A 55,599-nucleotide genomic window follows, 5' to 3' on the forward strand; every position below is an offset into this window, starting at 1 on the left:
GCCGACTGCGTGACCGGCACGGGTCAGCTGGAGGTCCAGGCGCGGGACAAGAGCAAGGTCTGCTTCGACGTGAAGGGCACCTCGGGCTGGCTGACCCTGGAGCTCCCCTCGGTCTACCTCATCCGCGGCAACGACTACACCACCGAGGCCGACATGACCGTCGGCACCGAGGAGCAGTCGTACGACATCGCCAAGAACGCCTGGACCCCCGTGGGCGAGAGCGCGGACGAACAGGCCCGTGAGTGGACGCTGCTGGAGCTTCGCACGTCCAAGTAGCCCTCCACCGAGCCCTCCTGCCCGATCCGCCACCACCTTCCAGGGAACCGACTCCATGACCTACGCCAGACCCGTGCGCCTCGTCGCACTGGCCGCCGCCCTGACCCTCGGCGCCGCCGCCCCCGCCTTCGCGGTCACCGGTCCCGCGGTCGCGGCCGCCGACACCACCTACGCCTACACCGCGCAGATCACCGTCGGCGACCACGACCGCGGCTGCTCCGGTGTCCTGGTCGACCGCGAGTGGCTGCTCACCGCGGCCAGTTGCTTCGCCGCCGACCCGGCCACCAGCCTGAGCGTGCCCGCGGGCAAGCCTGCCGTGCAGACCACCGCGGTCATCGGCCGCTCCGATCTGACCGGCACCTCCGGCGCCGCCCGCGAGATCGTGCAGCTGGTCCCGCGCACGGACCGCGACATTGTTCTGGCCCGCCTGAACCGCCCGGTCACCGGCGTCAGTCCGATCGCCCTGGCCACCGCCGCACCCACCGCGGGCGAGACCCTCACCCTGGCCGGCTACGGCCGCACCGCCACCGAGTGGTCCCCGCTCAGCCTGCACACCGGCACCTTCACCGTGGACACCCCCGCCGCCACCACCGCCTCGGTCACCGGCAAGGACGGCATCGCCGCGTGCATGGGAGACACCGGCGGCCCCCTGGTCCGCGCCGGCTCCACCGCCCAACTGGCCGCCCTCGCCAGCCGCTCGTATCAGGGCGGCTGCTACGGCATCGACACCACCGAGACCCGTACCGGCGGCGTAGTGACGCGCGTGGACGACCTCGCCTCCTGGGTGAGCTCGACCACCGGAGCCGTCCGCGTCACCGACTTCAACTGCGACGGCGTCGAGGACATCGCGATCTCCGACCCGCGGGCCACGGTCGGCGGTGTCGGCGCGGCGGGCCTGGTGCGGATCGTCTACGGCGGCGGCAAGGGCACCGCCGAGATCAACCAGAACCTCGACTGGGTGCCCGGCGCGAGCGAGGCCAGCGACTGGTTCGGCGAGTCCCTGGCCACGGTCGACTACGACGAGGACGGCTGCACCGACCTGGTGGTGGGCACCCCGGCCGAGGACATCGGCACCGCAACCGACGCGGGCATGCTCGACATCCTGCACGGCGCGAGCGGCGGCCTGGGCACCGGCACGGTCAAGAACACCCACTTCGAGGAGGGCTCCGGCACCGGCTCCCTGGCCACCGCCGTCGCCCAGGCCGGCGACCGGTTCGGCGACTCCATCGCGGCCGGTGTCACCGCCGCCGGTGAGCCGTTCGTGGTCAGCGGCGCGCCGGGCGAGAGTGTCAGCGGCCTGGCCAAGGCCGGTGTGGCCTTCTACCTGCACGCCGGCACGAACATCGTCTTCCACCAGGACAGCACCGACGTGCCCGGCGCCGCCGAGGCGAACGACGGCTTCGGCGGCGCGGTAACCGCCGACGCCAACTTCTTCGCCGTCGGCGCGCCCGGCGAGGCCATCGGAGAGGATGCGGGCGCCGGGAACCTGGCGGTGTTCAGCCACACCCTGACCGCCGCGGGCCTGCCCACCCCGAAGTTCGGGCTCGACCAGGACCTGGACACCGTCTCCGGCGGCGCCGAGGCCGGCGACCAGTTCGGCTACGCCCTGGCCCTGGCCCCGTACCGCCCCTCCGGCGCGGCCAGTGCCACCGACTCGATCCTCGCCGTCGGCGCCCCCGGTGAGGACCTCGACGTCGACGGCGTCGCCAAGGCCGACGCCGGCACCGCCCTGACCTTCCGCATCACCGCCGCCGGCACCTACACCCAGCTCTACGGCATCTCCCAGGGCACCGCCGACGACGACGTCACCGGCACCTCGGAGGCCGGCGACCGCATGGGCGCCGCGCTGACCGCGATCAACACCGCCCCCCGCGCGCTGAGCACCACCGCCACCATGAAACTGGCCGTGGGCGTCCCCAACGAGGCCATCGACACGGCCGCCAACGCGGGTGCCGTCCACACCTTCTCCCTGCTGGGCACCCCCGGCGCCAACGACCGCTGGCTGGAGGCGGGCGACGGCGACGGCATCCCCACCGCCCCCGGCGCAGGCCAGCAGGTCGGCACGAGCATCCACTACACCGGCACCCACCTGTACGTCGGCCTGCCCCTGGGCCCCAGCACCTACGGCACCCTGTACGCCCTGCCCCTGTCCAACGTCACCGCCGGCGGCGCCGTCGCCGCGGTGACGACCTACCAGCCCGGCGCGGGCGGCCTTCCGGCGGCCGGCGACCGCTTCGGCTACGCAGCGAGGTAACCCCGACCACCTGATCGAAGAGGGCCCTCGACGTAGGTCGAGGGCCCTCTTCTTGCACTCACTTCGAGACTCAGGCGTCGAGAACCTGCCCCGCGCGCTTCACCACGGGCGGTTGAACGGACCACGGAAAGTTGATCCACTCATCGGTGCGCTTCCAGACGTACTCGCACTTCACCAGGGACTGCGCCTTCTCGTAGACGACCGCGGAGCGGACCTCGGCCACGGCGTCGAGGCAGAAGTCGCGTACCAGTTTGAGTGTCTTGCCGGTGTCGGCGACGTCGTCGGTGATGAGGACCTTCTTGTCGGAGAAGTCGATGGCGTTGGGGACGGGGGCCAGCATGACCGGCATCTCCAGGGTGGTCCCCACACCGGTGTAGAACTCGACGTTCACCAGGTGGATGTTCTTGCAGTCGAGGGCGTAGGCGAGGCCGCCTGCGACGAAGACTCCGCCACGGGCGATCGAGAGCACGACGTCGGGCTCGTAGCCGTCGTCGGCGATGGTCTGCGCGAGCTCGCGGACGGCGGTGCCGAACGCCTCGTAGGTGAGGTTCTCCCGTACGTCCGGGGCGCTCACACCTGTGTCCTGTGGAAGTTCAGGAAGGAGCGGGAGGCGGTCGGTCCGCGCTGGCCCTGGTAGCGGGAGCCGTAGCGCTCACTGCCGTAGGGGAACTCGGCGGGCGAGGAGAGCCGGAACATGCAGAGCTGGCCGATCTTCATGCCGGGCCAGAGCTTGATGGGGAGCGTGGCGAGGTTCGACAGCTCCAGGGTCACGTGACCGCTGAAGCCGGGGTCGATGAAGCCGGCCGTGGAGTGGGTGACGAGCCCGAGGCGGCCGAGGGAGGACTTGCCCTCAAGGCGGGAGGCGAGGTCGTCGGGGAGGGTGATGACCTCGTACGTGGAAGCGAGGACGAACTCGCCGGGGTGCAGGATGAAGGGCTCGTCGCCCTCCGGCTCCACGAGCCGCGTCAGATCGGCCTGCTCGACGGAGGGGTCGATGTGGGGGTAACGGTGGTTCTCGAACACCCGGAAGAAGCGATCGAGGCGCACGTCGACGCTGGACGGCTGCACCATGGATTCGTCGTAGGGATCGATCCGCACGCGTCCGGCGTCGATCTCGGCCCGGATGTCCTTGTCTGAGAGAAGCACGCCCCGAGGATACGCAAGGCGCGCGGACCGACCACCATCGGACGGACCCGCGCGCCTGGTACTGATCTTTTAGTGCTTTTCCAAGGTCACCTGAACGACGCTGCGAAGCCGGGCGCAGCGAGGACACCGGACGAGCCGTCCGGGACCGAGGCGCTCGGCCTGCTGCATCGGGAACGAAGCGGTGCTGAACACGTGCCCCTCGGCACAACGGACGACGGTGCGCTCCATCAAGTTCTGGAGTCCCTTCCCCAAGAGCCGCGTCTGGCTGCTGCTCACCTGACGACAAATGCCACATTACGGGATGGATGGGACGGCCCTGCAGGCGGCACTCCGGTCCCGCCCGGACCCTCTTCCACCCCTCCACCGTACGCCCCAACTCCCGCCCCCCGCAGCCCCGTCCCGCCCCTGAAACGCACTCAGGCCCCACGGTTTCGGCGCCGGGGGCCTGGTATGAGGTAAGGTAACAGTGCGTTCCGACACCGGTCTGTCCGGCGTCTCGCGCGGGTGTAGTTTAGTGGTAGAACATCAGCTTCCCAAGCTGAGAGTGCGAGTTCGATTCTCGTCACCCGCTCTTCTTGAAGCCCCAGGTCAGTGGCCTGGGGCTCTTTCATGGCAGGCCCTCTGTCGCATTTCCCAGCACACGAGGGTCCCGGAGATTGGGCACGCGGAGGGCACGAGTTGCCTGCCGAGGGCCACCCACTCACCACCCCGGTCGCCGAAGCGCGCCACTGACCTGCTGTTTCATGGCACCCACCGCGGCAGTCCCCGATGAAAGCCCTCAGCCTGCCGTGCCCTCCGCCGGACCGACTGGCGGTTTCCGTACCGCGGAGGGGGCGCGAGCCTGGACCTTGCCGCGTAAGACGTGTTGTCTTACATTGGTTGTATGGCTGACACCATCACGATCCGCAGCGACTCGGAGACCGAGCACGCTCTCGATGTTCTCACTCATGACGGCAGCTCACGCTCGGCGGCCATCCGCCAAGCCGTACTCGAAGCCGCTCTACGCAAAGAGCGGGCTGCCGCGATGCGTCGCGCCGTCCTACGTATGCCACTCGGCGAACCCGATGGCATCGACATCGCCGCGGAGATCGCCCGCGGCCGCGAGGACGAGCGCTGATGATCTATCTCGACTCAGCCGCCGTCGTGAAACTCGTCCACGCCGAATCCGAGTCGCAGGCATTGCGCAACTGGCTCGACGAACGGGCGGAGACCGGATGGACGAGTTCGGTTCTGGCGGAGATCGAGTCATCGCGAGCCCTGGCACGCTACGCCCCGGAAGCCGTCGCCCGGCTCCACCCGGTCCTCGACCTGATCGAGTTGGTGGAGCTGGATGCCGGCATTCGCATCTTGGCCCAGACCGTGAAACCGGCGACCGTACGGAGTCTGGACGCCATCCACCTGGCAACGGCTCTCCGCATCCGCTCCCAACTCACCTCATTCGTCACGTACGACAAACGACTGGCCGATGCCGCCCAAGCAGCCGGACTGACCGTCGACATGCCCGCCTAAGACGTCGTTGCAGTGCAGGCGTGGCCCGGACTCGACCGGTGTGCTGCTGCGGGGCAAACCCGAGGCCATCATCGCCGTACTGGTCGCACTCGACGACATCCCCTTCATCGACCTCTCCGCATCCGGCGACGAGATCCACGCCATCTCCTGGACCGAGCCCGGCTCCCGCGACGCCCTGGTGTTCCGCCGGCTCCCCTCCACCCAGGCGGTCACATCGGTGACAGCGTCCACGGTGCTCCACGTCTTGTCGGAAGCGACCGACTGGCGCCACGACGTCCTGACCGCGGCGGAACCGGCGGCCCTCAAGCGGCCCTACAAGAGGCCGTCATCATCGGCCAGGCAGTCAAACGACCCGGCTCACTCACCACCACCCGTCACGGGGCCGGGCTCTCGCTCTTCATGGCGGGCATCGTCCTCCGGGCCACCGCACGCTGATCCAGCACTGCCTCCACTGCGATCGGGAGCCGCCGGAGGGTTCAGCCATGGAGTGGCCGGGCAGTGCACGCCAGAAGGCGCCTTCGGCAAGTGCCTGCTGACGCCATCGGCCTGGTACGGGATACTGCGGAACGTTGCGAACTGACGATCATGCACTGAGAGAGCGGGAGAAAGCCCGGAAGGCCGCCGAGGCCGAGGCCAAGCGGAAGGCTCGCGAAGAGAAGCTGGCGTACGAAGCAGCCCGCGCCCAAGAGGCTGTCGACCGTACGAGCGTGGCCGAGCACGATGCCGAGCAGCTTTCCCAGCTGCTCCGTACGTCCGTCGTGGACGGGCATCCACTGACGTTCGAGCGGTTGAAGCAGAAGTTCGCTCCCGCGCCGTTCGTACCGCCCAAGGGCCGTGCCAAAGCCGCGCCCTTGCCCCGGTGGGAGGAGTACGAGCCGGAACCGCCACGGGGGCTGCTGGGTGCTCTCGGATTCGGACGCAAAGGGTACGACGCGGAGGTCGAAGCCGCTCGCAAGCCTGTGGTTCCCTCACATACTCCGCCCTGCACATGGACTGCATGACAGGCACCGGCTGGGCATTCCAGCCGCCCGCTGACTCGAACATCCGGGCCATGGTCGTGGCCGAGCTGTACCGGCACATCATCGACGGCCGCCCCGCCTGGAAACTCCGTGCCGTCGGCCAGGGCTGGGCGGACGGCCTCGACGGCCTGGCCCGCGCTCATGGAGTCGACGTCGAGTGACGATCGGCTTTCAGCGCGGCATACGCATCCGTAATCACGTATCCCGTTCGGCCGCAACGCCCGTGTAGTTGCCCACCCACGAGGGACGACCAACCGCTCCGAGACGTGCGGCTCCAGCGGCCGTGCCCATAGCGTGCCCTTCAGAGCGGAAACCCACGGTCAACAGCGGTGCCACCACACCGTCACGCCTACCAGCCCCGGACGCATCTGCGCAGGTCAGCTGCCATGCGACCGCGCAAGCGCCGTCGCTTCCCAAGCCGAGAGTGCGAGTTCGATTCTCGTCACCCGCTCCATGCGAAACCCCAGGTCAGCGACCTGGGGTTTATGTTTTGCCACTGCCTCTCGGGGCGCTACAAGATCACACGAGGAAAGCCCTCAGCCCGCCGTTCCCGTAGGACCGCTGCCGGACGGTGCGACGCATGACACCGGCCCAAGGTCTTCGGGCAAGCCATGCCGCCGCGCTGCCCTGATCACCACTTGCCGGCATCCGCGGCGTGTGGTCACCGAAGTCGGCAACCAGGTCCAATCTGCTGCCGAGGGCCTCGACATAACGTGCGATGACATCGGGAGTGGCGACCTCACCATGCTCGATCCGGGATACGCGAGCGATGCCCACACCCATGCGGGCAGCCACGTACCGCTGGGCCAGCCCGTACTGCTTACGCGCCTCGGCGAGTTCTGAGCGGACAGCCGGGCTCGGGTTCGGTGAGGTTGCCGTGGGTGACCAGCGTTTCAACCGCCGGTTGTGGTGGTTGTGGTGCCGTAGCGGGCGAGGAACATCCGCACGCCGCCGCGGATGTACGTCTCGATGGTTTCCCGGCTGGGAGCGAAGTTGATGTCGAGCATCGCGATTTGGACGGGGATGATCATTGTGTGGGCGTAGAAGGCGACGGTGAGTTGGGGGTCTTGGTCCAGGGTCATCAGGCCGCGTTCGGCCAGGGTACGGAAGCAGGGCTCCAGGACCTTGCGGACTTGGGCGGGGCCGTGGTCGTCCCAGGCGGCGGCCAGGTGCGGGAGACGGGCGGCTTCGCCGATGACCAGCCGGCGCACGGCCAGGACGTCGGGTTGGAGCATGATGCGCATCCAGGCGCGGCCGACTTGGACGAGGTCGGTCTCCAGGTCGTCGCTGTGCTCCAGGTCGGCGTCGCGCATGGCGTCGGTGATCGCGGTGAGGACGTCGTTGAGGATGCCCGTGACGACGGCCAGGAACAGGGGTTCCTTGCCCTTGAAGTAGCGATAGAGGGTCTGTCGGGAGACCACGGCTTCGGCCAGGATCATGTCGATGCTGGTGTTGGCGTATCCGTGCTCGAGGAAGACTTTCAGGGCGGCCCGGCGGATCTGCTCGGGCTTGGCGGGCGCGACGGGCGCGGGCGCGGTTTGCTGCCAGACGGCCGGATCGTATGTGGGCATGGTTCCTCCCGGGATCGTGGCGCTTCGCGACCAGACCAGACAAGCTGATCCATCAGACTAGACGGTCTGATCTGAATGGCCAACGTGATCCACGTCACAGCAATTGCCCTCTTGCGCCCCCCGTTGATGCGGATCTAACGTCTGGCTCGGATCAGACGGAACAGTCTGATCTGCAAGACGAGACAGTCTGATCTGGTCGCTCGATGGCTGCACCGGCCTGGTAGCGGGCCTCGCACCAGCGACCACGGGCCGATCGGGCCCCGGCATAAGCGGAGGAATCATGAACGACAACACGCAGCTCACCAACGTGGTCCTGGTCCACGGCGGTTTCGTGGACGGCTCGGGCTGGCAGCGCGTGTACGACGCCCTGACGGCCGACGGCTTCACCGTGGCGATCGTGCAGAACGCGACGTTCTCCCTGGCCGGGGACGTAGCCGCCACCCACCAGGTGATCGAGTCCATGTCCGGGCCGGTGGTCCTGGTCGGCCACTCCTACGGCGGCGCGGTCATCACGGAGGCCGGCACCCACGAGAAGGTCGCCGCGCTCGCCTACATCGCCGCGTTCGCCCCGGACAAGGGCGAGTCGGTGGCCACCCTGATCGCCGACCCGGCGCCCGGGGCGCCGGTGCCACCGATCCTGCCGCCCGTCAATGGCTTCCTGGCGCTGGACCGCGACAAGTTCCCGGACTCCTTCGCCGGCGACCTGCCGCAGGCCCAGGCCCAGTTCATGGCCGACTCGCAGGTGCCGTGGGGCCTGGACGCGCTCAACGGCGCGGTGACCGAGGCGGCGTGGCACAACAAGCCGGCCTGGTACCTCATCGCCGGCGACGACCGGATGATCCCCCCGGCGGCCCAGCGCGCGATGGCCGAGCGGATCGGCGCGCAGACCGTCGAGGTCCCCGGGGCCAGCCACTCCGTCTACGTCTCCCAGCCCTCCGCGACCGCCGACCTCATCAAGCAAGCCGCCCGCGGCTGACCTCCCTCACAGGGACCTCAGGGCCCGGCGCCACCGCCCGGCAACCACCACCGGCCAGGAACGGACACCAACCGTTCCCGGCCGGACCTACGGGATCCGACACCTTCGAGATGAGGGAGAAGACGGTGACTGATCATGGAGCCGACCTGCTGATCCGCGCCGGCGTGGTGCACAACCTGGTGCCCGGTCAGGCCCCGTAGCGGGCACTGACCGTGCGCGGCGACCGTATCCGCCGCCCTGTGCGACGGGACTGCTCTCCAGGAACAGGCAATCATGTGGCCGATATGTCGCCTGCCTTGTCCGCGACCCCGACATCCAGCAACGACTCGTCCACCGAGCCCGGGAAGTCGAGGGACTTCTTGTCGAAGACCCAGGCCGTGCGGCCGTCGCGCTCCTTGAAACTCAGGCCGATGCCGGGGCGGCCGGTGTAGTCCTTGGCGCCGGTGACGACCGAGACGCCCGGGATCTTCGCGGCCGCGCGGTAGAGCGCGGCGTCCGGTTCGGGCAGGAGCGTGGCGTCGGGCAGCATGTCGCCGATCTTCTCCAGCGCCGCGCTCCGTGGCACAGGGGGCCTGGCCGGCATCACCGCCGGCCAGGCCCCCTTGAAGTGAGCGGCTGTGTCAGCCGTCGTTCTCCGACGACGGGAGGTAGGCGCCGGGTACGTCGTTCGGCGTGTAGATCTTCTTGTCACCCGGGTACGGCTTGGTCCAGTTGTGGGTCTGGTACCACGTGTAGCGGTTCATCTGGGTGGGGTTGGCGTAGTCGGGCACCGCGTTCGGGCCGGTCAGGCGCTGGTGCGAGGCCCACGTCCTCCACTGCGCCGCGACCGTCTTCGCGGCCGTCGGCACGGACACGGTCGTGGGTGCGGCGGCGGCCTTGGTGTCCTGGGCAGCCGGGGTGTCCGAACCGCAGGAGGGCTGCGGGCTCACGCCGAGGGTCAGGGAGGTCCGGTTGGGCACCGCCGTGAACGGGGTGGTGTCCGCCTTCGAGGTGAAGGCGCCGTACATCGGCGTGGCCGCGCTGTCGAGCTGGTTCATCGGGTGGATCCCGAGGATCTGCTCGACGGTACGGACCATGGTGATCTGCGAGTAGTAGTCGTCAGCAGCGGCCGGGCTCGTCGCGGGTGACGAAGTCCATGGCCGGGGTGCCGTCCCTGTTGAGGACGTCCGCCTTGCCGTCGACGTAGTAGCCGTACGACCGGATGCGGTCGTAGCCGCGACCGCGCCAGGTGTGGGACACGGTGCCGATCTCCGACTGGCCGTCGCTCCAGTTGTACTGCTCGACGTGGAAGACCGGGGCGACGCGCACGGTCCGCTTGATCGGGCGGGCGTCCATGTGGCCCTTGCGGCCGTGTGCGACCGTGCCGCTGGCCTGGCGGCCGAGCGTGTGGGTCTTGGAAATGGACCAGGAGTAGCCGAAGCTGGCGCCGATCTCGCCGGTGAAGATGTCCAGGGCCTTGACCGAACCCTTCGTGTTGCCGCCGACCGTGATGGTGGTGCCGCGCGTGGTCGCGTAGGACTCGTTGACCGCGAGAGTGGCCGAGCCGCTGGCGCAGTTGGTGATCGAGTCGTTGGAGATTCTGCGCTCGTAGTCCTCCCAGGTCCAGGACGACGTCTGCGGGTACTCGCAGCTGCCGCCAAAGCCCTCCCAGCCCGGAGAGAGCGCGTAGTGGTAGCCGCGCGGCGCGGGCGAGTACGCCTGCCTGGTGGAGCCGCTGACCAGCCGGTAGTACGGGGCCTTGCCGTAGTTCCCGGCGGAGTTCACCACCTCGCCGGTGTGGATGTTGAAGAGGAACGCCTTGTCCCGCGTGCTCATGTCGCCGCAGAGCTTGTCCATGAACACGTCGGTGTTGAAGGACTCCTGCCCGCGGATGTTCACGCTGGAGGCGGCGCTCGCCGACGGAGCGGTGGACACCATGCCGACCGTCGCCGTGGCGACGGCCGCGCAGATCGTCGCGTACCGCTTGATCCTGTTGCTCATTTTCTCTCGCTGTCTGTCCGCTGGGAACCGGGTGCGGATCCGACACTGATGGCCGGGGAATTGATCGGCAGCCCGCTCCCCCGCGCCAATCAACGCGGAGTCCCGAGCCCTCACGTGACGCGGTCGCCTGACAGCGTTCGGTACATGAACGTTCGCTCCGGTCCGCCCGGCGGCGGCTGCCGCCCAACTGCGCGAGGTGCGGGCCCCGCAGCGATCCTTCTGGTGCAGGGGGTGGAGGCGCAGCTGCACGGGGCGCTGCCCGACCCGCCGCCGGGGCACACGGTCGAGGAAGTGGGACAGACCGTGGAGGCGCTGTGCGTGAAGGCCCTCACACCGTGACGATCACAGCCTTCCGAGCGCCGTCGTTTCCCGGGCTGAGCCCCCGGTGCCCGACCGCCCCGCGTCCCAAGGTGTCGGCGTGTTCCATGTGCGCGGGGAACAGCACGTCCGCCCCGGACTGTTGCATCGACCGAGGGACCGGTGTCGCACGGGCAGGGGATACGGAGACCACGAGGTCGCCGGGATCGCGGTACGCCCGCCGCGCACTCGGACCGAGACGTACTTCCGCAGGAGGACTGCTTCATGACCGACCGGCCCCTGACGCTCATGGCCGTGCACGCCCACCCCGACGACGAGGCCACCGGAACCGGAGGGATCCTCGCGCGGTACGCGGCGGAGGGCATCCGTACGGTTCTCGTGACCTGTACCGACGGCGGTTGCGGTGATGGACCGGGAGGGGTCAAGCCGGGCGATCCCCGGCATGATCCGGCGGCCGTTGCCTTGATGCGCCGTAAAGAACTCGAAGCGAGCTGTGAGGTTCTGAAGGTCAGCGATCTGGAGATGCTGGACTACGCCGACTCCGGGATGGCGGGCTGGGCGGGCAACGACGCCCCCGGATCCTTCTGGCAGACCCCCGTGGAGGAAGGCGCGGCCCGGCTCGCGGAACTCATGCGGCATTACCGGCCCGATGTGGTCGTCACCTACGACGAGAACGGTTTCTACGGCCATCCCGACCACATCCAGGCCCACCGCATCACGATGGCGGCGCTGGAGATGACCGAGCTGACTCCTAAGGTGTACTGGACGACGATGCCCCGCTCGCTGATGCGGCGGTTCGGCGAGATCATGCGCGAGTTTCATGAGGACATGCCGGAGCCGGATCCTGCCGAGGCCGCCGCGCTGGCCGAGATCGGCCTCCCCGACGACGAGATCACCACGTGGGTGGACACCACCGCGTTCAGCGGTCAGAAGTTCGACGCGCTGGCCGCGCACGCCAGTCAGGGCGAGAACATCTTCTTCCTCAAGATGGGCAAGGAGAGGTTCGGCGAGTTGATGGGCGTGGAGACCTTCGTACGGGTCAAGGACGCCACCGGCGCGGCCGTACCCGAGAACGATCTCTTCGCCGGACTGCGCTGATCGCCTGCCGTCCGCCGACTCGGAAGGTCCGACCGAGACCGGCCGTGCACCAGTTCGGTTTCCGGAACTTGGGGCGGTGACCCCGTCACAGCCAGGCCGGCAGGGTCACCGGCTCGGGGCGGGGCGCGCGGCCGGTCGTCCAGGCCAGCAGTTCCGTGGCCGGCGCCTCGACGACGACCGGGACCTCGGCCGTGGCCGGGGCCTCGGCCGTGGCCGGGGCCTCGGCCGTGGCCGGGGCCCCGGCCGTGGTCGGGACGAGCTCCCAGGTGCGGTCCCGGTCGGTCGGGGTGAGGCGGACCGGTGGGCAGCCGGGGCGGGTGGACAGGGTGGTGGTGACGTCGTCGAGGAGGGTGTCGGTCAGGGCCGCGGGGAGGTCGGTGAAGGTTGCTCCCGCGCCCAGGTCGATGGCGTGCAGCCAGACCTCGCGCACCCGCATCCAGGGGATCTCGGCGGCGGGGATGGTGCGCCCCAGGGCGCTCTTGACCTCGGACCGCCAGGTGGTGGGGTCGAGGGCGGCCAGGGCGTCCTCCAGTTCTGTCGCCGTGGATCTCAGCTGCTCCCGCAGCACGTCGGGCGGGAGGGCCGCCGAGGAGTCGATCTCGGCGGCGCGCTGCTCGCGGTCGGCGTACATCGGGGTGGGGACGCCCGTGCGCGCCCAGGTGACCAGCCGGCCGAGCGCCTCGGCGTTGCGGGCGACGTGGCCGATGACGTGGGCGCGGGTCCAGCCGGGGAGGGCGCTGGGTGCGCCCAGGTCGGTGTCGGTGAGCCGGTCCGCCACGTCCAGCAGCCGGGCCGTACCCTCGCGCATCCAGGGCAGGGTCACGGTCAGGTCATGTCGGTCGGTCATGAGGTACCGCTCCCGAGGCGGGCCGCGATGTCCGCCCGCAGCGCCTTCTTGTCGATCTTGCCGACCTTGGTGGCCGTCAACTCCTCGACGCACACGAGGTGTTCGGGCAGCTTGAAACGGGCCACCCCGGCCTCCTCCATGGCGGCGCGGATCGCGTCCAGGGTAGGAGCGGGGCGCCCCGGTGCGGCCACGACGTAGAGGCAGACGCGTTCGCCCAGCGCCGGGTCGGGCATGGCCACGGCCGCCACCTGGCTGACGTCGGCCAGTTGGTGGACGAGGTTCTCGACCTCCTCCGCGGAGACCTTCTCCCCACCGCGGTTGATCATGTCCTTGTCCCGGCCCTCCACGACGAGGTTGCCCTCCGGCGTACGGCGGCAGATGTCACCGCTGCGGTACCAGCCGTCCTCGGTGAACGCCCGTTGGTTGTGCTCGGGGGCGCGGTAGTAGCCGCGCGGGGTGTAGGGGCCACGGGTGAGCAGGGATCCCGGCTCGCCGTCGGGGACGTCCTGGTCGAGTTCGTCGACCAGCCGTACCTCGTCGTCGGGGCACATGGGTCGGCCCTGGGTGGTGCAGATGACGTCCTCGGGGTCGTCGAGGCGGGTGTAGTTGAGCAGGCCCTCGGCCATGCCGAACACCTGCTGGAGCGTCGTACCGAGAACGGGCCGGACACGGCGGGCCAGTTCGTCGGCGAGCCGGGATCCGCCGACCTGGAGCACGCGCAGGCTGCTCATCCGCTCCGCCCCGTGCTGTTCGGCGTGTTCCAGCCAGCGTCCGGCGACCGCGGGCACGACGGCGGTGTGGGTGACCCCCTCCGCGGCGACGGCGGCGAAGACGCGGACCGGTTCCGGGCTGGGCAGCATCACCACCCGGCCGCCGGCCAGCAGTGTGCCCAGGATGCCGGGGCAGGCCAGGGGGAAGTTGTGCCCGGCGGGCAGGCTCACCAGGTAGACCGTCTCGGCGTCGACACCGCTGACCTCTGCGCTCGCGCGGGCGTTGTAGGCGTAGTCGTCGTGGGTGCGGGCGATCAGCTTGGGCAGGCCCGTGGTGCCGCCCGACAGCAGGAACACGGCCACGTCACTGCTGCCGGGCGCGGCGGCGTCCAGGCGTGCCCGGTCGGCGGCCGGGTCCGTCCCCGGCGCGCACAGGGCGCGCAGGTCCAGGCTCGCCGGGCCGACCTCGTCCCCGGCGACCAGGACGTGCCAGGGGCCCGGTACCTCCTTGCCGAGTTCGTGGGCGAGGGCCTGGTGGTCGAAGTCGCGCAGCCGGTCGGGTACGGCGATGGCGGCGGCCTCGGAGTGCGCGACCAGGTAGGCCAGCTCCAGGCGGCGGTGCGCGGGCAGCGCCATCACCGGCACGATCCCGGCGCGCAGACAGGCCCAGGTCAGGACGGTGAACTCCCAGCCGTTGGGCAGCTGGACCACGATCCGGTCACCGGGGGCGAGCCCGAGGTCGAGCAGCCGCAGGGCCAACGCGTCCGCGCGGTCCGCGAGTTCGCCATAGGTCAGGCGCAGGTCGCCGTCGACGAGGGCGGTCGCGTCGGGCGTGCGGTCGGCCGTCTCGCGCAGCTGGTCGCCCAGCGGACGGCCGGTCCAGTATCCGGCCGCCGTCCAGCGGTCGGCATCGGGCTTCGGCCAGGGAACCGTGCCCTCGCTGATGGGTGCGGCCATCAGGCACCACCTTCTCTTGCTCTACACACAGCATCCAGCGCCACGAGGCCCTGAGCAGTGATCCGCAGCGGGTTGATCTCGATCTCGGCGAGTTCGGGGCGGGCGGCGAGCAGGTCACCGAGGGCCGCCGTCACCTTGCCGAGGGCGGTGCGGTCCAGCTCGGGCCCGCCGCGCCAGCCGTCGAGGAGGGCCCGTCCGGCCAGCTCGGCGGGCATGGCCGCGGCCTCGGACACGCTCAGCGGTGCGAGCCGGATGCTCACGTCCGCCAGGGCTTCGGCGGTGGTGCCGCCGAGGCCGACCAGGACGACCGGGCCGAATACCGGGTCGCGACGGGCGCCGACCACGAGGTCCACGCCGGCCGGGGCCATCGCCTCGACCAAGCTGCGTTGAATATGCGGCTGCCGCCGCGTGAGGCGGGCTCCGGCCGCCTCGATCGCGTCGAGGGCCGCGTCCAGTTCCTCCGGGGTGCGTACGCCGAGCCGGACGCCGCCGATCTCGGTCTTGTGCAGCACCGCCGCGTCGAGGAGCTTGACCGCCACCGGGCCGGGCAGTTCGGCCAGCGCCCGGTGGGCCTCGGCACGGTCGGCGCAGGCCCGGCGGGGCATGGTCGTCACACCGAGCGCGTCGAGGAGCGTCTTGGCCTGGTCCTCGTCCCAGGGGCCGGGGCCGATGTCCACGCGCGCCGGTGCGGCGAGGACCGCCGTCGTACGGCTGCGGGCGCGGGCGTCCGCCAGCAGCGCGCCGGTCATGGCGGCGAGCCCGTGCGGGTCACCGGCCACCGGCACGCCCCGCTCCAGCAGGGCGCGGCGCACCCGCCGTACGTCGTCGCCCGCGCCGCCCACCCCGAGGAGCAACGGCACGCTGTGCCTGGCCGCGTCCACGGCCCCGACCAGGTCGAAGGCTGCCGGTTCGTGGAGGGCGTACCCGGTGATCAGGTCCACGGCCGGGTCGGCCGCCACCGTGTCCAGTACGGCGGCGAAGCCGGGGCCGGGGCGGCCGGTGTCGACCGGGTTGGCCTGGTACGTCAGCGGCGGCAGGACCTCGGCCAGCGCGCGCCGGGTGTCCGCGGTCAGTTCGGGCACGGCGGCGCGGCGGCCGCGCAGGTCGTCCAGGAGCAGCAGGCCGGGTCCGGCCTGTGCCGTCACCACGCCCACCCCCGGGTCGGCGGCCGCGGGAAGTCGTACGAGCGACAACGCGGCCACCGCGTCGACCAGTTCGCGTTCGTCGTCGACCAGCACGGCACCGGACTGGGCGAGGGCCGCGCGGGTGGTGCGCCAGGACGTGGCGAGGGCACCGGTGTGGGAGGCGGCGAAGGCGCCGACGTCGTGGCGGCCGACGACGAGCGCGACGACGGGGCGGGTGGCGGTGAGCCGGGCGACCGCGTCGGTCAGCCGGCGTCCGTCGGCGACGGACTCGATGTGCAGGGCCACGGCGGTGGTGTGCGGGTCGTCGGCCAGGTGGTCGAGGACGTCGGCGGTCGTGACGTCCGCGCAGTTGCCGAGCCCGACCGCGAGGCTCACTCCGTGCCCGGCCTCGCTGAGCAGGAACGCCAGCGCGTGGTTCACGCCCCCGCTGGCCGCCACTACGGCGATCCGGCCGGCCGGCACGTCGGCGGCGCCCGGCACGAAGCTCGCCGTGAGGCCGCGGGTCGGCGCGAGGAATCCGGAGGTGTTCGGGCCGAGCAGGCGGATGCCGGTGCGTTCGGCCACGTCGGCCAGTTCGCGCTGGTACCGCTCGCCCTCTTCTCCGGCCTCGGCGAACCCGCCGCCGTAGATCACGGCGGCCCGCGCCCCGGCCTTGGCGGCCTCGGCGACGGCGTCCGCACAGCCCGCGGCGGGGACGCAGACCAGCGCCAGGTCGACGGGCCCGTGCTCGGCGGCCTCGGCGACCGAGGCGTACACCCCGGCGGAGGGATCCGGGCGGCGGGCGTTGACCAGCCCCACGTGTCCGGGGAACCCGGCCACCGAGCGGGCCAGCGCGGCGCCCAGTTTCGCCGGGTCGGTGGAGGCTCCGACGACGGCGATGCCGCGTGGCGCGAACAGTGCGTCCAGTGCGTCCAGTGCGTCCAGTGTCATGAGGACACCTCCCACTCCGCGACCGTGGCCGCGCTCGCGCCGACCAGGTCCGTGCGCCCCGACAGGACGGACGTGAGCGCGCGGTCGCGGTCCAGTGTGTCGTCGACGAGGAGTGCGGGCAGTGCGTGCCGCAGCCGGGCCCGCTCGGTGAGCAGGGCGCGGGTGTACGGCGTACCACCGTGTACGGCGATCAACTGTGGGCCGACAGTGGCGAGTTCGGCGAGCTGCGCGTACCCGGCGGCGAGACCGGACTCGTCGTCCGGGGCGGTGACCCGGGCGCCCCAGGGGTCCCCGGTGTCCGGCGCGGACTCGCGCAGCGGCAGCGGGATCCCGGTGCCGCCCACCGCCGTACGGACGTCGGGGTCGACCAGCATGACCCGGCTCGGCAGCTGACATGTGCCGAGGTCAAACGGGGTGTCCAGGGGTTCGGCACCGCCGTGGCCTGCCTGCCACTGGTCGTGACCGGCGCGCACGAAGTCCGGTGCCCGTCGGGCCAGCCGTGCGTCGGTGATGCTGCGGGAGAGGAAGTGGTAGGCGAACTGCCAGGGCTCGAAGGCGTCGTGGTACTCGCCGAAGTGCTCCCACCAGCCCAGGCTGGGCCGTGCCGCGTCCTGGATCGCCTCGACCGAGGGGCGGGCGGCGGCCTCGTACGCGCTGAGGGCGGCCGGGAGGTCGGTGGTGTGCTTGGTGAGGGCCGCCGCGAGGGCGATCGCGTCCTCCATGGCCATCTTGGTGCCGGAGCCCACGGAGAAGTGCGCGGTGTGGGCGGCGTCGCCGAGCAGGGCCACCGGGCGCGGTTCGGTGACGTACCAGTGGCGGGTGCGGCGGGTGCGGAAGTTGCCCCAGCGGGAGTTGTTGACCAGGAGTTGGTGGCCGTCGATCCGGTCGGCGAACAGCTCCTCCAGGTACGCCTTCGTGGCCAGGTCGCTCTCTCCCGGCGGCCTAGTCACGTCGAACGCGTCGAGGCCCGCCGCCCGCCAGGACGTCTCGTCGGTCTCGACGATGAACGTGCTCACGTCCGCGCTGATCGGATAGCCGTGCACGGCGAACACGCCGTGCGGGCCGCGTTCGTGGACGAAGGTGAGCCCGTCGAACATGTAGTCGGTGCCGAACCAGATGAACTTCGCCGTCGCCGTCTCGACCGTCGGCTCCAGGCGGTCCGCGAGGGCCTCGCGGATCCGCGACGACGTGCCGTCGGCGGCGACCACCAGGTCGTAGCCGTCGAGGTCGTCCAGACCCACCTCGGTCTCGAAGCGAAGGTCCGCGCCCAGGTCGCGGGCCCGGTCCTGGAGCAGGGCCAGCAGCGTACGGCGGGCGATCGCGGCCATGCCGTTGCCGCCGCAGCGGATCCGCTCGCCCTTCAGCCGTACCTCGATGTCGTCCCAGTGCCGGCCGTGCGCGTCCAGCGCCTCGCGGAGCACGGGGTCGGCCTCGTGGATGCCGGCGAGCGTGCGGTCGGAGAACACCACGCCGAAGCCGAACGCGTCGTCGGCCCGGTTGCGTTCGAAGACCGTCACCTCGGCGGACGGGTCGGCCTGCCGGATCAGGGCGGCGAAGAAGAGCCCGCCGGGGCCTCCGCCCACGACAGCGATGCGCATGGTCAGCCCCTCGCCGAAGTGCCGCCGCTGACAAGGGTGTTGCGGCACTCGCCGAGGCCCTCGATCCGGGTCACCAGCTCGCTGCCCTCGGTCAGATAGCGCGGGGGCTTGCGGGCGTGGCCGACGCCGCCGGGGGTGCCGGTGGCGATCAGGTCGCCGGGGGCGAGGGTGACGATCCGCGAGATGTACGCCACCAGGGCCGCCGGGTCGAAGACCAGGTCGCCGGTGTCGGCCTTCTGCATCAGCTCGCCGTCGACGGTGCAGCTCAGCTCGGCCGACAGGGGGGCGTCGTCCGGCTCGGCGACCACCAGCCACGGGCCGACCGGTGTGCTCGCCTCGAAGGTCTTGCCCTGCAGCCACTGCGGCGAGCGGTACTGGAAGTCGCGCCCGGTGACGTCGTTGACGACGGTGTATCCGGCGATCGCGGCGCGGGCCTCGTCGGGCGTGGCGTGCCGGACCTCGGCGCCTATGTAGACGCCGAGTTCGGCCTCCCAGTCCACCGCGTCGGATCCGGCGGGCAGCACCACCGGGTCGTACGCGCCGACCTGGGCGCGGGCGAACTTCGCGAACAGCGTGGGGTGTTCGGGCAGTTCGCGGCCCATCTCCAGGATGTGGTTGCGGTAGTTGAGCCCGACGCACACGATCTTCTCGGGGGACGGGACGGGCGGCGCGTAGTCCAGTCCGGCGAGGGCATGGCGTCGGCCGTCGGCGGTCGCGGCCTCGGCCCGCCAGTCGGGGCGGCTCAGCAGGGCGCCCAGGTCGGGGTGGCCGAGTTCGACGGCGGCGGCGTCTTCGATGCGGACAGCGCGGGTGCCCTCGGGCGTACGGATGGTGGCGAGCCTCATGCGGACGGCTCCTCTCGGTGCGTGTGTGTGCGGGCGAGGCCGATCGCCTCGTAGACGGGGTCGTCGGAGAACCGGAAGGCGTCCAGGCCGTTCTCGGTGGTGAAGGTGACCGGGGCCCAGGAGGGGACGGCGAACAGGTCGCCCTTGGCGACGTCGTAGCGCTGGTCGCCGACCTGGACCGTGCCGGTGCCGTCGAACACCTGCCAGACGGCGGAGCCGACCACGCGCGTCATGGCGGTACGGGCGCCGGGGCGCAGCCGGTGCATCTCGGTGCGGATGGTGGTCAGCGCGTCCCTGGCGGTGGCCGGGTCGGTGAACCGTACGACCGCGTGGCCGGGCTCCAGGACTCCCGGGTGGCCCTCGTCCTCCAGCTCCAGCTGGGCGGTGAGCGCCGCGTCGGTGTGCTCCCAGCGGTACGCCATCAACGGAGAGGAAGGGGTGGCGGGGGCGCCGACGGGGCGCAGGCCCGGGTGGCCCCACAGGCGTTCGTTGCGGGAGGCGGCCGGGGTGGCGCGGGTGGCCAGCCGGTCCGGGCCGAACTCGAAGAATCCGGCGTCCAGTTGGCGCACCAGCGGGATGTCCAGTCCGTCGATCCAGGCCATCGGCCGGTCGGTGGTGTTGTGGTGCTCGTGGAAGTGCATGCCGGGGGTGAGCAGCAGGTCGCCGCGGCGCATCGCCACCGGGTCGCCCTCCACGTTGGTCCACACGCCCTCCCCCTCCACCACGAAGCGGAAGGCGGTCTGGGTGTGCCGGTGGGCCGGGGCCTCCTCGCCGGGGCCGAGGTACTGGATCGCGGCCCACAGGGTGGGGGTGGCATACGCGGTGCCGGGCAGGCCCGGATTGGCGAGCGCGATCGCGCGACGCTCGCCGCCCCGGCCCACCGGCACGAGCTCGCCGCTGCGCTCGGCGAGCGGATGGAGCTCCGACCAGCGCCACAGGGCCGGTACGGCGTCCGGACGCGGCTGCTCGGTCATCAGGCCCTCGCGCTGGGTCCACAGCGGTGTCAGGTGCGCTGCCTCGAAGTCGGCGTAGAGCCTCTCCAGAGCGGCACGTTCGTCGGTGATCGTCACGGCGGACTCACTCCCTCGGGATTACCTGAGCCCAACGTACGACATTGAAACGACGGACGTCTAGATTTTGAAACGCATTTCTTGGCCGCGGCCCCCGCGGAACACCCCCGGGCCCCCGCCGCGCCCCCGGTCAGCGGCCGGACGCGGCGATCACCTCGTCGACGTAGCCCTCGGCCTCGGCCCGCAGCAGCCCGTGGGCCTGAAGGAACACCTCATGGAGGCGGCGGCCGGCCCAGTCCCCGGGGAGCAGCTCGGGGGGCAGGTCGGGGTCCCGGAAGGGCAGCAGGCGGTAGTCGTGGATCAGGCGCATGCGCTCGACCAGCGCGTCCCGGCCGCGCGGCGCCTCGGCGCGGTAGTCGGCAAGGCGGGGCCGGTAGCGGTCGAGCAGCTCGCCGTACTCCTTGTTCAGGCCCGCCAGATCCCAGGACCGGGCCGCCATGTCCCGGTCGGCGGCGGCGGACTCGGAACGGGCGTGCAGCGCGTCGATCCGTACCGCGGGCTGGTCCGTGAAGCTCTCCCTGACCTCCGCGATCCGGTCGTGCGGGCTGATCCACACCGACGCCGACAGCATGCCGAAGCCCAGCCAGGACAGCTTCTTGCGCAACTGCTCGCGCAGCGCCCGGTCGGCCTCGGGCACCGAGTAGATGACCATGTGCCACTGCCCGTCCCACGGTCCGGGCGCGCGGGCGAAGATCCGTTCCCGGCCTTCGTCGAGAAGCCGCCAGGAGACGTCGGTGAGGGCGTAGACGGTCTCCCTGCCCTCGCGGCGGGCGTCGAGCCAGCCCTCCTTGCGCATCCGGGCGGCGACCACCCGCACCGTGCTCTCGGGGACGTCGAAGCAGTCCATCAGCGCGACCAGAGCGCGCAGCCGGACCTCGCCGCCCCGGTAACGCAGATAGTCACCGAACAGGTCGAAGACCAGTGACCTCGGTTTCACAAGCACCTCCCGGAGTCCTGTCGGACCCCTAGACCCGCACATCCATACGTGTCAACCACTTGACGATCGTCTCACAAACGACGTCGGACCTGGCGTCCGACGGTCGAACAGCCGGGTGCCGTTGGCTCGGCGCCCCCGTGCCGCAAAAAGGAAACCGCCCCGGCTGCACGCGGCCGGGGCGATTCGTTCACTCCTTACGTCAGGCTCGCACGGGCACCGCGTCCGGCGAGGGGACGGCTGCCCGGCCGCCCTTGGGGAGCAGCAACACCATGAGCGCCCCGGCTGCCGCCGGGATGGCGAAGGCGTAGAAGTTCCACTCCACGGCCAGGTCGGACGCGAGCAGGAAGCCGCCGAAGGTCGGTCCGACGACCGCGCCGAGCCGCCCGATGCCCAGCGTCCAGCCCAGGGCGGTCGCGCGGACCTCGGGCGGGAAGTGCATGGCGACGTACGCGTTGACCATGATCTGCGTGCCGATGGTGCCGAACCCGGCGACGGCCACCAGCCCGTACATCAGCCAGGAGGCCGTGGGCGAACTCAAGAAGTAGATGGACAGGGCGGCCGCGACGAACGTGACCGCGGTCACCGGCTTCATGCCCAGTCTGTCGCCGACCGGCGCCACCAGGATGGACCCGACCGCCGCGCCGACGTTCATCATCACCAGGAACAGCAGCGAGCTCGACAGCGGATAGCCCGCCGCCTTCATGATCTGGGGCAGCCAGGTGTTGAGCCCGTACACCAGCAGCAGACCGAAGAAGCTGGTGATCGCGAAGAGCATGACGGGCCCGAAGTGGCGTCGGCTGAACAGGACGGTGACCGGGCTCTTCGCGGCCTGCCCGGTCGCGGAGGGCACTGCTTCCGGCATGGGCGTGCCCAGTCTCGCGGCCAGTCGGTCGGCTTCCTCTCCGCGGCCCTTGGCGACGAGGTAGCTCAGCGATTCCGGCAGGCAGCGCCACAGCAGGGGGACGACGATCAGGAGCGGGGCGGCGCCGATCCAGTACATGATCCGGAACCCGAACGCCGGCATGAGTGCCAGCGCCAGCGTGGCGGCGAGTATGCCGCCGACCGGGTAGCCGGCGAACATCAGCGCGTTGTTCAGGCTCCGCCGGTGGGCCGCCGAGTACTCGGCGGTCAGGGCGATCGCGGTGGGCATCACGCCGCCGAGGCCGAGCCCGCCGACGAGGCGGAACAGCCCGAAGAGCTCGGCGCTCGGCGCCATCGCACAGGCCGCCATGGACAGCGAGAACCAGCTCACGCTGATCAGCAGCACCTTGCGCCTGCCGACGGCGTCGGTCGCCACGCCGGCGACCAGTGCGCCGATCAGCATCCCGACGAGGGCGTAGCTGCCGATCACCCCGGCCTCGGTCGGCGTCAGCCCCCAGGGCTCGTACTTGATGAGGGCCGGCACCGTGGCCCCGTAAACGATCAGGTCATAGCCATCGAACATGATCACCGCGAAGCACAGCCCCAAGGCCGTGAGCTCACTGCGGCTTCTGGATGCCCTGGAATCACTGGAACGGACGTCTCCTGGCGTCATTGCCACCACCATCCTGTACGGCTCTAGTCCGGCATGTCGCCGATGCCGGGGAGTATGTGCCACTTGTAAGACGGGCGTCAATAATCTGACACTAATCTACTGCCTCTGATCTCTAGATAACGCTGCTGACTGCCCGCATATCGCTACACACCATCGACGACCGTGATCTATATGGGATACGTGAAGTGGGCCTGTCGGCCGCGCAGTTCGCAGGAGCCGGCGACCGCCCGGGCTACGCCGGGGGACGCCGCCGGTGCTGATCGAGCTCGACTTGCCGACGGAACCCTCGTCGGCGAAACCGCGGCCGACGCGGAGCGCAGCGGCCTCTGAATAACCTTGGTGACCGCCGGGCGGCCGCACGGCACGGAAGTCGCCGCCCCCAAGGCCGGGGGCGACGCGTGGCCGGCCTGTCGGGCGATGGTGCGGAGCGGGGCGTCGCCGGTGGTCAGAAGGCGGCCGACCCAGGGCATCCGCCACACGCCAGGGCGGCGGCCGGCTCAAGGCGGCGGTGAACCGGCGGGCGAGAGCCGCCGCCGGGGCGGGACCGCCGGGGAGAGTCGGGCCAGGGCGCCGAGTGCCTCCACGGTCCTGGGCCGGGCGGGGTCGTCGCGGACGGCGCGCCGGACGACGACGGCCCGGGCGGCCGGCGCGACGACCCTGCCGGTGGCGGCGCCTCCGGCGGACCGGCCACGATGCCGTTCACCTGGCCGGGCTCGCACCGGGCGCCCGCCCGCTGCACAGGGATCGATGCGCTGCCGAACGGCCCGAGTCGAAGCCGCGCCCAATCCATGCAGGTCAGAGCGGCAAACCGCGCTCATTGTCTTATGGGGGAGCCGTTGCCGCGTGCCCCGTCACGTCGCAGCGTCGTGCTTTGTCGCGGGTGGTACACAAGCCTCTTGCAGGAACGGGCACTTGACCGCCGAAAGGCCTGCGTCAGAGCGGGAGATCGTCGGGGAGAACCCGGCCTTGTGGCGGTTCAACGGGCGCACGGACCGGAAGTCTCGTCGGTCGAGGGTGAGAATCGCGTCCGTGTCGTAGTCGGCGGCGAGCGCCACGCTCACCGCGTCGGCGAGGTCGAGGTCCAGCGCGCGGTAGCGGACACGGAGAGACTGGGCGGCGCCCAGGTGGTCCTCCGTGATCTCCGGCATGACGACACGACCCCGGCTCATCCAGCGACGCAGGTCGTCGACAGCGCTGAGGGCGGCCTCCCTGCCGAGCTCACGCGTCGCCACGTGATCGAGTTCGGCCAGCAGGAGCGGGGACATGACCAGCAGGCCCGCTGCCATGATCGCCTCGTTCGCAGCCCGGTGTTCCGGATGGGCCGAGTCCAGGGCTGCCAGCAGGCCGGACGTATCGGCGATGACAATGATCACGCGGCGGATCCGGGACCCGGGCCGGTCTCACGCCGGACCGCCTCGGCGACCGTGTCGCGGACCTCCGGCTTCGACAGCGTGCGCCCCGGCCCCTCGAAGGTCCGTGAGAACAGCGGCTCGTCCCAGACCCGGTTCGCCATTGCCGCAAGGTGAATGCCCTGGCGGATGATCTCGGCCTCGCTTATACCTCGGCGCTTCGCGGCCTCCTTGATGATGGCCAGGTCCTCGGGGTCGGCGTAGACGTTGGTGCGCTTCATCGACATGTACCAAGAGTAGGACATATACCGGATTGATGTATGCACGCAGTCTCGCTGCGGGATGAGGGGCCGACGTGGCCCGCACGGTGACCTTCATGGTGCGCGCACCTCGTGTCCCCCGGCCTTGTCGGCCCTGGCTGCTCCAGGCATGCGCTCTCCTCACGCACCCCCGCACCTGGCTCGCTGCAGGCGGTGTGTGCGCCGCGGTCGGACCATCTGCTGCGCACCGGGTGGTGACCGCTCCCTAGGAGGCGGATGCTGGGGGACGTGACGATCGATGTGACGGCCGAGCGTGTCATCCCGCTGCCGTCCGAACGCGTGGCGGGGTATGCCATGGACTGGCGTCACGACGCCGACTGGACCCAGGGCATCCGCACGGCGGCACTCACGTCGGAGGCGGACGGGGGCGGCTTCGGAACCGGGGCCGAGGTGACGCGTACGGCGTACTTCCTGGGCCGGCGCATCGACTATGTGCTGCGGGTGGCCGCGTACGACTTCCCCGGGCTGCTGGACATGGTCTCCGTGGCGGGCCCGATGCCGATGCATGTCACGTACACGTTCGAGCCCCACCAGGACGGCACCCTCGCCCGCATCCGCGTCCGGGGCGGTGAGCAAGGGTTCTACCGGCTGGCGGCACCGCTGCTGGCCCGCCAGGTCCGCGCCAACCTCGCCAAGGACCTGCGCGACCTCGAAGCGAGACTCCTGGAACAGGGGTGAGACTGAGATGGCGTACGACGAAGGGCTCGCACAGCGGATCCGGGACCGCTGGGCAGCTGACCCGGAGGTCCGCGAGAAGCACATGTTCGGCGGTGTGGCGTTCCTGTACCGGGGCAACATGGCCGCCGGTGTCACCGGTGACGACCTCATGGTCAGGGTGGGCCCTGACGCGTCCGAGGCGGCGCTCGCCCGGCCGGGGGCGCGTGTCTTCGACATGACCGGGCGGCCGATGCGCGGCTGGGTCGTCGTCGACGGCGCGGTGGTCGCGGAGGACGACGCACTCGGCGCATGGCTCGACGAGGGACACGCATTCGCCGCGAGCCTGCCGTCCAAGTGAGGAGCGGGCACGACGCGCTCGCCGGGGAGCCCGTCGACCTCGTCGTCTGGCTCACGGCCCCCCGCGGCCCGATGCCGTACGGCGGCGGACGGTTCGCCTGTCGGGAGACCGCGCGGCGCGTCGGACGCTCCGGTGGGTCACCCCGCGACGACGGCCATCCGGTCGCTGATCTCGGCCGCTGTGGCCAGCACCTTCTGGGCGATCTCCGTCTCCGCCTCCGGGTACACGCGGGAGGCCAGGGCGGCCACGCTCACCGCCGCGACCACCTGCTTGTTCTCGTCCCGGATCGGGGCGGCGATGCCCACCACGTCGGGGTCGAGCTCACCGCGGGTGACGGAGTAGCCGAGGCGGCGGATCCGGCCGAGGCGTTCCATCAGGGCGTCGACGTCGGTGAGGGTGGCCGGGGTGAAGCGGCGCAGCTCGGCGGCCTGAAGCAGGCTGCGGGCCTCGTCGTCCGGGCTCCAGGCCAGCAGGACGAGGGCGGAGGCGCCGGCGTTGATCGGCAGGGCGCTGCCACGCTCGTAGGAGATCCGTACCGCGCGGGTGCTCTCCGCGCGGTCCACGCACACCACCAGGTCCCCGGTGCGCCGGGTCAGCAGCACTGTTTCGTGCACCTCCTCGGCGAGGGCCTCCATCGACGGCTGGGCGACCTCCGAGAGGCCGTAGCTGCGGCGGGCCAGCCGGGCGATCTCCAGTACCCGCAGGCCGAGCCGGAAGCCGCCGCCGGGGGCCTCTTCGAGGAAGCGCCCGGCCACGAGGCTCTGGAGATAGCGGTAGGCGGTGGAACGCGCCACGCCGAGCCGCTCCGCCACGGCCGTTCCGGAGACGACGAGGTGGATGTCGTCGAACATGGTCAGGATGTCGAGCGCCCGGTCGGCCGTGGAGTTGCGGTCGCGGTAACTGGGGGACCCGTTTCCTGACATGCGAGACACTGTAGCGGGTGGGTCGGGGGTGGCGGAGGCCGTGCCCGGCTGCCCGTTCGCCCGGTCTACAGCCTGTCCTTGACGACCGTGTTGCGCAGTTCGCCGATGCCTTCGACCGTGGTGACGAGTTCCTGCCCGGGCCGCAGGAACACCTTCGGGTCGCGGCCTGCGCCCACCCCGCCCGGGGTGCCGGTGAGGATCAGGTCGCCGGGCAGCAGCGTGATGACGGTGCTGACGTAGGCGATGATCCCGGCCACGTCGAAGAGCAGGTCGGCGGTGCTGGACTTCTGCATGGTGTGGCCGTCGACGGCGCAGGAGATGGTCAACCCTGAGGCGCCGGGCGGTAGTTCGTCCGCGGTGACGAGCGCGGGCCCGACCGGGGTGGTGGCCTCGAACGTCTTGCCGGAGAGGAACTCACGGGTGCGGTGCTGCCAGTCCCGTACGGTGACGTCGTTCGCGACCGTGTAGCCGGCCACGAACTCCAGCGCCCTCTCGCGCGGCACATGGCGGCCGCGGTGTCCGACGACGACCCCCAACTCGGCCTCCCAGTCGAGGTCGTCGCTGACCGGCGGCATGTGGATGGCGTCGTGTGCGCCGATCAGGGAGCCGTCGTACTTGGCGAACAGGGTGGGGTGCACGGGGGTCGGGCGGCCCATCTCCCTGATGTGGGTGGCGTAGTTGAGGCCCAGGCAGATGATCTTGTTGGGGTGGGGGACGAGCGGGGCGAGCGATGCCTCGGCCAGGGGCAGGCGCTCGCCACCCGCGAAGGCCGCCCGTTCCTGCCAGTCGTCGCCGGCGGTGAGCAGTGCGCCGAGGTCGGGGTACGGCAGCAGGACGAGTTCTTCGCCTTCCTGCCGGGCGGCGGCGGTCTGGTCGTCGGTGACGCGGACGGTGCTGAGCCTCATCGGGGTACTCCCTGGGAGTCGGGCTGGAACTCGGGTTCGGCGACGGTGACGGTGGCCGTGAGGGGGCGGGCGGCGTAGTGCCGTAGCTCCGCGCCTGCGTACGCGGCGAGGGCAGGGGTGAAGACGGCACTCACCAGGCGGTCGGGACGTACGAGGACGAAGGATCCGGTCAGCCCGGCGAAGAGGGCGTCGAGGCGGCCGTCGGCGTCGGCGATCCCGGTCCGGCCGGCGCGGTCGCGCGCTGTGCGGTCGTCCAGGAAGACGTCCACGGCGGTCGCGTCCGGGAGGCCGGCCGGTGGGAGGGCGGCCCAGTCGGCGTCGGTCGTGCCGATGCCCAACAGGCTCCAGCCCTGCCCGAGGACGTCGTCGAGGCGGGTGAGGCGATGGTGCGGTCCGTGCAGCACCCGTGGCTGCGGCAGGGGTGTGCCGACCAGTTCACGGCCGGGGCCGTCGAGCGGGACGACGGCGCCCGTCCGTACGCGGGTGTCGGGCCGGTAGCGCATCTCGGTGAGGTAGCGGCGCCCCGGTGGGGTGCGCATGGCCGTGCGCACCAGCAGGTCGCGCAGCAGGGCCCGGGGGCGGCTGGTGGTCATCACGACGCGGCCGAGGCGGACGGACAGGTCGATCACGGCTCGGGCGTGCGGGCGCCGTTCGGTGTCGTAGGTGTCGAGGAGGGCGTCGTCCGCCCGGCCCGCCAGGACGTCGGCGAGCTTCCAGCACAGGTTGGCCGCGTCCCGGACACCGGAGTTGAGGCCCTGTCCGGCGAACGGCGGCATCATGTGCGCGGCGTCGCCGAGCAGGAAACAGCGGTCCTCGCGCAGCCGCTCGGCGAGCAGCGCGTGGAAGCTGTAGGCGACCGCGCGCTCCACCTGCTCGGGCGTGATCTCCCGGTACGGCGCGAGGAGCCCACGCACCAGGGCGAACGGGGGCGACGTGCCGGGTTCGCACTCGCCCGGCTCGAGACGGAACTCGTAGCGGCAGCGGCCGCCTTGGCCCGGGACGATGACGACGGGGCGGTCGGGGTCACCGTGGTGCATGCCGTAGCGCTGGTCGTGCGAGTCCTCGAAGGTGTCGATCACCAGCCACACGTCGGGGAAGCTGCGCCCGCGCATGGGGATGGACAGCAGGTCGCGTACGGTGCTGCGGCCGCCGTCGCAGCCGAGGACGTAGGAGACGTCCAGCTCCTCGACCGGCCCGTCCTCCCCGCCCGCCCGCAGCGATACGCGCACCCGGTCCGGATGCCGGCCGAGTGCCGTCAGCCGGGTGCCGAAGCGGACGTCCACGCCGGGAAGCAGGCGCAATTGCTCGCGGAGCACGCGCTCCAGGTCCGGCTGGGCGAAGGGGTTCTTGAAGGGGTGGCCGTAGCGCTGGTCGCCGGTGCCTCGGGCGTGCACGAGCGGCCGTCCGCCGACACCGAAGTACCGGGTCCCGGTGCCCGGTACGAGGATCGGGTACACCGCCTCGTCGAGGCCGCCGGCCGACTGCAGGGTGCGCAGCGACTCGTCGTCGAGGCTGATCGCCTTGGCGTCGTCGCTGGTGGTGGCGTTGCGTTCCACCAGCAGTACCCGTACGCCCCGTGAGCCCAGCAGATGGGCGGCCGTCAGCCCGGTCGGGCCGGCGCCGACGACCAGGACCTGGGGCGCCGCGGATGTCGTAGACACGGCGATTACTGGACCGGCTGGTAGGCCGGGCCGCCCTCGGTCAGCAGCCGCTCGACGTCGGCGAGCACGTCGGCCGGGGCCTGGTCGAGATTCAGGGTCTTGCGGAACGGCTGGCGTACCTCGCGCTCCAGCCGGAGGTAGACCTCGTTGCGGTTGCCCTCGGGGTCGAAGAAGTAGATCCCGATCGCGTTGCCGTGGGTGACCTCCTGCTGGACCTCGACGCCCTCGGCGCGGAACCGGTGGTGGAAGTCGATGACCGTCTCCAGCGAGTCCACCCGCCAGGACACCTGGTGGGTGAGCTTGGCCCCGGCAGGAGCGGTGCGGCCGCGCTGCAGCACGAACTCGTGGTGCTCCTCGTCGGGGCGCGCGGAGAGGAACACGATCCCCCGCTCCTCGTCCTCGTCGGTGACGGTCAGCCCCAGGACACGGGTGTAGAAGTCGCGCATCTTCTCCAGGTCGTCGACCCAGAAGCCGGTGTGGCCCAGTTCGGTGATCGCCATGCGGGTGTCTCCTTTTACAGGACATCAATCTCGCTTTACGGGACGCTAGGTGGCCCAGCCGCTGCCGTCAATCCGGCGTCAGGGCGGGAAAATACACACGCCCCGCCCCTTGACGCTTCAAGCATCTTCCGTGCAGCGTCCTGTCTTACGATACAAGCGTCCGGCTATACGGGACGCCGAGCCGCTACTGGAGGCAACCCATGGAGAGCCCGCCGTCGCTGGGCCGCGGCACCCTGATCGCCGCCTGTCTGGCCATCTGCGTGGCCCAGATCGGCATCCCGCTCGCGTCCCCGATCATCGGGGAGATCCAGCGGGACCTCGGGGCGTCGGCCGCCGCCCTGGCCTGGATCCCGGCCGCGTTCATCCTGCCGACGGCCATCCTGGAGCTGAACTTCGGCGTTCTCGGCGACCTCTTCGGACGCAAGCGCCTGCTCGTCCTCGGCGGACTGCTGATCACGGCCGGCTGTCTGGTCGTCGCCACCTCGGGCACGCTGACCCAGCTCATCGCCGGCCAGGTGGTCGCCGGACTCGGCGCCGCGGCGATCTTCCCGTCCTCGCTGGCGGTGATCGTCGCAGGCACACCCGAGCCCGCCGCCCGCGCGCGAGCCCTGTCGTACTGGGCCGTCAGCCTGGCCTTCGGCGCCATGATCGCCCCACTGATCAGCGGGTTCACCACCGAGCACGCCGACTGGCACTGGGCCTACGTACCGCTCGCGGTCCTCGGTCTGGTCACCACGGCCATCAGCGCCCTCCGGGTCACCGACTCCCGCCGGCCGGACGGACGCGGGCTCGACTGGCCCGGCCAGATCACCATCGCCGTCTCCCTGCTGGCGCTGCTCTACGCCGTCATCCAGGGCGCCAACGACGGCTACACGGCAGCGCACATCGTGCTCGCCTTCGTGGTGGCCCTCGCCGCCTTCGTGGGATTCCTCGTCGCGGAGCGCAGGTCGCGGGTGCCGATGCTGCGGCTGGAGCTCTTCCGGATCCCCTCCTTCGCCGCGGCCGCCGCGATCGGGCTGCTCGCCATGTTCGGCTTCATCGGCACCGCGTACGCGCTGAGCATCAAGCTGGGGCCCATCTACCACCTCTCACCGCTCCAGGCCGCTCTCCCCTTCGCCCTCATCCAGGCGATCCCGCTGCTCCTCACCCCCGTCCTGCCGAAGCTGCTGCAGCGTGTGCACCCCCGCTCGCTGCTCGTCGGCGGTCTGCTCTCCCTCGCCGCCGGTGAGATCTGGATGGCACTGCTGCCGGGCGACGCCACCGACCTGGCGTCGATGACCGGACCGATCCTGCTGCTGGGGGCCGGTTTCATCACCATGTTCTCCGCGCTGACCGCCGTGGCGGTCGGTGCCGTCGACATCCGTCACGCCGGCATGGCCAGCGCGGTCGCCAGCCTCGTCCGCGAGACCGGGCAGGCCCTGGGCCCCGCGATCGTCAGCGCCGTCGCGCTCGGCACGGCGAGCAGTGCGCTCGGCGCGAAGCTGGACACTGCCGGGCTTCCGGCCGCCGCCCTGCACACGGCCGACGCCGTCAACGCGCAGGGCGGAGCGATCGCGGTCGCCAGCGCCGATCTCGGCGAGTTGTCGCGCACTCTGGTCCCGCTCGCCCGCCAAACCCTCGAAACGAGCCTCGACCTGGGCCTGTACCTCTGCGCCGGCGCCAGCCTGGTCGCCGCGCTCATCGCCGTGCTCGCCCTGCGGCACAGCGCAGCCGCCGACGCGCCCGGGGGCCTGGGCAGCGAGGAAGCGGCCGACGCCTCCGTGGTGCACGCGGACACGGCCACCGCAGCGACCAAGGCCAAGGCGCTGCCCGGCCACTGACCCGCTGGACACGATGACTGACCTACTGGAACGGGACACCATGACGTTTTTGGACAGCAGCAGCTGGGAAGGCCGCATCTTCTCCGGCTCGGGCGAGTGGATCAGCGGCTCGGGCGAGGTGTACGACGCCGTCGAGCCCGCCACCGGCAAGACGCTGGGCCGCGTCGGCTCCGCGACACCCGCCGACGTGGACAGGGCGGTGGAGCGGGCGGTACGGGCCCAGCGGGAGTGGGCGGCACGGCCGTACTCGGACCGCGCCGCCGTGCTTCGCCGTGCCGCGCGGCTCTTCGAGGAGCACCAGCAGGAGATCGAGACCTGGCTGATGCGGGAGTCGGGCGCCATCCGGCCGTTCGCCGCCCTCCAGGTGACCAGCGGCGGGGCCGAGGAGTGCCACGAGGCCGCCGCCCTCGCCGGGGCACCCTACGGCGAGCTGCTGCGTTCCGGGCAGGAGCGGCTGTCGTTCGCCCGCCGGGTCCCGGTCGGAGTGGTCGGCGTCATCGCCCCCTTCAACGTGCCGATCGTCCTGGCCATGCGGGCCGTGGCCCCGGCGCTCGCTCTCGGCAACGCGGTCGTCCTCAAGCCGGACCCGCGCACCGCGATCAGCGGCGGTGTCGTCTTCGCCCGTGTCTTCGAGGAGGCGGGCCTGCCGCCGGGGCTGCTGCACGTCCTGCCCGGCGGCGCGGACACCGGAGCCGCCGTCGTCGAGCACCCGCGGGTCCCGGTCATCGCGTTCACCGGCTCCACCCGGGCCGGCCGCGCCATCGGCGTCGCCGCGGCGAAGCACCTGAAGCGGGTGCACCTGGAGCTGGGCGGCAACTCCGCGCTCATCGTCATGGACGACGTCGACCTGGAGAAGGCCGCCTCAGTCGGCGCCTGGGGTTCCTTCGTCCACGCCGGCCAGATCTGCATGGCCAGCAGCCGCCACCTGGTCCACGCCTCCGTCGCCGAGGAGTACTCCGCCCTGCTCGCCCGCCACGCCGACGCGCTCCCGGTCGGCGACCCGCTCGGCGAGAACGTCGCCGTCGGACCGCTCATCGACGCAGGGCAGCGCGACAACGTGCACCGCATCGTGAGCGAGACGGTCGAGGCAGGCGCCCGGGCTGTCGCGGGCGGCACCTACGAAGACCTCTTCTACCGGCCGACCGTGCTCACCGACGTCCCCCTCACCGCGCCCGCCTACGCCGACGAGATCTTCGGGCCGGTCGCACCCGTCGTACCCTTCCGGGACCTGGACGAGGCGGCCCGCCTGGCCGCGGGCACCCAGTACGGGCTGTCCCTGGGCATCCTCACCCGGGACGTCACGAAGGGCCTGGCCCTGGCGGAGCGCGTGCCCAGCGGCCTGGTCCACATCAACGACCAGACCGTCAACGACGAGCCGCTCATCCCCTTCGGCGGGGTCGGCGATTCCGGCACGGGCTCCCGTCACGGCGGCACCGCCGCCAACCTCGAAGCCTTCACCGAACAGCAATGGGTCACCGTACGCGGCGAACTCCCGCGCTACCCCTTCTGACGGCCGCCCCCGACAACTGACCTATGCGGAGAGTTCCATGCCCCCGGACCCCATCACCGTCGTCCCCCGTCAGACCGGCCAGGCCGCCTCCAAAGCCGCCCGGCCCACCGACAACAAGTTCCTGGGCGGCCCCTTCGCGCCCTGGACCGAGGAGAGCGAGGCGTACGACCTGGAGGTGGACGGCCAGATACCGGCCGACCTCGCGGGCGCGCTGTTCCGTGTCTCCTCCAACCCCCGCTTCCGGCCCCGCGACCCCGACCGCTACCACTGGTGGGAGGGCGACGGCATGGTGTGCGGCATCTACCTGCGCGACGGCCGGGCCGCCTACCGCACCCGCTGGGTCGAGACCGACTCGATGAAGGTCGAGGTGGCGGCCGGAGAGGCGCTCTACACCGGCTTCGTCAACGGCGGCACCCCCGGCCCGCTGCCCGAGGGTGCCCCGCCCGCAAAGAACCTCGCCAACATCAACGCGGGCCTCTTCGACGACCACCTGATCGTCTACTTCGAGGGCGGACTGCCGCACGCGCTGGACCCCGAGACCCTGAACACCCTGGGCACGTACGACTTCCACGGCGGCATCGACGTCCTGTGCACCGGCCACTACAAGACCGACCCGGACACCGGCGACCTGCTGTTCTTCGCCGCCACCGGGCCGACCGTCACCTGGTACCGCGCGGATGTGAAGACGGCCGAGATCATCGACTCGCACTCCTTCGACATCGGCGTGCCGGTCCTGATGCACGACTTCGCGGTGAGCGACACCTACGCGATCTTCTTCGTGACGCCCGCCCAGTTCCGGCTCGACCTGGTGGCGCGGAGCAGGCCCGGCGTGGTCTGGGACGAGAACTCCCTCGCACACGGGGTGCAGATCGTCCTGATGAACCGCCACACCCACGAGGTCACCTGGCACGAGCTCGGCGGCCACTGGGCCAACACCCACTTCTTCAACGCCTACGAGCAGGACGGCGAGCTGATCGTCGACGGCCACCGGATCAGCCGGCTCGGCACCCCGATCGACCGCCTCTCCACACCGCTGGGCTCCCACGAGTGGTTCCCCCCGGCCCTGCCCTGCCAATGGCGCGTCGACCTGGCCACCGGACGGGCCACGGAGAAGATGATCAGCGGCATCTTCGGCGAATTTCCCAAGATCAACGACGCCTACACGGGCCGGCCGACCCGCTACGGCTACTTCGTCACCACACGCGGCCTGGCCGACGACACCATGTCCGACGGACTGGCCCGCCACGACCACCTCCTCGACCGCACCACCGTCGTCGAAGGCCCGGACGGCCTGACCAGCCCCGGCGAACCGGTCTTCGTCCCCCGCGCGAACTCCGCCGCCGAGGACGACGGCTACCTGCTCTCCCTGTGGTGGAACCGCGCCACCGACCTCAGCGAACTGCTCATCCACGACGCCGCCGACCTGCGCCGTACCCCGCTGGCCCGGGTCAGGCTCCCCAGCCGGGTGCCCTTCGGCTTCCACGGCAGCTGGGCCGACCACGACACCCTGGACCGGGCCATCGCGGCCCGGCGCGGCGACGAGGAGTAGAGCCCGGCGCCCGACGTGGTCAGACCATGTAGCGCTGCCGGACGAGTCCGGCCTCCTGTGCCAGGTCGCCGGTGCCGCCCAGGACGATCACCTGGAAGGCCGCACCGACGAAGGCGGTGACGAAACGGGAGATCCTGCGAGTGCTGCGCATGATGCTTACCTGCCTGTTCGGATCGGTGGGCCGTGGCTTGAAACGTTCGACGGCATCGGCGGGCCGGGCCGGAGCCCGGCCCGCCGATGCCGTCAGGGTTACTTCACCGTGCGGTACGCCTGCCAGATGGTCTGCTTCAGGGTGTTGCCGTTCGCGTCCGTCAGAGTGACGCGCAGCGACACCGTGCCGGCCTTGGACGGGTGCCGGAGGCTGAGCTGCTTGCCGTGGCTGTCCACCGGGGCCTTCTTCCAGGTCCTTCCGTTGTCGTACGACACCTGGAAGGCGAGCGCACGGAGGTGGCCGGCCTTGCCCGCGCCCTGGACGGTGAAGGGCACCGCGAAGGTCGTACCGGCCTTGGCTGTGCCGGACAGCGACAGCTTCGGCGTGAAGCGGACGACCGACAGCGGCAGTTGCTTCGCGGTGCTCCCGGTGACATGCGCCGAGCGGAAGGTCCACTCGGCCGCGACGCGTGTGCTCGTCGGGAAGACCGCCGCGGAGCGGGAGACGTCGGTGCTGAGCCGGTACGTACGCGCCCCGGCCGGGAGGCTGTAGTAGTCCCCTGTCAGCGGGGTGTCGGTGGCGAAGATCTTGGTGCCGCCGGCGTAGAGGGAGCTGCGGGCCTTGGTGAAGTCCGAGGTGCCCACGTTGCCGTCGCCGTCGGAGAAGACCGGCACGAATGCCTGGAAGTCGTCGCCGAGGCGTGTCGCGCCGGGCTGGTCGTGGTCCTCGTTGAGGGCGCCGGAGGGAAGGACCGGGCCGAGGACGCCGGCGTTGAAGCGCACGAGGTGGTCCTTGCCGGCGGTGAAGGCCCTGGGCGCGGCGGTCTGGCCGGCGCGCCAGACGGGTTCGCCGTCGGTGCCCTTGGGGCCGTACTCCGTGGCGGCGTAGTGCCACTTGATGCCGTTGGGGAGCACGTAGTCGGTTCTGGTCATCGGCAGCTTGCCCTCGGTCGAGACGAAGGTCACCCAGCTCCCTCCGGCCACTCCGGGCACGATCGGGGCCACGATGACGCTGGCGGTGTCTCCCTTGGCGACCGGGCCGACCTGGATCTTGACCTTGGTGAGCTGGTTCTTCCGCACCTGCGTGGTGAAGCCCGACAGGTCGCCGGTATGCCTCCAGGCCGGTCGGTAGGTCACGGTCCCGTGTGTCCAGGTTCCGCTGTACTGCATGAATGCCTTGGCGGCGGGCACCTTGGCGCCGAGTTGTCCGAAGCGGACGGTGTCGAAGCTCTGGGTGATGTAGTTGGTGGTGTATTGGTCGCGGTTGCCGCCGAGGTCGACGCCGAGGCTGGCCACGGCTTCGGTGTTCTTCGCGGCGGCGTCGGGCACGCTGATCCGGACCGGCTTGGCCCGGCGGGCGTCCATGACCAGGGTGGTGTCCTTGGTCAGCGCGACCTCGGGCTGGAACAGCACCGCCGCGAAGGAGAAGTCCGGGCGGCGTATCCGGCCGTCCACGGTGTAACGCCCCTTCGGCAGCCGGATGGTGACCTTGCCGTCGGCCCCGGCGGCGAGGCCCTGGGTGAGCTCGGCGTCCCAGCCGTAGACATCGCTGTCGGCACTGGTGGCGGGCTTGCCGTTGAGGCCGACGTACTTGACGGTCAGGTTGTACGACTCGATCTCGCGGGTCACGCCGAGGGCGGTGCGTACGCTCGTGGAGCCGTCGGCGGAGGTCGCGGTCAGCGAGCCGCCGTACTCGCCGTCGGCTGTGCCGACGCGGGTGTCGGCGGTGACGGTGGCGGTCGCCTCGCCGCCGGCCGGGACGGTGAGCCGGTGCTGGGACACCGTGAACATGCCGTCGGGGGCGGGCTTTCCGTCCGGCCCGACGGCGTCGAAGGCCAGGTCGAGGGTGACCGGCCGGTCACCGGTGTTGTGGTAGGTGACCTGCTTGGTGACGGGCTTGTCGTCGGTGTGCGGCCACTGCTGGATGCCGAAACTCACCGTGGTCGGGGCGCTGCTGACCTGCTGCTTGATGGCTTTGGCGAGGTCGACGCGGCCGGCTCCCTGGGCGTAGGAGGAGGCACCGGGGGTCGGTTTGGTGGAGGCGGTGAGCGCGGCCTTGATCTGCGCGCCGGTCCAGTCGGGGTGCTCCTGGACGAGGATCGCGGCGGCTCCGGCGACGTGCGGGGTCGCCATCGACGTACCGCTCATCGAGACATAGCCGTCGGCGGCCGGATCGCCCATGTAGCCCTTGGCGGCCCTCGCGGCGACGATGTCCACGCCGGGTGCGGTGATGTCCGGCTTGAGGGTGCCGTCGGCGGTGGGGCCACGGCTGGAGAAGTCGGCCATGGCGTCCTGGCGGTCCACCGCGCCCACGGTGAGTGCGGCCTCGGCGCTGCCGGGTGAGCCGACGGTTGCCCGCTTGGAGCCGTCGTTGCCGGCGGCGATGACGAAGAGGGTGCCGGAGGAGGCGGACAGGTCGTCCACCGCCTGCTCGATGGGGTCGGTGCCCGGGGTGTCCTCGCCGCCCAGGCTCATGTTGACCACCTTGGCACCCTGGGCGACGGCCCACTGCATTCCGGCGATGGTGGCGGAATAGTCCCCTTCGCCATTGTCGCCGAGCACCTTGCCGACCAGCAGTCGGGCGCCGGGGGCGACCCCCTTGTACTTCCCGCCGGCCTTGGCTCCGGAGCCCGCGACGATCGACGCCACGTGCGTGCCGTGGCCCGCGCGGTCCACGACGTCGTCGGCCGCTCCCGACTCGCTGAAGTTCTTCTCCCCGTCGATACGGTCCTTCAGATCCGGGTGGGTGGCGTCGATGCCGGTGTCGAGCACGGCGATCTTGACGCCCTTGCCGTCGTACCCGGCGGCCCAGGCGGTCGGCGCGCCGATCTGCGGCACGCTCTTGTCGAGGCTGGCTTTGACCTTGCCGTCCAGCCAGATCTTCGTGACCTTCGAAGAGCTGGTCGCGGCGGACGAACGCGTCGGTGCGCCACTGCCGGTGAGGGTCCGCCAGAGCGCGGCGCCCCGCGACTTGGGGGCCCGCAGCGCGTCGCCGTTGATGACCGGCAGATCCCGGCTCACCCGGGCGCCGGAGGCCGAGAAGGTACTGGGGGCGAGGGGCTTGTCCTTGGCGTACTTCACGATCACCGGCAGGTCGGACCGCCTGGCGTCGTCGTAGTGCAGGGACGTCAGCTCCGTGACGTCGAACAGCCGCCGGTCGGCCTTGCCGCTCGCGATCAGTGCCGAGGCGTCCTGCGGTATGACGTAGGTGTGTCCTCTGGCCTGCTGGATGCGGAACGTCGTCCCCTCGCGGCCCTTGGCGGGCGTGACACCGGTGACCTTGCCGGCGGCGTCCAGGGTGACCCGGTCGCCGGTGATCAGGGTGAGGGTTCTCGAAGTCCCGGTCGGTGCGGGGGTGTTGTTCGTCGCCTGGCTCGCCGCCTGGGCCGTCGGCGCTGCCTGAGCCGTACCGCCGGTGGCCGCCGCGGTGACGAGCAGGGCGGCCGCGACGGCACCGCCCGTCAGCTGTTTTCTGTGTTTCCTGTTCGGCTTCAACTCGGGTCCTTCCCGATGGTCGTAAGGGAGTCGGCGGCCCGGCACGCGGACAGCGGGCGCGGGCAGCACGAAGGCACGGCTCGGCAACCGCGGGGCGGTATGCGGCCGGGGGTGAGGTTCTGAAGGTGGTTGCTCTGGAGGCGGGTGTCCTGGCGATACGTCAGATGACGGGCTTACGGCCCCAGACGAAGATGAACGCGATGACCGCGGCGGTCAGGGCCAGCAGGACGGATGCGCCGAACCACTGCATGGAGGCCATCTGGGAGGCGGGGAGGTAGTCGACCCGCCAGCCCACGATGCCCTGCTTGTCCAGACAGGCCTGCTCCGCCTTCTCCGTGGCCCCGCCGGCGCAGGTGGCCCAGCCGTAGAGCTTCCCGGAGGCGGTGGTGAACCAGGTGTCCAGTTCGACGGCACCGCTGGGCACGCTCGGGGGGCTGGAGTTCAGGACGCCCGCGTGGGTGGTCAGGCTGATGGGGTTGCCGAGTTGCAGCCGGAAGTACGACCAGGCGATCTGCACGGCGACCGCGAAGCCGAAGGTGACGACCATGGAGAGCAGGGTGCGGCGCAGCACCATGCCGATCGCGATACCGCCGACCAGGGTGAACACGGTGAGCGCGGTCAGCACAGGACCGGTGTTGTCGAAGGCGGGGCCTTCGGCCCACGACATGAATTCAGGGCGGTCCTTCATCGGTGACCACCACCAGCCGAACATCTGGGAGAGGACGACCGTGCCCAGGAAGACCACCAGGACGGTGACGCCGAGCTTGGTGATGATCCACCGCATGCGGCTCACGGACTGCGAGGTGACCAGTTTGGCGGTGCCGTTCTCCAGGTCGCCGGCGATGAGCGGGGCGCCGACGAAGACACCGATCAGGATGGGGAGGAAACCGAGGGCGTAACCGGTCATCGTTATCGCGCCCTTGCCGACGCTCGTGTACCAGTTCTCCGACTTCGGATGCGGCCACCCGAGGGCATGGAGGGTGTCCATCATCCCCATGCGCTGGTAGACCATCCAGCCGGCGGCGACGACCGTACCGGCGATGAGGGTCCAGAACGTGGCCCGGTGCTGGCGCCAGACCAGCCAGTTGAGACCGGTGAGGCGCAGGCCGCGGCCGGTGACGGCCGAGGAGGTCCGGGTGCTCGTCATGGTGGTCATGCCGCCGCCTTCGCGAGGTTCCAGTCGCTGACCTGGGATTCGGTGGTGATCAGGGGTGGTACGTGGGGGGAGCGCAGATAGGCGAGCAGGAGTTCCTCCAGGGGAGGGGTCTCGGCCTGCCAGACACCGTCGACCGGTCCGGCCGGGCGCACCAGCGCGGTGATCCGGTATCCGTCAGCGCGGGAGTCCACGACGGTGTGACGGGCGAGAGCGGCCTGCGCACCGGCAGGGCCGGTCCCCTGGAAGGTGCCGGTCAACCGGACGTGGGCGGCGCGCAGTTCGTCCACCCCACCGGCCAGCCGCAGGCCGCCGTCGGAGATGACGAGCAGGTGGTCGCAGACGTTCTCCAGCTCGGCGAGCATGTGGGTCGACATCAGCACGGTGGTGCCGTGCGCGGCGGCCTCGGCCATCAGGGCGCCCATGAGTTCATGGCGCACCAGCGGGTCGAGGTCGGACATCGGCTCGTCGAGCATCAGCAGGGCGGGACGCTTGCCGAAGGCGAGGGCGAAGGCGACGCGGGTGCGCTGCCCGCCGGACAGGGTGCCGATCTTCGCCTCCAAGGGCACATTGCCCGCCCGGACGATGTTCTCGGCGGCCCGCTGGTCCCAGCCGGGGTTCAGCTCACGCCCCAGACGCAGCGTCTCGGCCACGGTGAAGCGCCGGTAGAGCGGCTTCTCCTGGGCGAGGAACGCGGTGCGGCCCTGGGCCTCCTGGGAGCCGGGGGCCGCGCCGAACACCCGTACGCTGCCGGTGGTCGGGACGAGGAGGTCGGCCGCCATGCCCATCAGCGTCGTCTTTCCGGCACCGTTGGGACCCACCAGACCGCAGATCCGGCCGGCGGGCAGTCGGAAGGAGCAGTCCTTCAGGGCCCATCCCCGACGGTGCTTCTTTCCCACGCCGTACGCCTCGATCGCGGCCCCTTCCCCGCCACGCCGCCTGCCGTTGCCGGCCGCCGGACCCGTGCCAAGAAAGGTCGTCGCGTCATCGCTCCGGCCGCTGTTCACACTGCTCACCTCTGTTCCTCATTCCTCACTCATCGTGTTTCCGACGGCCGCCGTGCTCCCGGCGTACCGCTTCTCCGGTCCGGTCACTTCCTGGGGCGGGCCTCGCCGGGGCAGGCCGGGATTTCGCGGCCTGCCCTGGGGAAGGGTCGTTCGACCGCCGGCCTCTCGGGCCAGGGCGGTGTCCAGGTCGTGTCAGCCGGCCTGTGACGGGGTCTGCTTCATGTCGTCGACGACGGTCCGGTTGGTGATCGCGCTCGTGTAGAGCACCGTGCCGGGCTTGATCAGAACCCCTTCGCTGGTCTCCTTCCGTACCTGGACGATGCGCTCGCCGAGGAAGACATGGGTCTGCTTGTCGAAGATCCATTCCTCGCGCGCGCCGCTGGTCTCGTCGAGCCGGGCCACCGCCACGCCGTGCCGGCCGACCGCGTCCACGGCGTCGTTCACGACGACGACGCCCGGGATCTTCTCGGCGGTCTTGAACAGCGCCGGGTAGAGATCCGCCGGCGAGTAGCTCTCGGCGAGCAGGTCGCCGATCGTCTCGAACGCCTCCTGGTCCGGAGAGTTGCCGTGCCCCTTCGTCTCCTTGTAGATCTTGGCCAGGAGTTCGTCGGGGTCAGTGGTGAGCTTGGCGAGGTAGTCGTACGACGGAGCGTTCAGGTACGCCTTTCGCGTGTTGCCCAGCTCGTCGGGCAGGCTCAGGGTCTCGCCCTCGGAGCTGTCGTTGACCGCGGGGTCGATCAGCCAGCCCTTGGTGCCGTCCGGGGACATCCACACCTGCCGGCGGTGCAGTGCGTGGCTGGCCAGGCTGCTCTTGTCATTGACGGTCTTCACGAAGGTCTCGGCCGTCTTCGACTCGATGTAGATGTACTGGCCGGGCTTGACGTCCGGCTCGGACACGTCGGCCGCCGCCAGCGAGATCTGGTCGAGCAGCTGGGGCACGCCCTTCGTGGTGGCGGCGCCGACCTGCGTGGTCAGGGCCGGTCCGGTGGCGACGCCGCCGTCCTTGCCCCCGCCGGTGTTGCCCGACATCGCGACCCCTCCGACGACGACGCCGGCCAGGGCGGCCGCCAGGGCGGGCAGCGCGATCGCCGGGCGCGCCAGCCGGAACCGTCGTACCTTCGCGGGGGTCGCCTTCGCGATGCGCTCTTCCCGCTGCATGTCGTGGATCTGGGCCATCAGTTGCTCCCTGTGGAACTGGTGACGGCCCGACGGCAGGTCACGTGCCGTGCCGGACAGGAGCTCTGCGCTCTCATCCCGCTCTGCCGGGTTCTGCCGGGAGGTGTTCGCGTTCATCGGTTTCCTTCCTGTGCGGGCCGTGTCGCGTTTGCGTGGTCGTCTCTTGTCTGTCTGGCGGGACGACCGCCTTCCCGATTTCCGCGAACTTTTCTGCCCGGCCCTCCGGTTGCCGGGCGGGTCGCTTCGGCGACAGGGCGCCGCTCTGCGGCCTCGGCCAGCGCACGCAGCTTCTTGCGGGCCCGGGAGAGCCGCGATGCCACCGTTCCGACCGGGATCCCCAGTGCCTCGGCCGCGGCCTCGTACTCCAGGCCCTCCCCCAGGCAGAGCGTGATGACCTCACGCTCCGGCCTGCGCAGCGCGGCGAGCGCGGTCAGGGCCGTCGCGAGCCGTTGCCGGTCGTCGACCCGGTCGGCCACTTCGTCGGCGTGGTCGGCCACCGACAGCTCGGCCGCCGCGGCGGCGTTGGCCGCGGCCCGGTAGCGCCGGTTGCTCCGGTACTGGTTGCGGGCCGTGTTGGTGGCGATGCCCAGCAGCCAGGGCCGCAGGGAGCCGCCCTCCGGATCGACCCGGTCGCGAAGCTTCCACGCCTCCAGGAAGGTCGCCGCCATCACGTCCTCGGCCACCGACCAGTCGGCGGTCAGCCGGAAGGCATGGTTGTAGACCGCGCGGGAGTAACTGTCGAAGAGCTCGGCGAACGCGCTCGATTCCCCGGCCCGTACCCGGGTTCGCATATGAGTGCTCACCTCAATGAGCTGTCCGGCACCCGGCACCGGCTTCCCGTGATCTGCGTCACGCTCGATCTCCATGAGCACCTCTGTCTCAGCCCCTGCGATGCCGGTGTGTTCAGACCGTGTGGCGACGCCGGACGACTCCGGCCTCCTGTGCCAGGTCGCCGGTGCCGCCCAGGACGATCACCTGGAAGGCCGCACCGACGAAGGCGGTGACGAAACGGGAGATCCCGCGAGTGCTGCGCATGATGCTTACCTGCCTGTTCGGATCGGTGGGCTGCTGTTCCTCGGTCGCGTTTCCGGGCATCACCAGCTGACGGCGTCGTCCATCGACTGCTGCCAGTACGTCACCTTGAGCGAGTCGTCGACGTAGACGCCCTTCGCCGGCAGTGCCGGGCTCGCCCCCTTGCCGACGCTTCCGCTGAGGGAGCGGCCCTGGAAGTAGCCGGTCAGGGACGTGGCGGTGTAGCTGTTCGCAGCGCTGCCGTCGGTGGCGGACAGGTTCACGGAGGCATAGCCGGCCTGACCCGGTTCGAGCGTGACGACCGCCTGCGGCTGGGAGTCCTTGATGACCGGGGGGACTGACTGGGACTCCCCGAAGCGGACGGCCGGGTAGCCGTACAGGAAACAGGTCCTGCTGCCGGTGTTGGTCACCGTGAGCAGCATGTGGTTCACGGGACGGGTCAGCGGGGCCGCGACCGCCTTGGTGTTCGACCCCTCACAGGTGACCGGGGTGGTGGAGGCGGCGGGTGCCTTGGCGGCGGGGGTGCGCGTGACGGTCGTAGAACCGGTGGCGGCGGAGTCCGCACCGGCGGAAGCCGAGGAGCCCGTGGCGCCCGGGCTGGAGGAGTCCGAGGAGTCCGAGGAGTCCGACAGGGCCGTGGTGCCCGGCGCATTGGAGGCCGCGGCCGTGGAAGAGGCCGTGGAGGAGGGTCTCTTGGTCGCCGCGGCACCCTCGTCCTGGGTGCCTGTTCCGTCGTTGCACGCGGTCAGGGAGAGCGCGGCGAGTACGGCGGTCGCGGCGCCGACGAGACGGGTGCGGGAGGTGCGGAGGTCGGACATGTGAGGGATCCCCTTCGGAGTTCGGGTGAGGTGGTGGTTGGATGACCGAAGCTTGTGAGGTGATCCGTCCCAGCCGCCACGCATGGCGGGCGATCGGGGACACTGAAACGGCGAAACACGCTCTGGCCAGGGAGAACGCACGGGCCCTGGAACGCGCGACGGGAACACCGGGGCATGGAGGAACGAGTGTCGGAGGCAATAGGGGCCGGGGAGACGGAGGTCTTTGCACGGCAGTTGCGTGAGCTCAAGGACCGCTCGGGGCTCAGCTACGGGACGTTGGCCAAGCGGCTGCACATGAGTACGTCGACGCTGCACCGCTACTGCAACGGCACCGCCGTACCGAACGAGTACGCCCCCGTGGAACGCCTCGCGAGGCTGTGCCGGGCAACGCCGGAAGAGCTGGTGGAGCTGCACCGCCGCTGGATCCTGGCGGACGCGGCACGGGGACGCAGGGGGGAACAGGCGGCCGCGCCGACGAGTTCGACGCAGGGATCCGGCTCGGACGGTGCGTCTGCTGTGGCTGACGCGCCGGCATCGAACGAAGGGGACGGCGACAGTGACGGCGACGGCGCCCCGGTTGTCGTCGCCGTCACCCACCCGCACATGCCGTCACGCCCGCGCCCTGGTCGTCGTACCGTGCTGATCGCCTCCGTCGCGGTGGCCGCGGTGCTGGGAGCCGTGGCGCTCGCCATACTTCTGCCGGCCAGCGAGGACGACACGGGGGGCCGCCAGGAGGCCGGCGCCGCAGCCTCGATCACCGGCACGCCGGAGTCCGGGAAGCCCTCCGCCACCCCGACCCCGAGCGGAAAGACAGACCAGCCGTCCGCGCCCGCGACGGCCGCCCCCTCGCAGGACAACGGCAAGCACAAGACGGCGGAGCCCACCACCGCCAACCCCGCCTCCACCGCCGTCCCGCTCACCGTCGGCACCCGTCCCTACGTCTACGTCAACCCGTGCAGCCAGCGCTTCCTCGTCGACAGCGAACCCGAGCAGGTCGGCCCGCCCGCCGCCGAGCAGGACGCCCCGCGCTGGGCCGCCGCGTACGGCGCGGTCTCCTCGGACGAACAGCGGGTCGCTCTCACCGTGCAGGGCACCGACGAGGAGACCGTCGTCCTGGAGGCGTTGCACGTACGCGTCCGCGCCAAGGGCGCACCGCTCGCCTGGAACGACTACTCGATGGGCAACGGCTGCGGCGGCGGCGTCGACACCAAGTCGTTCGACGTCGACCTCGACAACGGCAGCCCCACGGTCACCGTCAAGAACGGCCAGCGCGACTTCCCGTACAAGGTCAGCGAGTCCGACCCGGAGGTCTTCTACGTCACCGCCCACACCAAGGCCCACGACGTCCGCTGGGACCTCACCCTGGACTGGTCCAGCGGCAGCCGCCACGGCACCGTCCACATCGACAACGACGGCACCCCGTTCCGCACCAGCGCCGACGTGGGCCGCCCGGGCTACGACTACCAGCTGAGCAGCGGCGAGTGGAGCAAGCGGTTCGGCGGCTGAGCCGGACGGCGAGAGCGCCCGCGTGCCGGTGCCCCGTGGTCAGCGGCGCTCGGCCCGCGTGTACATCGCCTTGGCCGTGGCGCCCAGCACGGGACCGTACATCTTGGTCGGCTGCATCGAGTCGAGCGCGCTGTTGACCGAGACCAGCACACCCTTCCCCGTCGTGGCGTTGAAGTCGGCCAGCCACGGGCCACCGCTGGAGCCGCCGGTCATGTCGCAGGGGATGACCTGCGTGCCGTGCTCCTTCTTCGCCGTACCGACGCAGCGCAGGAGTTCCTCACCGCGCTGCGGGTGGGTGGCGGGGTAGCCGAAGGCGGAGACGGTGCCGCCGACCGCGCGGTTGAAGGCGATGGCCTGGCCGCCCACGACGTCGGTGAGCTTGCGGCCGGACTTGTCGGTGTCCACGACGAGCGCGGAAACGTCGTCGGTGGAGTCCTCCTCCCAGCTGCGCGGGGTCAGGACGTCGCGGACCGCGAAGACGCCGTAGGGCTTGCTGCCCTTGTTGTAGGCGGGGACGAAGACCATCGTGCTGCTGGTGTTGGCGGGTGAGGAGCCGCGGCGCACGCAGTGTCCCGCGGTCATCACGACGGAGCGGTTGGCGCTCTTCACGGCGGTGGCCGTGCACCAGGTGTCGGAGCCCCCGGAGTTGACGAAGAACAGCCGTCCCACGGTGTTCATCCGGGTGCCCCGCCATGGTTTGGCCTTCGGTCCGGTGGGGCCGAGGTCGACGGACCGGCCTACGGCCTTGATACGGGCCGGGGTCCAGTAGGCGAGGGCATCACGGCGTTCCTTGGCGGCGTACGTCATGAGGGACACCGGGTTCGCCGTGGCGGCGGGGGAGACGGGGGCGGCCGCCGCCGTCGCCGGGGCCGGGACGGCGACCGCGAGGGCCATCGCGGCACCGGCGAGCAGCGTGACGACCGAAGTGGGCTTGGCAGGCATGACGGGCATGGCGGAATCTTTCTGTAGCTGGCCGGGCAACGCAGAGGACCGCCTTGTGCAGGCGGTCCCGCGTGCGGGAGGTGTCACTCGTCGGTGCCGCCGTCGCCGGGGATCGCGTCGGAGGGCGAGGTGTGCCAGTTGGTGACGATGGGCTTGTCGACGGTGATGGTGCCGGTCTTCAGGGAGATGGGGTTGGGGTCGTTGTTGCTGGCGCTGACGATGATGCTGGTCAGTTCCTTGCCGTAGTTGTTGTTGGTGGTCTTGGGGTTCACGCCGGCGTAGGCGGTGGTGGAGCCGCTGAGGGTCAGGTCATCGCCGACGACCTGTTCGGCGTTGCTCGCCTCGGTGCCGTCCGAGCCGAAGGCGACGACGGGAAGGCTGCCGGACAGGACGCAGGTGATGCCGGGCTTGGCCTTGGCCATGATGAGGATGTAGCCGCCGGCCTGGGTCTCGGAGCGGGTGCTCCAGTTGAGGTCGTTGGTGCCGCAGCTCTGTCCGTAGCCGCTCTTGTCGCCGCTGCTGCTGCCGCCGGAGGAGGACTTGGCGGTGGAGGAGGACTTGGAGGTGGAGCCGGACGACGAGCCACCAGTGGACGTGCCCTTGTCCCCCGTGCCGCCGGTGGCGTCGGCCGTGCCGGTGTCCTTGGCGTTCGGGCTGCTCTCGGCCGAAACGCTGGAGGCGTCGCCCGTGGAGGCGGGGGACGCATCGTCGGTCAGGCCGTTGCAGGCGGTGAGCGACAGGGCGGCCAGGAGGGTGGTCGCTGCCAGGGCGGTGGTGCGGATGCGGTTCGTGCGCATGGGTGTTCTTCCCCGTTCACAGATCTGTTCCCTGGGATCCGGACGGCCCGGATCCGCTGCTGGACAACAGCGTGCGGTGGCCGCCCGGAAGAAGGCAATGATCTTCAACAGAGACGGGACGATGGAACAGAGAAACACCCTTTGACCTGCGGGAACGATACTGCCCTGGAACGCCGTTCCGGGACGCCCACGGCCCGGAGGGACACCGTCCGGAAGCACCACCGCACATGTTCGAGGTCGAGATCTGCTTGCCGCCGACCACTTGCTGGCAGATGTGACCTTCCTCGCGTCGGCATGGCTTCGGAGCGTTCGTCGCCGGGTCGTCCGCCGAGGCGGGTCGCGGTGGCGCAGACCCCGTCGGACGAGGTCACAGGGCTGTGGACGGAAGCGCGCGACAGGAAGGCTCTGGCCACGGTGAGCAATATCTGTACTCGTGGAAAGAGAAATAGACGCGGGGCACAGCGAGTATTCCCCGACCGCCGGTCGGGCTGAAATCATCGACCGCACACGGCCGATCGCAGCGTGCTACTGTCGAGCTCAGTTGCAGGTGTGGTTGCCAGAAGGTTCATTTCCGACGGGTTAATCAGCACGGCGACAAGGAATTCACACAGGGTGAATTCCTGAAACCGTCTCCGAAGGAGAAATGACATGGCTACTGGCACCGTGAAGTGGTTCAACTCTGAAAAGGGCTTCGGCTTCATCGAGCAGGACGGCGGCGGCCCCGACGTCTTCGCCCACTACTCCAACATCGCCTCCCAGGGCTTCCGCGAGCTCCAGGAAGGCCAGAAGGTGTCCTTCGACATCGCGCAGGGCCAGAAGGGCCCGACGGCCGAGAACATCGTTCCCGCCTGACACCGGCGCCAACGCGCATACTTCGCAGCTGGGTCCCGCACCTTGGGGTGCGGGACCCGGCTCGCCGCGTTTCCAGGCGCGGCCCACATCGATCTGGCTCGTTCTCGCGATTCTCTGCGCCGCTCGTCTGCTGCGGGAATTCCTTGCTACGCGCCCGTATCAAGGAGAGTTCTGAATGAATCGCAGGCGTACCAGCAGCACCCATGACCGCCGCGGTGGAGGCACTGCCTCCAACCGCAGTGCCGCCGGCCGCACGGGCAACGGTCGCACCGGCGCCGACCGCATCGGCGCTCCGCGCCGTTCCAAGTCCTCCGGCAAGCGACCGGCCGTGCAGGGCGAGTTCGCGCCGCCGAAGACGATCACGCCCGCGCTGCCCCCCGTCGAGTCGTTCGCCGATCTCGCCATGCCCGCGCAGCTGTTGGCCACGCTCGGCCGCGAAGGCGTGACCGTACCGTTCCCGATCCAGGGGGCGACCCTGCCGAACTCCCTGGCCGGTCGTGACGTACTCGGCCGTGGCCGCACCGGCTCCGGCAAGACCCTCGCCTTCGGCCTCGCCGCACTCGCCCGTACGGCGGGACGGCGGGCCGAGCCGCGGCAGCCGCTCGTCCTCGTCCTCGTCCCCACCCGCGAGCTCGCCCAGCAGGTCACCGACGCGCTCACGCCGTACGCCCGTTCCCTGAGCCTGCGGCTCGCCACCGTCGTCGGCGGGATGTCCATCGGCAGGCAGGCCGGTGCGCTGCGCGCCGGGGCCGAGGTGGTCGTCGCGACGCCCGGGCGGCTCAAGGACCTCATCGAGCGGGGCGACTGCCGACTGGACGAGGTCGGCATCACGGTCCTCGACGAGGCCGACCAGATGGCCGACATGGGCTTCATGCCCCAGGTCACCGCCCTGCTCGACCAGGTGCGTCCCGGGGGGCAGCGGATGCTCTTCTCGGCCACCCTGGACCGCAACGTCGACCGGCTGGTGCGGAACTACCTGCACGACCCCGTCGTCCACTCGGTCGACCCCTCCGCCGGCGCGGTCACCACGATGGAGCACCACATTCTCCATGTGCACGATGCCGACAAGCACCGGACGACCACCGAGATCGCGGCCCGCGACGGCCGGGTGATCATGTTCCTCGACACCAAGCACGCGGTGGACCGGCTGACCAAGCACCTGCTGAGCAGCGGTGTCCGGGCCGCGGCCCTGCACGGCGGCAAGTCCCAGCCGCAGCGCACCCGGACCCTGGCCCAGTTCAAGACCGGGCATGTGACGGTCCTGGTGGCGACCAACGTCGCGGCGCGCGGTATCCATGTCGACGACCTCGACCTGGTCGTCAACGTGGATCCGCCCACCGACCACAAGGACTACCTGCACCGCGGCGGTCGTACGGCCCGTGCCGGCGAGTCCGGCAGCGTCGTGACCCTGGTGACGCCCGACCAGCGTCGCGAGATGAGCCGGCTGATGGCCACGGCGGGCATCACCCCCCAGATCGCCCAGGTGCGGTCGGGGGAGGCCGAGTTGAGCCGTATCACCGGCGCGCAGGCCCCTTCCGGGGTCCCGGTCGTCATCACCGCGCCGGAGGCGGAGCGTCCCCGCGCGAGCTCTTCCTCGCCGTCCCGCGGCCGTCGCGGGCGCCGGGGCCAGGGCAGCCAGCCCGGCGGCGGCCAGGGCCGGCCCGCCGGTGAAGCGGCGCGGCGCAGGGGGCAGCGACGGACCGGCTCCGGATCCGGCTCGGCTGCCTGAACCGCGACCAGAGACCCATCGAGGGCCCTGCCGACGTACGTCGGCAGGGCCCTCTCTCTCGTGGACACGGTCGAGTGAGACCCGGCGGACACGAGCTGCCGGGCAGCGGAAACAGAAGGTCGGCGCAGCGCGAGGGCCGACAGATGGTGTTGAATTCCCTCCGGGGCCCCGGTGCCGTACGGCATCCGGGCCCTTCGACGCGTTGCACTACGAGGTGACATGGCAGCAGACAATCCGCTCAGCGATCGACTGGACGACGACGACTACCCCGCGTACACGATGGGCCGGGCCGCCGAAATGCTCGGCACCACCCCCGCGTTCCTCCGGGCCCTCGGCGAGGCTCGTCTGATCACCCCGTTGCGCTCGGAGGGCGGACATCGCCGGTACTCCCGCTATCAACTGCGGATCGCCGCTCGCGCCCGCGAACTCGTCGACAAGGGAACCCCGATCGAGGCTGCCTGCCGCATCGTCATCCTTGAGGACCAGCTTGAGGAAGCTCAGCGCATCAACGCCGAGTACCGCCGTGCGGCGAACGCGGCGTCCGAGAGGTCCGGTCCCGGTTCGAACTGACCGTCAGACGCGGGCCGTACGCTCGCGCAGGCGTCGTCGCCTCACCGAATGCGCCCCTCGGCGGTGTTCTTCAGATCACGCAGCCATGCTTCGAGGCCCGCGCCCAGTGCCTCGGTCGTGGTGGGGACGTCCGTTTCGACCTGGGCACCGGTCCAGGCCTCCTCGGTGTGGACCCGCACTCCGCCCCTGACCTTGCTGAAGGTCCACAGGTGGACGCCCTCGTCGATGCGCAGTCCGTCCCCGATCGCGGGTCCGCTCCACAGAATGCACCGGTGGTGCTGGAGCTCCCGGACGGTGGAGGTGATGGTGAGCACCGACCCTCACCGGTCGGTAGTGGCCTGTGAAACAGGAACACAAGGCGGTACCCCTAAGAGGCACGGACCGGAATCTCCTGCCCTCGGGCAGGAGAGGGCGGGCGTCAAGGGTTCAGGACGACCTTGCCGGCGACGGTGCCGGACTCGGCCAGCCGCAGGGCTTCGGCGGCGCGGGTGAGGGGCAGCCGGGCGGCGATCCTGGCGCTGACCTCTCCGCGCTGGAGGGCGGTGAAGACCTGGGTGAGGTCGGCGCGGAGCCGGGACCGGAAGCGGTCCTTGGCCAGGGCCCGGCCGGCCCAGATGTTGAAGAAGTACGCGCGGCGGCGGTTGGGCAGGGCGTTCCACCACCACACCCGGCCGAGCAGCTTCAGCACGGGCCACTGCTTGGAGCCCTCGTCGTCCCGGGTGGCGGCGCTGCCGTACGAGACGAGGGTGCCGCCGGGAGCGAGCAGGTGCCAGGAGTCGACGATGCCGCGGCCGCCGACGTGGTCGAAGACGGCGTCCACCCCGCCGGGGGCGAGCGCGCGGACCCGCGCCGTGATGTCGTCGGTGCGGTAGTCGACGGGGGTGACGCCCATGTCCCGCAGGGCGTCGTGGTGACGTACCGACGCCGTGCCGATCACGTGGGCGCCGGCGGCCCGGGCGAGCTGGACCAGGACCGAGCCGACACCGCCGTTGGCACCGTGGACCAGGACCGTCTGGCCCGCCCGGACGCGGGCCTTGCGGTGCAGCATCTGCCACGCGGTGATGCCGTTGACGACGAGGGTCTCCGCCTCCGCGGCACCGATCCCGTCGGGCACCGGCACCACGTCCGCCGCGTCGACGAGCACATGGCTGGCCCAGCCGCCCACCTTGAGCAGCGCGGCCACCCGGGTGCCGGCCAGGTCCGGCTCGACGCCCTCGCCGGTCGACTGCACGGTGCCGACGAGGTCGTATCCGGGCACGAAGGGGAACGCCGGCTGGTCGTAGTAGCGGCCGCGGCGCATCTGCTGCTCGGCGAAGGAGACGCCGGTCGCCTCCATCCGGATCACCACCTGGCCGGGGCCCGCGGCGGGGACGGCTCCGTGCCGGATCCGCAGTCCCTCCGGTTCGACCTTGCCCGGCAGGACGACCTCGACGAGTCCTTCGGTGTTCATGGCGACAACCTCCGCAGAGTCAGTGGGTTAGGCGGCTTCGCGTTCGTTAGAAGTTATAACCCCACAGATCCGAGAGTGTCAATAACTTCAGTGATAGCCTCTAACAATGGTGAACTCGGAAGCGAAGACCCCGCGCGAGCGCTACCGCGCCCAGGTGCGGGCGGAGATCAAGGAACGCGCGTGGGAGCAGATCGCCGCGGCGGGTGCGTCCGCGCTCTCTTTGAACGCGATCGCCAAGCAGATGGGCATGAGCGGACCCGCGCTGTACCGGTACTTCGGCGGCCGCGACGAACTGATCACCGAGCTGGTCAGGGACGCGTACCGAAGCCTCGCCGACACCTTCCGTGCGGCCGCGGAGAGCGGTGCCGACCTGACCGGCCTTGCGCACGCCCTACGGGACTGGGCCCTGGCCGACCCCCAGCGCTACTTCCTCATGTACGGCACCCCCGTCCCCGGCTACCACGCGCCCGACGACATCACCGCGATCGCGTCCGAGATCATGGCGCCCCTGCTCGACGCCTGCGCCGCACTGCCCCCGGACGGCCCGGCGAGTCCCTTCGGCACCCACCTCGAAGACCACCGGGACTGGGCGGCCGGCCACCCCGCCGCACCCGCGGTCCTCCACCGGGCCCTGACCTTCTGGACCCGACTGCACGGCGTGCTGTCCCTCGAACTCGCGGGCCACTTCACCGGGATGGGATTCGACCCGGGGCAGCTCTTCGCCGCGGAACTGGCCGCACTGGGCGGCCCGTCGTCGGGCTGAGCCCCCGGAGTCCGGGTGGTTCTCGGGCACCGGAGCGGGACGGCTCGGGTGTACGCGTGCGTCGGGACTGAGCGCTCCGTTGGAAGTGCGGCGGAGGACCCCGGTCGGACGGGGGATACGAAGAGCCCGGCCGCCGTGGCGGTCAGGCTCTGGTGTCGGGCCGTACCGGCTACGACCGCGCGGCCTCGGTCGTCGGCGCCCGGTGGCGGCGGCTCGCGACGAGACCGCCCGCCGCGCCCAGCGAGACCAGGCCCATGCAGGCCGCGCCGATGATGCCCTTCGCGCCGTCCATGGTGAAGTACATGGCCGCGGCGGTGCCGCCGTTGAAGAGGAACAGGAACCAGAGGGTGCCCGGTCGGCCCAGGAACGCCTTGATCTTCGGCTTCTTCGTGATCCGCGAGCCGGCGATGAGCGCGACGATGCCTCCGACGACGGTGGCGACGGTCTTCTCGGTGCCGTCGAAGACGACTCCCGCACCGCCCGCGCTCGTGGCGAGGCCCACGGCGAAGGTGCTCCACAGGAGGACGTCGGCGAAGAACTTCCTGACGGCGGCGAAGGGGGTGGTGGCGGGCTTCACGTGCTTCACGGCGGTGGCCTTCCGGGGCGGACGCGGGGGACGCGGTGCGGGGTTTCCGGATCTCTTCGATCCGGTGTCCACGATCCCGTCCGGCGGCCCGCGTCACGAGGGAGCGGCCACCCGGACCCATGGTGTAGCCCGCTACACCCGTCAGACCGAGAAGCCGCCGTCGACGACAGCACGTTCCGCGGCGGACTCGGTCGGGGGCCGCCGACGACGACGGACGGTGAGTGTCGGGGCGGTGAGAACCGTGAGACAGGCGACGATGAGTGCCAGGCCGGTCCAGCCGACGGCTGACAGGCGTTCGCCGACGATCACGACGGCGAGGACGGCCGCCACGGCCGGTTCGAGCAGGGACAGCGTGGTGGCGGTGCTGGCGGGCACGCGAGCGAGTCCCCAGCCGAACAGCACATAGCCGGCGAACATGGGGACCAACGCCATGTAGGCACCGACCACCGCGTTGGACCAGGAGGCGACGAGCGGGCCGCCGGTCACCAGCAGGACGGGGAGCAGGAGCAGTCCGCCTAGCCCGAAGACCGCCCCCATCGCCGCGCGGGAGGGAATCCGGCGGGTGATGAGCCGGTGCGCGGCCCAGGAGTAGAGGGCATAGGTCACGGCGGCGACCAGGCCCAGGGCGACGCCGAGCAGCGTGGCGGCCACGGATGTCCGCCCGGTGCCGTCAGGGGTGTGGGTGGTGTGGGTGGCCTGATCGGCCTGGGCGAGGCACAGCAGGGCGGTGCCGAGCAGGCCGAGGGTGGCGGCGAGCAGCCAGCGGCGGGTGAGCCGGCGGTTGTCCAGGACGCGTTCGATGATCGTCGAGGCCAGCGGGGCGGTGCCGATCGAGACCACGGTGCCCGTGGCCACCCCGGCCAGATGCATGGAGCTGTAGAACGCCAGGGGATAGACCGCCACCGAGACCGCGCCGAGGAGCACGGTGCCGCGTTGCTCGCGCAGGCGTCCGGTGTCGCGGGCGATCTGCCGGGCGGCGGCGAGGGCCTGGAGGAGTCCGCCGAGGCCCATGGCGACGGCGCCGACCGCGAGCGGGCCCACGCCCGGGGCGAAGGTGGCGGCCGTGCCCGTCGTTCCCCACAGCACGGAGGCCGCCAGCACACACAGCGCCCCCGTCCCGGCGAACCGGCCGTGTCCCGCGCCGTTCACAGGCGGTCCAGCAGGGCTGCCGCGAGGGAGCGGGCGTGCTGGAGGCGTTCGCCGTCGCCTTCGAGGCCGGCGCGGGCCATCGCGCCCTCCAGCAGGAAGGCGAGGTGCTCGGCCGTCGCGTGGGCCTCGTCGGGGCGGGCGGGCAGCAGTCGCTCCAGATGCCCGGCGATCAGGCGCTCCACCTCCTCCTTGTGGGCGCGGACCACGGCCCGGCCCTCGTCCCCGGCCGGGAGTTCGGCGGCGGCGTTGAGCAGGCCGCAGCCCCGGAAGCCGTGCTCACCGGCGAAGGCCGCGTGATCGGCGTAGGCGTCGAAGACCGCCAGGACGCCGTCGCGCGGGCCCCGGGTCCGCTCCAGCCGCGCCCGGTACAACCCGAGCCACTCCTCGTGCCGGGCGTCCAGGTAGGCGCGGACCAGATCGGCCTTGGAGGAGAAGTTGTTGTACAGGCTCATCTTCGCCACGCCGGCGTCGGCGGTGATCGTGTCGATGCCGGTCGCCGCCACACCGTCGGCGTAGAAGCGGCGGGCCGCGGCGGCCAGCAGCCGCGCCCGGGCGGGACGCCGCCGCCCCTGCTCGGCCGCACTCGCGGTGGTGTCGCCCATTCACTCCCCAGATTAGGTAGGTCGGTCTACCTATATTATCGGATAGGTGCGGTACGGCGATCCAGGTTCGACATCCCCTGCGCGTCCCGTACGCCTCCCCTTCGGCATCCCCTGCGCATCCCGTACGCCTCCCCCCGCGCAGCCCCCGTGCAGCCCCCCGGAAAGGACCGACGCCCGCCGACTCGGCGAACCGGACGGGTTAAGCGGGTGAAGCTTGCGCTTGCGTCCGTGGCGTGGGGCATGCATGAAGCTCGCGGCCGGACCCGGCCGGATCGTCGGACCGACGCGCTGGAGGCGAGCTATGCAACAGAGAGCCGACCGAACCGACCTCACAACCCATCAGGTCCCGGTCCTCATCGTCGGCGGTTCCCTCGTCGGCCTGTCGACCTCGCTGTTCCTGGGCCGGTTGGGCGTACGCCACACAATGGTGGAACGTCACACCGGCACCTCCATCCACCCCCGCGGCCGCGGCAACAACGTCCGCACGATGGAGCTGTTCCGGACCGCCGGCGTGGAGCAGGGAATCCGGGAGGCCGCCGCCACGCTGGCCGACAACCACGGGATCCTGCAGACGCCCACCCTCGTGGGTGACGCGGGCGAGTGGCTGTTCAAGGAGATCGACGCGGGCGGCGGACTGGCCCGCTTCAGCCCCAGCTCATGGTGTCTGTGCAGCCAGAACGACCTGGAGCCGGTACTGCTCGACCACGCCGAGCGGCTCGGCGGCGACCTGCGCTACGGCACCGAAATGCTGTCGTTCGACAGCGATCCCACCGGTGTCACCACGGTGGTCAAGAGCCGGGAGACCGGCGAGCACACCACGATCCGCTCGGACTACCTGGTCGCCGCCGACGGCCCCCGCAGCCCCGTCCGCGAGCAGCTCGGGATCGGACAGAGCGGACCCGGCGATCTGTTCAGCAACGTCAGCATCACCTTCCGCTCCCGCCGCCTCGCCGATGTCGTGGGCGACCGCCGCTTCATCGTCTGCTATCTGACCGACCCGGAAGCCGACGGCGCCCTGCTGCCCGTGGACAACCGTGAGAACTGGGTCTTCCACGCCCCCTGGCACCCCGAACACGGGGAAACCCTGGAGGAGTTCACCGACGAGCGGTGCGCCGAACACATCCGCCGCGCGGTCGGGGTGGCCGACCTCGACGTGGAGATCACCGGCAGGGCCCCCTGGCACGCCGCCCAACGGGTCGCCCGGAGCTACCGTGCGGGCCGCGTCCTGCTGGCCGGGGACTCGGCCCACGAGATGTCCCCCACCGGGGCCTTCGGCTCCAACACCGGTATCCAGGACGCGCACAACCTCGCCTGGAAGCTGGCCGCGGTACTCGGCGGCTGGGCCGGACAGGGCCTGCTGGACACGTACGACGCCGAGCGCCGCCCGGTGGCGGAGGCGACCAGCGCCCGGGCCGCCGCACGCTCCGTGGAGCACAGCCATCCCGGTTTCGCCCCGCAGCCCGGCGCGGGCGGCGGTGGCGGTGGCCCGCAGCGCGGCATCCTCAACGTGGCCCTCGGCTACCGCTATCCGCAGGGCGCCGTCGTCGGCA

52 protein-coding genes, 1 tRNA gene and 3 pseudogenes (1 of these 56 only partly in view) are annotated in these 55,599 nt (G+C 70.9%); 20 read left to right on the forward strand and 36 right to left on the reverse strand.

The features are described 5' to 3' along the window. Together ACI2L1_RS04190 and ACI2L1_RS04195 are read left to right on the forward strand one after the other, a co-directional pair. On the forward strand, positions 1-276 hold a 276-nt coding region (locus tag ACI2L1_RS04190), incomplete at its 5' end, for a hypothetical protein (protein WP_404737766.1). 55 nt (positions 277-331) lie between these two features. After that, the gene (locus ACI2L1_RS04195; RefSeq protein ID WP_404737767.1) at positions 332-2,530 is read left to right on the forward strand and encodes a trypsin-like serine protease; all 2,199 of its coding nucleotides are present in this window, start codon (positions 332-334) and stop codon (positions 2,528-2,530) included. Between the two features lie 70 nt (positions 2,531-2,600). On the opposite strand, the gene ACI2L1_RS04200 is transcribed toward ACI2L1_RS04195, so the two are convergent. Then, positions 2,601-3,104, reverse strand: a complete 504-nt coding sequence (locus ACI2L1_RS04200; RefSeq protein WP_404737768.1) for a phosphoribosyltransferase — start codon at positions 3,102-3,104, stop codon at positions 2,601-2,603. After that, entirely contained in the window at positions 3,101-3,676 is a 576-nt protein-coding gene (gene dcd, locus ACI2L1_RS04205; RefSeq protein ID WP_037735257.1) for a dCTP deaminase, read from the reverse strand. The genes ACI2L1_RS04200 and dcd overlap by 4 nt, the downstream gene beginning before the upstream one ends. Positions 3,677-4,176: 500 nt before the next feature. On the opposite strand from dcd, the gene ACI2L1_RS04210 reads away from it, so the two are divergent. The 4 genes from ACI2L1_RS04210 to ACI2L1_RS04225 all read left to right on the forward strand — a co-directional run bounded on the left by ACI2L1_RS04210 (position 4,177) and on the right by ACI2L1_RS04225 (position 6,365). After that, a tRNA-Gly gene (locus tag ACI2L1_RS04210) sits at positions 4,177-4,247 on the forward strand. Between the two features lie 312 nt (positions 4,248-4,559). Then, the gene (locus ACI2L1_RS04215; RefSeq protein ID WP_381245451.1) at positions 4,560-4,793 is read left to right on the forward strand and encodes a hypothetical protein; all 234 of its coding nucleotides are present in this window, start codon (positions 4,560-4,562) and stop codon (positions 4,791-4,793) included. After that, positions 4,793-5,185 carry a type II toxin-antitoxin system VapC family toxin gene (locus tag ACI2L1_RS04220; protein WP_404737769.1) on the forward strand — a complete coding sequence of 131 codons (393 nt, stop codon included), beginning with the start codon at positions 4,793-4,795 and terminating at the stop codon, positions 5,183-5,185. Before ACI2L1_RS04215 ends, ACI2L1_RS04220 begins: the two co-directional genes overlap by 1 nt. 988 nt (positions 5,186-6,173) lie before the next feature. After that, a complete protein-coding gene (locus ACI2L1_RS04225) occupies positions 6,174-6,365 on the forward strand; it encodes a TerD family protein (protein ID WP_404737770.1) in 192 nt (63 codons plus the stop codon). Positions 6,366-6,723: 358 nt separating this feature from the next. On the opposite strand, the gene ACI2L1_RS04230 is transcribed toward ACI2L1_RS04225, so the two are convergent. Together ACI2L1_RS04230 and ACI2L1_RS04235 are read right to left on the reverse strand one after the other, a co-directional pair. Further along, on the reverse strand, positions 6,724-6,987 hold the full coding sequence (locus ACI2L1_RS04230) for a hypothetical protein (RefSeq protein WP_404738110.1): 264 nt from the start codon (positions 6,985-6,987) through the stop codon (positions 6,724-6,726). A gap of 110 nt (positions 6,988-7,097) precedes the next feature. Next, positions 7,098-7,775, reverse strand: coding sequence for a TetR/AcrR family transcriptional regulator (locus tag ACI2L1_RS04235; RefSeq protein ID WP_404737771.1), 678 nt, complete (start codon positions 7,773-7,775; stop codon positions 7,098-7,100). Between the two features lie 280 nt (positions 7,776-8,055). On the opposite strand from ACI2L1_RS04235, the gene ACI2L1_RS04240 reads away from it, so the two are divergent. Then, a complete protein-coding gene (locus tag ACI2L1_RS04240) occupies positions 8,056-8,751 on the forward strand; it encodes an alpha/beta fold hydrolase (protein ID WP_404737772.1) in 696 nt (231 codons plus the stop codon). A gap of 271 nt (positions 8,752-9,022) precedes the next feature. On the opposite strand, the gene ACI2L1_RS04245 is transcribed toward ACI2L1_RS04240, so the two are convergent. The 3 genes and pseudogenes from ACI2L1_RS04245 to ACI2L1_RS04255 all read right to left on the reverse strand — a co-directional run bounded on the left by ACI2L1_RS04245 (position 9,023) and on the right by ACI2L1_RS04255 (position 10,731). Then, positions 9,023-9,316 (reverse strand): hypothetical protein, encoded by a 294-nt coding sequence (locus tag ACI2L1_RS04245; protein ID WP_404737773.1) that lies wholly within the window; start codon positions 9,314-9,316, stop codon positions 9,023-9,025. Positions 9,317-9,371: 55 nt separating this feature from the next. After that, positions 9,372-9,851, reverse strand: a pseudogene (locus tag ACI2L1_RS04250) (phosphoesterase); the annotation flags it as partial. Then, positions 9,850-10,731 carry a hypothetical protein gene (locus ACI2L1_RS04255; protein WP_404737774.1) on the reverse strand — a complete coding sequence of 294 codons (882 nt, stop codon included), beginning with the start codon at positions 10,729-10,731 and terminating at the stop codon, positions 9,850-9,852. The gene ACI2L1_RS04255 and the pseudogene ACI2L1_RS04250, both read right to left, overlap by 2 nt. Positions 10,732-10,875: 144 nt before the next feature. On the opposite strand from ACI2L1_RS04255, the gene ACI2L1_RS04260 reads away from it, so the two are divergent. Next, positions 10,876-11,070: a hypothetical protein gene (locus tag ACI2L1_RS04260; RefSeq protein ID WP_404737775.1), complete on the forward strand. Its 195-nt coding sequence runs from the start codon at positions 10,876-10,878 to the stop codon at positions 11,068-11,070. A 243-nt stretch (positions 11,071-11,313) separates the two neighbouring features. Then, complete coding sequence (locus tag ACI2L1_RS04265) at positions 11,314-12,147, forward strand: PIG-L family deacetylase (protein WP_404737776.1); 834 nt, start codon at positions 11,314-11,316, stop codon at positions 12,145-12,147. An 85-nt stretch (positions 12,148-12,232) separates the two neighbouring features. Here ACI2L1_RS04265 and ACI2L1_RS04270 read toward each other — a convergent pair whose 3' ends face one another. The 10 genes and pseudogenes from ACI2L1_RS04270 to ACI2L1_RS04315 all read right to left on the reverse strand — a co-directional run bounded on the left by ACI2L1_RS04270 (position 12,233) and on the right by ACI2L1_RS04315 (position 24,356). After that, the gene (locus ACI2L1_RS04270; protein WP_404737777.1) at positions 12,233-12,994 is read right to left on the reverse strand and encodes a maleylpyruvate isomerase family mycothiol-dependent enzyme; all 762 of its coding nucleotides are present in this window, start codon (positions 12,992-12,994) and stop codon (positions 12,233-12,235) included. Beyond that, a complete protein-coding gene (locus ACI2L1_RS04275; protein WP_404737778.1) occupies positions 12,991-14,661 on the reverse strand; it encodes a (2,3-dihydroxybenzoyl)adenylate synthase in 1,671 nt (556 codons plus the stop codon). The genes ACI2L1_RS04270 and ACI2L1_RS04275 overlap by 4 nt, the downstream gene beginning before the upstream one ends. Then, positions 14,661-16,736, reverse strand: a complete 2,076-nt coding sequence (locus ACI2L1_RS04280; RefSeq protein ID WP_404737779.1) for an acetate--CoA ligase family protein — start codon at positions 16,734-16,736, stop codon at positions 14,661-14,663. The genes ACI2L1_RS04275 and ACI2L1_RS04280 overlap by 1 nt, the downstream gene beginning before the upstream one ends. Next, complete coding sequence (locus tag ACI2L1_RS04285; RefSeq protein ID WP_404737780.1) at positions 16,733-18,334, reverse strand: FAD-dependent monooxygenase; 1,602 nt, start codon at positions 18,332-18,334, stop codon at positions 16,733-16,735. The genes ACI2L1_RS04280 and ACI2L1_RS04285 overlap by 4 nt, the downstream gene beginning before the upstream one ends. A gap of 2 nt (positions 18,335-18,336) precedes the next feature. Further along, positions 18,337-19,179: a fumarylacetoacetate hydrolase family protein gene (locus ACI2L1_RS04290; protein ID WP_404737781.1), complete on the reverse strand. Its 843-nt coding sequence runs from the start codon at positions 19,177-19,179 to the stop codon at positions 18,337-18,339. Beyond that, positions 19,176-20,249, reverse strand: coding sequence for a cupin domain-containing protein (locus ACI2L1_RS04295; protein WP_404737782.1), 1,074 nt, complete (start codon positions 20,247-20,249; stop codon positions 19,176-19,178). The genes ACI2L1_RS04290 and ACI2L1_RS04295 overlap by 4 nt, the downstream gene beginning before the upstream one ends. A gap of 130 nt (positions 20,250-20,379) precedes the next feature. Next, a complete protein-coding gene (locus ACI2L1_RS04300; protein ID WP_404737783.1) occupies positions 20,380-21,186 on the reverse strand; it encodes a PaaX family transcriptional regulator C-terminal domain-containing protein in 807 nt (268 codons plus the stop codon). A 199-nt stretch (positions 21,187-21,385) separates the two neighbouring features. Beyond that, the gene (locus ACI2L1_RS04305) at positions 21,386-22,630 is read right to left on the reverse strand and encodes an MFS transporter (protein WP_404737784.1); all 1,245 of its coding nucleotides are present in this window, start codon (positions 22,628-22,630) and stop codon (positions 21,386-21,388) included. Between the two features lie 1,023 nt (positions 22,631-23,653). After that, positions 23,654-24,093: pseudogene (locus ACI2L1_RS04310) on the reverse strand (PIN domain-containing protein). Further along, complete coding sequence (locus ACI2L1_RS04315) at positions 24,090-24,356, reverse strand: CopG family transcriptional regulator (RefSeq protein WP_404737785.1); 267 nt, start codon at positions 24,354-24,356, stop codon at positions 24,090-24,092. The pseudogene ACI2L1_RS04310 and the gene ACI2L1_RS04315 overlap by 4 nt, the downstream one beginning before the upstream one ends. A 261-nt stretch (positions 24,357-24,617) precedes the next feature. Here ACI2L1_RS04315 and ACI2L1_RS04320 point away from each other — a divergent pair, with 261 nt between their 5' ends. Beyond that, the gene (locus ACI2L1_RS04320; RefSeq protein ID WP_404737786.1) at positions 24,618-25,067 is read left to right on the forward strand and encodes an SRPBCC family protein; all 450 of its coding nucleotides are present in this window, start codon (positions 24,618-24,620) and stop codon (positions 25,065-25,067) included. 7 nt (positions 25,068-25,074) lie between these two features. Further along, the gene (locus ACI2L1_RS04325; RefSeq protein ID WP_404737787.1) at positions 25,075-25,404 is read left to right on the forward strand and encodes a TfoX/Sxy family protein; all 330 of its coding nucleotides are present in this window, start codon (positions 25,075-25,077) and stop codon (positions 25,402-25,404) included. Between the two features lie 137 nt (positions 25,405-25,541). Here the strand turns inward: ACI2L1_RS04325 and ACI2L1_RS04330 are convergent, their stop codons facing one another. The 4 genes from ACI2L1_RS04330 to ACI2L1_RS04345 all read right to left on the reverse strand — a co-directional run bounded on the left by ACI2L1_RS04330 (position 25,542) and on the right by ACI2L1_RS04345 (position 29,393). Further along, on the reverse strand, positions 25,542-26,327 hold the full coding sequence (locus tag ACI2L1_RS04330; RefSeq protein WP_404737788.1) for an IclR family transcriptional regulator: 786 nt from the start codon (positions 26,325-26,327) through the stop codon (positions 25,542-25,544). 65 nt (positions 26,328-26,392) lie between these two features. Continuing rightward, positions 26,393-27,232 carry a fumarylacetoacetate hydrolase family protein gene (locus ACI2L1_RS04335; RefSeq protein ID WP_404737789.1) on the reverse strand — a complete coding sequence of 280 codons (840 nt, stop codon included), beginning with the start codon at positions 27,230-27,232 and terminating at the stop codon, positions 26,393-26,395. Further along, complete coding sequence (locus ACI2L1_RS04340) at positions 27,229-28,893, reverse strand: bifunctional 3-(3-hydroxy-phenyl)propionate/3-hydroxycinnamic acid hydroxylase (protein WP_404737790.1); 1,665 nt, start codon at positions 28,891-28,893, stop codon at positions 27,229-27,231. Before ACI2L1_RS04340 ends, ACI2L1_RS04335 begins: the two co-directional genes overlap by 4 nt. 5 nt (positions 28,894-28,898) lie before the next feature. Then, positions 28,899-29,393: a VOC family protein gene (locus ACI2L1_RS04345; RefSeq protein WP_404737791.1), complete on the reverse strand. Its 495-nt coding sequence runs from the start codon at positions 29,391-29,393 to the stop codon at positions 28,899-28,901. Positions 29,394-29,593: 200 nt separating this feature from the next. Between ACI2L1_RS04345 and ACI2L1_RS04350 the strand changes: the two genes are divergently transcribed. Genes ACI2L1_RS04350 through ACI2L1_RS04360 form a run of 3 tightly spaced genes read left to right on the forward strand, consistent with a single transcriptional unit; the run spans position 29,594 to position 34,272 of the window. Further along, a complete protein-coding gene (locus ACI2L1_RS04350; protein WP_404737792.1) occupies positions 29,594-31,213 on the forward strand; it encodes an MFS transporter in 1,620 nt (539 codons plus the stop codon). Between the two features lie 40 nt (positions 31,214-31,253). Next, positions 31,254-32,723 (forward strand): benzaldehyde dehydrogenase, encoded by a 1,470-nt coding sequence (locus tag ACI2L1_RS04355; RefSeq protein ID WP_404738111.1) that lies wholly within the window; start codon positions 31,254-31,256, stop codon positions 32,721-32,723. 37 nt (positions 32,724-32,760) lie between these two features. Next, positions 32,761-34,272, forward strand: a complete 1,512-nt coding sequence (locus ACI2L1_RS04360) for a carotenoid oxygenase family protein (protein ID WP_404737793.1) — start codon at positions 32,761-32,763, stop codon at positions 34,270-34,272. Positions 34,273-34,291: 19 nt separating this feature from the next. Here the strand turns inward: ACI2L1_RS04360 and ACI2L1_RS04365 are convergent, their stop codons facing one another. From ACI2L1_RS04365 to ACI2L1_RS04400, 8 genes are all read right to left on the reverse strand, one after another. Beyond that, positions 34,292-34,423, reverse strand: a complete 132-nt coding sequence (locus tag ACI2L1_RS04365; RefSeq protein ID WP_404737794.1) for a hypothetical protein — start codon at positions 34,421-34,423, stop codon at positions 34,292-34,294. A 98-nt stretch (positions 34,424-34,521) separates the two neighbouring features. Then, a complete protein-coding gene (locus ACI2L1_RS04370; protein WP_404737795.1) occupies positions 34,522-37,917 on the reverse strand; it encodes a S8 family peptidase in 3,396 nt (1,131 codons plus the stop codon). Between the two features lie 160 nt (positions 37,918-38,077). Further along, a complete protein-coding gene (locus tag ACI2L1_RS04375; protein WP_404737796.1) occupies positions 38,078-39,073 on the reverse strand; it encodes an ABC transporter in 996 nt (331 codons plus the stop codon). Further along, positions 39,070-39,984 (reverse strand): ABC transporter ATP-binding protein, encoded by a 915-nt coding sequence (locus ACI2L1_RS04380; protein ID WP_404738112.1) that lies wholly within the window; start codon positions 39,982-39,984, stop codon positions 39,070-39,072. The genes ACI2L1_RS04375 and ACI2L1_RS04380 overlap by 4 nt, the downstream gene beginning before the upstream one ends. Positions 39,985-40,269: 285 nt before the next feature. After that, positions 40,270-41,370, reverse strand: a complete 1,101-nt coding sequence (locus ACI2L1_RS04385; protein ID WP_404737797.1) for a CU044_5270 family protein — start codon at positions 41,368-41,370, stop codon at positions 40,270-40,272. Next, a complete protein-coding gene (locus ACI2L1_RS04390; protein WP_404738113.1) occupies positions 41,367-42,044 on the reverse strand; it encodes an RNA polymerase sigma factor in 678 nt (225 codons plus the stop codon). The genes ACI2L1_RS04385 and ACI2L1_RS04390 overlap by 4 nt, the downstream gene beginning before the upstream one ends. Before the next feature lie 112 nt (positions 42,045-42,156). Further along, positions 42,157-42,288 (reverse strand): hypothetical protein, encoded by a 132-nt coding sequence (locus tag ACI2L1_RS04395; protein ID WP_404737798.1) that lies wholly within the window; start codon positions 42,286-42,288, stop codon positions 42,157-42,159. A 59-nt stretch (positions 42,289-42,347) separates the two neighbouring features. Then, positions 42,348-43,103: a DUF4232 domain-containing protein gene (locus ACI2L1_RS04400; RefSeq protein WP_404737799.1), complete on the reverse strand. Its 756-nt coding sequence runs from the start codon at positions 43,101-43,103 to the stop codon at positions 42,348-42,350. Positions 43,104-43,277: 174 nt separating this feature from the next. Between ACI2L1_RS04400 and ACI2L1_RS04405 the strand changes: the two genes are divergently transcribed. Beyond that, on the forward strand, positions 43,278-44,609 hold the full coding sequence (locus tag ACI2L1_RS04405; protein WP_404737800.1) for a helix-turn-helix domain-containing protein: 1,332 nt from the start codon (positions 43,278-43,280) through the stop codon (positions 44,607-44,609). Between the two features lie 39 nt (positions 44,610-44,648). Here the strand turns inward: ACI2L1_RS04405 and ACI2L1_RS04410 are convergent, their stop codons facing one another. Continuing rightward, positions 44,649-45,560 carry a trypsin-like serine peptidase gene (locus ACI2L1_RS04410; RefSeq protein WP_404737801.1) on the reverse strand — a complete coding sequence of 304 codons (912 nt, stop codon included), beginning with the start codon at positions 45,558-45,560 and terminating at the stop codon, positions 44,649-44,651. Between the two features lie 74 nt (positions 45,561-45,634). Continuing rightward, positions 45,635-46,348, reverse strand: a complete 714-nt coding sequence (locus ACI2L1_RS04415; protein ID WP_404737802.1) for a DUF4232 domain-containing protein — start codon at positions 46,346-46,348, stop codon at positions 45,635-45,637. A gap of 648 nt (positions 46,349-46,996) precedes the next feature. Between ACI2L1_RS04415 and ACI2L1_RS04420 the strand changes: the two genes are divergently transcribed. The 3 genes from ACI2L1_RS04420 to ACI2L1_RS04430 all read left to right on the forward strand — a co-directional run bounded on the left by ACI2L1_RS04420 (position 46,997) and on the right by ACI2L1_RS04430 (position 49,499). Continuing rightward, positions 46,997-47,200 (forward strand): cold-shock protein, encoded by a 204-nt coding sequence (locus ACI2L1_RS04420; protein WP_404737803.1) that lies wholly within the window; start codon positions 46,997-46,999, stop codon positions 47,198-47,200. Positions 47,201-47,375: 175 nt separating this feature from the next. Continuing rightward, a complete protein-coding gene (locus ACI2L1_RS04425; RefSeq protein WP_404737804.1) occupies positions 47,376-48,929 on the forward strand; it encodes a DEAD/DEAH box helicase in 1,554 nt (517 codons plus the stop codon). A 219-nt stretch (positions 48,930-49,148) separates the two neighbouring features. Then, positions 49,149-49,499, forward strand: a complete 351-nt coding sequence (locus ACI2L1_RS04430; protein ID WP_404737805.1) for a helix-turn-helix domain-containing protein — start codon at positions 49,149-49,151, stop codon at positions 49,497-49,499. A gap of 41 nt (positions 49,500-49,540) precedes the next feature. Here ACI2L1_RS04430 and ACI2L1_RS04435 read toward each other — a convergent pair. Together ACI2L1_RS04435 and ACI2L1_RS04440 are read right to left on the reverse strand one after the other, a co-directional pair. Continuing rightward, positions 49,541-49,816: pseudogene (locus ACI2L1_RS04435) on the reverse strand (hypothetical protein); the annotation flags it as partial. A gap of 101 nt (positions 49,817-49,917) precedes the next feature. Beyond that, positions 49,918-50,949, reverse strand: coding sequence for a medium chain dehydrogenase/reductase family protein (locus ACI2L1_RS04440; RefSeq protein WP_404737806.1), 1,032 nt, complete (start codon positions 50,947-50,949; stop codon positions 49,918-49,920). 106 nt (positions 50,950-51,055) lie between these two features. Between ACI2L1_RS04440 and ACI2L1_RS04445 the strand changes: the two genes are divergently transcribed. Continuing rightward, entirely contained in the window at positions 51,056-51,712 is a 657-nt protein-coding gene (locus tag ACI2L1_RS04445) for a TetR/AcrR family transcriptional regulator (protein ID WP_404737807.1), read from the forward strand. A 169-nt stretch (positions 51,713-51,881) separates the two neighbouring features. Here the strand turns inward: ACI2L1_RS04445 and ACI2L1_RS04450 are convergent, their stop codons facing one another. From ACI2L1_RS04450 to ACI2L1_RS04460, 3 genes are all read right to left on the reverse strand, one after another. Further along, a complete protein-coding gene (locus tag ACI2L1_RS04450; protein WP_404737808.1) occupies positions 51,882-52,298 on the reverse strand; it encodes a hypothetical protein in 417 nt (138 codons plus the stop codon). Between the two features lie 141 nt (positions 52,299-52,439). Then, the gene (locus ACI2L1_RS04455) at positions 52,440-53,399 is read right to left on the reverse strand and encodes a DMT family transporter (RefSeq protein WP_404738114.1); all 960 of its coding nucleotides are present in this window, start codon (positions 53,397-53,399) and stop codon (positions 52,440-52,442) included. Positions 53,400-53,443: 44 nt separating this feature from the next. After that, complete coding sequence (locus tag ACI2L1_RS04460) at positions 53,444-54,049, reverse strand: TetR/AcrR family transcriptional regulator (protein WP_404737809.1); 606 nt, start codon at positions 54,047-54,049, stop codon at positions 53,444-53,446. Positions 54,050-54,350: 301 nt separating this feature from the next. Between ACI2L1_RS04460 and ACI2L1_RS04465 the strand changes: the two genes are divergently transcribed. After that, positions 54,351-55,599: the 5' portion of an FAD-dependent oxidoreductase gene (locus tag ACI2L1_RS04465; RefSeq protein ID WP_404737810.1), read on the forward strand. Its footprint extends 416 nt past the window's final position; 1,249 of the gene's 1,665 nt are visible here — the first part of the coding sequence; the start codon lies at positions 54,351-54,353; its stop codon lies beyond the right edge, outside the window.

Origin of the sequence: Streptomyces sp. NPDC019531 (assembly GCF_044903305.1) — a bacterium.
GTDB lineage: Bacteria > Actinomycetota > Actinomycetes > Streptomycetales > Streptomycetaceae > Streptomyces.

Coding starts and splice junctions, on each gene's coding strand:
- ACI2L1_RS04195 (WP_404737767.1), top strand. CDS start 332: ATGACCTACGCCAGACCCGTGCGCCTCGTCGCACTGGCCGCCGCCCTG.
- ACI2L1_RS04215 (WP_381245451.1), top strand. CDS start 4,560: ATGGCTGACACCATCACGATCCGCAGCGACTCGGAGACCGAGCACGCT.
- ACI2L1_RS04220 (WP_404737769.1), top strand. CDS start 4,793: ATGATCTATCTCGACTCAGCCGCCGTCGTGAAACTCGTCCACGCCGAA.
- ACI2L1_RS04225 (WP_404737770.1), top strand. CDS start 6,174: ATGGACTGCATGACAGGCACCGGCTGGGCATTCCAGCCGCCCGCTGAC.
- ACI2L1_RS04230 (WP_404738110.1), bottom strand. CDS start 6,987: ATGGGTGTGGGCATCGCTCGCGTATCCCGGATCGAGCATGGTGAGGTC.
- ACI2L1_RS04235 (WP_404737771.1), bottom strand. CDS start 7,775: ATGCCCACATACGATCCGGCCGTCTGGCAGCAAACCGCGCCCGCGCCC.
- ACI2L1_RS04240 (WP_404737772.1), top strand. CDS start 8,056: ATGAACGACAACACGCAGCTCACCAACGTGGTCCTGGTCCACGGCGGT.
- ACI2L1_RS04255 (WP_404737774.1), bottom strand. CDS start 10,731: ATGAGCAACAGGATCAAGCGGTACGCGACGATCTGCGCGGCCGTCGCC.
- ACI2L1_RS04260 (WP_404737775.1), top strand. CDS start 10,876: ATGAACGTTCGCTCCGGTCCGCCCGGCGGCGGCTGCCGCCCAACTGCG.
- ACI2L1_RS04265 (WP_404737776.1), top strand. CDS start 11,314: ATGACCGACCGGCCCCTGACGCTCATGGCCGTGCACGCCCACCCCGAC.
- ACI2L1_RS04270 (WP_404737777.1), bottom strand. CDS start 12,994: ATGACCGACCGACATGACCTGACCGTGACCCTGCCCTGGATGCGCGAG.
- ACI2L1_RS04275 (WP_404737778.1), bottom strand. CDS start 14,661: ATGGCCGCACCCATCAGCGAGGGCACGGTTCCCTGGCCGAAGCCCGAT.
- ACI2L1_RS04280 (WP_404737779.1), bottom strand. CDS start 16,736: ATGACACTGGACGCACTGGACGCACTGGACGCACTGTTCGCGCCACGC.
- ACI2L1_RS04285 (WP_404737780.1), bottom strand. CDS start 18,334: ATGCGCATCGCTGTCGTGGGCGGAGGCCCCGGCGGGCTCTTCTTCGCC.
- ACI2L1_RS04290 (WP_404737781.1), bottom strand. CDS start 19,179: ATGAGGCTCGCCACCATCCGTACGCCCGAGGGCACCCGCGCTGTCCGC.
- ACI2L1_RS04305 (WP_404737784.1), bottom strand. CDS start 22,630: ATGTTCGATGGCTATGACCTGATCGTTTACGGGGCCACGGTGCCGGCC.
- ACI2L1_RS04315 (WP_404737785.1), bottom strand. CDS start 24,356: ATGTCGATGAAGCGCACCAACGTCTACGCCGACCCCGAGGACCTGGCC.
- ACI2L1_RS04325 (WP_404737787.1), top strand. CDS start 25,075: ATGGCGTACGACGAAGGGCTCGCACAGCGGATCCGGGACCGCTGGGCA.
- ACI2L1_RS04330 (WP_404737788.1), bottom strand. CDS start 26,327: ATGTCAGGAAACGGGTCCCCCAGTTACCGCGACCGCAACTCCACGGCC.
- ACI2L1_RS04335 (WP_404737789.1), bottom strand. CDS start 27,232: ATGAGGCTCAGCACCGTCCGCGTCACCGACGACCAGACCGCCGCCGCC.
- ACI2L1_RS04345 (WP_404737791.1), bottom strand. CDS start 29,393: ATGGCGATCACCGAACTGGGCCACACCGGCTTCTGGGTCGACGACCTG.
- ACI2L1_RS04350 (WP_404737792.1), top strand. CDS start 29,594: ATGGAGAGCCCGCCGTCGCTGGGCCGCGGCACCCTGATCGCCGCCTGT.
- ACI2L1_RS04355 (WP_404738111.1), top strand. CDS start 31,254: ATGACGTTTTTGGACAGCAGCAGCTGGGAAGGCCGCATCTTCTCCGGC.
- ACI2L1_RS04360 (WP_404737793.1), top strand. CDS start 32,761: ATGCCCCCGGACCCCATCACCGTCGTCCCCCGTCAGACCGGCCAGGCC.
- ACI2L1_RS04365 (WP_404737794.1), bottom strand. CDS start 34,423: ATGCGCAGCACTCGCAGGATCTCCCGTTTCGTCACCGCCTTCGTCGGT.
- ACI2L1_RS04375 (WP_404737796.1), bottom strand. CDS start 39,073: ATGACCACCATGACGAGCACCCGGACCTCCTCGGCCGTCACCGGCCGC.
- ACI2L1_RS04385 (WP_404737797.1), bottom strand. CDS start 41,370: ATGAACGCGAACACCTCCCGGCAGAACCCGGCAGAGCGGGATGAGAGC.
- ACI2L1_RS04390 (WP_404738113.1), bottom strand. CDS start 42,044: ATGCGAACCCGGGTACGGGCCGGGGAATCGAGCGCGTTCGCCGAGCTC.
- ACI2L1_RS04395 (WP_404737798.1), bottom strand. CDS start 42,288: ATGCGCAGCACTCGCGGGATCTCCCGTTTCGTCACCGCCTTCGTCGGT.
- ACI2L1_RS04400 (WP_404737799.1), bottom strand. CDS start 43,103: ATGTCCGACCTCCGCACCTCCCGCACCCGTCTCGTCGGCGCCGCGACC.
- ACI2L1_RS04405 (WP_404737800.1), top strand. CDS start 43,278: ATGGAGGAACGAGTGTCGGAGGCAATAGGGGCCGGGGAGACGGAGGTC.
- ACI2L1_RS04410 (WP_404737801.1), bottom strand. CDS start 45,560: ATGCCCGTCATGCCTGCCAAGCCCACTTCGGTCGTCACGCTGCTCGCC.
- ACI2L1_RS04415 (WP_404737802.1), bottom strand. CDS start 46,348: ATGCGCACGAACCGCATCCGCACCACCGCCCTGGCAGCGACCACCCTC.
- ACI2L1_RS04420 (WP_404737803.1), top strand. CDS start 46,997: ATGGCTACTGGCACCGTGAAGTGGTTCAACTCTGAAAAGGGCTTCGGC.
- ACI2L1_RS04425 (WP_404737804.1), top strand. CDS start 47,376: ATGAATCGCAGGCGTACCAGCAGCACCCATGACCGCCGCGGTGGAGGC.
- ACI2L1_RS04430 (WP_404737805.1), top strand. CDS start 49,149: ATGGCAGCAGACAATCCGCTCAGCGATCGACTGGACGACGACGACTAC.
- ACI2L1_RS04440 (WP_404737806.1), bottom strand. CDS start 50,949: ATGAACACCGAAGGACTCGTCGAGGTCGTCCTGCCGGGCAAGGTCGAA.
- ACI2L1_RS04445 (WP_404737807.1), top strand. CDS start 51,056: ATGGTGAACTCGGAAGCGAAGACCCCGCGCGAGCGCTACCGCGCCCAG.
- ACI2L1_RS04460 (WP_404737809.1), bottom strand. CDS start 54,049: ATGGGCGACACCACCGCGAGTGCGGCCGAGCAGGGGCGGCGGCGTCCC.